The organism is Bradyrhizobium sp. LB14.3 (assembly GCF_040547985.1).
In the GTDB taxonomy this organism is placed as follows: domain Bacteria; phylum Pseudomonadota; class Alphaproteobacteria; order Rhizobiales; family Xanthobacteraceae; genus Bradyrhizobium.
Map to the genome: position 1 here is coordinate 54,215 of NZ_JBEPQT010000002.1, position 56,537 is coordinate 110,751.

53 protein-coding genes (1 of these 53 cut by a window edge) are annotated in these 56,537 nt (G+C 63.6%); 23 read left to right on the plus strand and 30 right to left on the minus strand.

What is annotated here, in order from left to right; translation table 11 throughout:
- Positions 1-100: 100 nt before the first annotated feature.
- The 6 genes from ABIB00_RS03945 to ABIB00_RS03970 all read right to left on the minus strand — a co-directional run bounded on the left by ABIB00_RS03945 (position 101) and on the right by ABIB00_RS03970 (position 4,658).
- A complete protein-coding gene (locus ABIB00_RS03945) occupies positions 101-697 on the minus strand; it encodes a YoaK family protein (protein WP_354103461.1) in 597 nt (198 codons plus the stop codon).
- Positions 698-788: 91 nt separating this feature from the next.
- Complete coding sequence (fdhD, locus tag ABIB00_RS03950) at positions 789-1,625, minus strand: formate dehydrogenase accessory sulfurtransferase FdhD (protein ID WP_354103462.1); 837 nt, start codon at positions 1,623-1,625, stop codon at positions 789-791.
- Between the two features lie 3 nt (positions 1,626-1,628).
- Positions 1,629-2,147 carry an HdeD family acid-resistance protein gene (locus tag ABIB00_RS03955; RefSeq protein ID WP_502917792.1) on the minus strand — a complete coding sequence of 173 codons (519 nt, stop codon included), beginning with the start codon at positions 2,145-2,147 and terminating at the stop codon, positions 1,629-1,631.
- 331 nt (positions 2,148-2,478) lie between these two features.
- Positions 2,479-2,979, minus strand: a complete 501-nt coding sequence (locus tag ABIB00_RS03960) for a Dps family protein (protein ID WP_354052882.1) — start codon at positions 2,977-2,979, stop codon at positions 2,479-2,481.
- A gap of 63 nt (positions 2,980-3,042) precedes the next feature.
- Positions 3,043-3,606 (minus strand): cytochrome b, encoded by a 564-nt coding sequence (locus ABIB00_RS03965; protein WP_354103463.1) that lies wholly within the window; start codon positions 3,604-3,606, stop codon positions 3,043-3,045.
- Positions 3,603-4,658 (minus strand): catalase family peroxidase, encoded by a 1,056-nt coding sequence (locus ABIB00_RS03970; protein WP_354103464.1) that lies wholly within the window; start codon positions 4,656-4,658, stop codon positions 3,603-3,605. The genes ABIB00_RS03965 and ABIB00_RS03970 overlap by 4 nt, the downstream gene beginning before the upstream one ends.
- 357 nt (positions 4,659-5,015) lie before the next feature.
- On the opposite strand from ABIB00_RS03970, the gene ABIB00_RS03975 reads away from it, so the two are divergent.
- Both ABIB00_RS03975 and ABIB00_RS03980 read left to right on the plus strand, forming a co-directional pair.
- The gene (locus ABIB00_RS03975) at positions 5,016-5,909 is read left to right on the plus strand and encodes an SDR family NAD(P)-dependent oxidoreductase (RefSeq protein ID WP_354103465.1); all 894 of its coding nucleotides are present in this window, start codon (positions 5,016-5,018) and stop codon (positions 5,907-5,909) included.
- A gap of 202 nt (positions 5,910-6,111) precedes the next feature.
- Positions 6,112-8,982 carry an ATP-binding protein gene (locus ABIB00_RS03980; RefSeq protein WP_354103466.1) on the plus strand — a complete coding sequence of 957 codons (2,871 nt, stop codon included), beginning with the start codon at positions 6,112-6,114 and terminating at the stop codon, positions 8,980-8,982.
- Between the two features lie 209 nt (positions 8,983-9,191).
- On the opposite strand, the gene ABIB00_RS03985 is transcribed toward ABIB00_RS03980, so the two are convergent.
- Both ABIB00_RS03985 and ABIB00_RS03990 read right to left on the minus strand, forming a co-directional pair.
- Positions 9,192-11,966: an ATP-binding protein gene (locus ABIB00_RS03985; protein WP_502917785.1), complete on the minus strand. Its 2,775-nt coding sequence runs from the start codon at positions 11,964-11,966 to the stop codon at positions 9,192-9,194.
- A gap of 193 nt (positions 11,967-12,159) precedes the next feature.
- Positions 12,160-12,441 carry a hypothetical protein gene (locus tag ABIB00_RS03990; RefSeq protein WP_354103468.1) on the minus strand — a complete coding sequence of 94 codons (282 nt, stop codon included), beginning with the start codon at positions 12,439-12,441 and terminating at the stop codon, positions 12,160-12,162.
- Positions 12,442-12,690: 249 nt separating this feature from the next.
- Here ABIB00_RS03990 and ABIB00_RS03995 point away from each other — a divergent pair, with 249 nt between their 5' ends.
- From ABIB00_RS03995 to ABIB00_RS04010, 4 genes are all read left to right on the plus strand, one after another.
- Positions 12,691-12,933 (plus strand): hypothetical protein, encoded by a 243-nt coding sequence (locus ABIB00_RS03995; protein ID WP_354103469.1) that lies wholly within the window; start codon positions 12,691-12,693, stop codon positions 12,931-12,933.
- Positions 12,934-13,332: 399 nt separating this feature from the next.
- Positions 13,333-13,560 (plus strand): hypothetical protein, encoded by a 228-nt coding sequence (locus ABIB00_RS04000; protein WP_354103470.1) that lies wholly within the window; start codon positions 13,333-13,335, stop codon positions 13,558-13,560.
- Positions 13,561-14,039: 479 nt separating this feature from the next.
- Positions 14,040-16,937: an ATP-binding protein gene (locus ABIB00_RS04005; protein WP_354103471.1), complete on the plus strand. Its 2,898-nt coding sequence runs from the start codon at positions 14,040-14,042 to the stop codon at positions 16,935-16,937.
- Between the two features lie 75 nt (positions 16,938-17,012).
- Positions 17,013-18,221 (plus strand): ABC transporter substrate-binding protein, encoded by a 1,209-nt coding sequence (locus ABIB00_RS04010; RefSeq protein ID WP_354103472.1) that lies wholly within the window; start codon positions 17,013-17,015, stop codon positions 18,219-18,221.
- A gap of 49 nt (positions 18,222-18,270) precedes the next feature.
- On the opposite strand, the gene ABIB00_RS04015 is transcribed toward ABIB00_RS04010, so the two are convergent.
- The 6 genes from ABIB00_RS04015 to ABIB00_RS04040 form a co-directional block, all read right to left on the minus strand.
- Positions 18,271-18,972 carry a hypothetical protein gene (locus ABIB00_RS04015; RefSeq protein ID WP_354103473.1) on the minus strand — a complete coding sequence of 234 codons (702 nt, stop codon included), beginning with the start codon at positions 18,970-18,972 and terminating at the stop codon, positions 18,271-18,273.
- A gap of 10 nt (positions 18,973-18,982) precedes the next feature.
- The gene (locus ABIB00_RS04020; RefSeq protein WP_354103474.1) at positions 18,983-20,254 is read right to left on the minus strand and encodes an efflux RND transporter periplasmic adaptor subunit; all 1,272 of its coding nucleotides are present in this window, start codon (positions 20,252-20,254) and stop codon (positions 18,983-18,985) included.
- Positions 20,251-23,433, minus strand: coding sequence for an efflux RND transporter permease subunit (locus ABIB00_RS04025; protein ID WP_354103475.1), 3,183 nt, complete (start codon positions 23,431-23,433; stop codon positions 20,251-20,253). Before ABIB00_RS04025 ends, ABIB00_RS04020 begins: the two co-directional genes overlap by 4 nt.
- 79 nt (positions 23,434-23,512) lie before the next feature.
- Complete coding sequence (rpoH, locus tag ABIB00_RS04030; protein ID WP_354103476.1) at positions 23,513-24,436, minus strand: RNA polymerase sigma factor RpoH; 924 nt, start codon at positions 24,434-24,436, stop codon at positions 23,513-23,515.
- A gap of 60 nt (positions 24,437-24,496) precedes the next feature.
- Positions 24,497-25,921 carry a sensor histidine kinase gene (locus tag ABIB00_RS04035; protein ID WP_354103477.1) on the minus strand — a complete coding sequence of 475 codons (1,425 nt, stop codon included), beginning with the start codon at positions 25,919-25,921 and terminating at the stop codon, positions 24,497-24,499.
- A gap of 9 nt (positions 25,922-25,930) precedes the next feature.
- Positions 25,931-26,611, minus strand: coding sequence for a response regulator transcription factor (locus tag ABIB00_RS04040; protein WP_354103478.1), 681 nt, complete (start codon positions 26,609-26,611; stop codon positions 25,931-25,933).
- A 491-nt stretch (positions 26,612-27,102) separates the two neighbouring features.
- Here ABIB00_RS04040 and ABIB00_RS04045 point away from each other — a divergent pair, with 491 nt between their 5' ends.
- The gene (locus tag ABIB00_RS04045) at positions 27,103-27,351 is read left to right on the plus strand and encodes a hypothetical protein (RefSeq protein WP_247445578.1); all 249 of its coding nucleotides are present in this window, start codon (positions 27,103-27,105) and stop codon (positions 27,349-27,351) included.
- A 288-nt stretch (positions 27,352-27,639) separates the two neighbouring features.
- Positions 27,640-28,011, plus strand: a complete 372-nt coding sequence (locus tag ABIB00_RS04050) for a hypothetical protein (RefSeq protein ID WP_354103479.1) — start codon at positions 27,640-27,642, stop codon at positions 28,009-28,011.
- Positions 28,012-28,630: 619 nt separating this feature from the next.
- Here ABIB00_RS04050 and ABIB00_RS04055 read toward each other — a convergent pair.
- Both ABIB00_RS04055 and ABIB00_RS04060 read right to left on the minus strand, forming a co-directional pair.
- Positions 28,631-29,242, minus strand: coding sequence for a hypothetical protein (locus ABIB00_RS04055; protein ID WP_354103480.1), 612 nt, complete (start codon positions 29,240-29,242; stop codon positions 28,631-28,633).
- 469 nt (positions 29,243-29,711) lie between these two features.
- Positions 29,712-30,062, minus strand: coding sequence for an Abi-alpha family protein (locus tag ABIB00_RS04060; RefSeq protein ID WP_354103846.1), 351 nt, complete (start codon positions 30,060-30,062; stop codon positions 29,712-29,714).
- Here ABIB00_RS04060 and ABIB00_RS04065 point away from each other — a divergent pair.
- The 6 genes from ABIB00_RS04065 (at position 30,043) to ABIB00_RS04090 (ending at position 35,927) form a co-directional block, all read left to right on the plus strand.
- Complete coding sequence (locus tag ABIB00_RS04065; protein ID WP_354103871.1) at positions 30,043-31,050, plus strand: calcium-binding protein; 1,008 nt, start codon at positions 30,043-30,045, stop codon at positions 31,048-31,050. The genes ABIB00_RS04060 and ABIB00_RS04065 overlap by 20 nt on opposite strands.
- A 350-nt stretch (positions 31,051-31,400) precedes the next feature.
- Positions 31,401-32,027, plus strand: coding sequence for a PilZ domain-containing protein (locus tag ABIB00_RS04070; RefSeq protein WP_247445574.1), 627 nt, complete (start codon positions 31,401-31,403; stop codon positions 32,025-32,027).
- A gap of 102 nt (positions 32,028-32,129) precedes the next feature.
- Positions 32,130-32,387 (plus strand): hypothetical protein, encoded by a 258-nt coding sequence (locus ABIB00_RS04075; protein WP_354103481.1) that lies wholly within the window; start codon positions 32,130-32,132, stop codon positions 32,385-32,387.
- Positions 32,388-32,918: 531 nt separating this feature from the next.
- Entirely contained in the window at positions 32,919-33,959 is a 1,041-nt protein-coding gene (locus ABIB00_RS04080; RefSeq protein WP_247347027.1) for a PrsW family glutamic-type intramembrane protease, read from the plus strand.
- 69 nt (positions 33,960-34,028) lie between these two features.
- Complete coding sequence (locus ABIB00_RS04085) at positions 34,029-34,607, plus strand: HdeD family acid-resistance protein (RefSeq protein WP_354103482.1); 579 nt, start codon at positions 34,029-34,031, stop codon at positions 34,605-34,607.
- A gap of 234 nt (positions 34,608-34,841) precedes the next feature.
- Positions 34,842-35,927, plus strand: a complete 1,086-nt coding sequence (locus tag ABIB00_RS04090) for a 3-deoxy-7-phosphoheptulonate synthase (protein WP_354103483.1) — start codon at positions 34,842-34,844, stop codon at positions 35,925-35,927.
- Positions 35,928-35,984: 57 nt separating this feature from the next.
- Here the strand turns inward: ABIB00_RS04090 and ABIB00_RS04095 are convergent, their stop codons facing one another.
- The 3 genes from ABIB00_RS04095 to epmA are packed head-to-tail and all read right to left on the minus strand — an operon-like array spanning position 35,985 to position 38,438.
- Positions 35,985-36,239, minus strand: a complete 255-nt coding sequence (locus ABIB00_RS04095; RefSeq protein WP_354103484.1) for a hypothetical protein — start codon at positions 36,237-36,239, stop codon at positions 35,985-35,987.
- Between the two features lie 43 nt (positions 36,240-36,282).
- Positions 36,283-37,377 (minus strand): lysine-2,3-aminomutase-like protein, encoded by a 1,095-nt coding sequence (locus ABIB00_RS04100; RefSeq protein WP_354048573.1) that lies wholly within the window; start codon positions 37,375-37,377, stop codon positions 36,283-36,285.
- Positions 37,374-38,438, minus strand: coding sequence for an EF-P lysine aminoacylase EpmA (epmA, locus tag ABIB00_RS04105; protein WP_354103485.1), 1,065 nt, complete (start codon positions 38,436-38,438; stop codon positions 37,374-37,376). The genes ABIB00_RS04100 and epmA overlap by 4 nt, the downstream gene beginning before the upstream one ends.
- A gap of 162 nt (positions 38,439-38,600) precedes the next feature.
- On the opposite strand from epmA, the gene efp reads away from it, so the two are divergent.
- The 3 genes from efp (at position 38,601) to ABIB00_RS04120 (ending at position 41,884) form a co-directional block, all read left to right on the plus strand.
- A complete protein-coding gene (efp, locus tag ABIB00_RS04110; RefSeq protein ID WP_247347054.1) occupies positions 38,601-39,167 on the plus strand; it encodes an elongation factor P in 567 nt (188 codons plus the stop codon).
- A 24-nt stretch (positions 39,168-39,191) separates the two neighbouring features.
- The gene (locus tag ABIB00_RS04115) at positions 39,192-40,814 is read left to right on the plus strand and encodes a M23 family peptidase (RefSeq protein ID WP_354103486.1); all 1,623 of its coding nucleotides are present in this window, start codon (positions 39,192-39,194) and stop codon (positions 40,812-40,814) included.
- Between the two features lie 83 nt (positions 40,815-40,897).
- Positions 40,898-41,884: a DUF808 domain-containing protein gene (locus ABIB00_RS04120; protein ID WP_354103487.1), complete on the plus strand. Its 987-nt coding sequence runs from the start codon at positions 40,898-40,900 to the stop codon at positions 41,882-41,884.
- Positions 41,885-41,914: 30 nt separating this feature from the next.
- Here ABIB00_RS04120 and ABIB00_RS04125 read toward each other — a convergent pair whose 3' ends face one another.
- Both ABIB00_RS04125 and ABIB00_RS04130 read right to left on the minus strand, forming a co-directional pair.
- Positions 41,915-42,409: a cupin domain-containing protein gene (locus ABIB00_RS04125; protein ID WP_456664552.1), complete on the minus strand. Its 495-nt coding sequence runs from the start codon at positions 42,407-42,409 to the stop codon at positions 41,915-41,917.
- Positions 42,410-42,439: 30 nt separating this feature from the next.
- Positions 42,440-42,919: a carboxymuconolactone decarboxylase family protein gene (locus ABIB00_RS04130; protein WP_354103489.1), complete on the minus strand. Its 480-nt coding sequence runs from the start codon at positions 42,917-42,919 to the stop codon at positions 42,440-42,442.
- Between the two features lie 54 nt (positions 42,920-42,973).
- On the opposite strand from ABIB00_RS04130, the gene ABIB00_RS04135 reads away from it, so the two are divergent.
- The gene (locus ABIB00_RS04135; RefSeq protein WP_354103490.1) at positions 42,974-43,498 is read left to right on the plus strand and encodes a MarR family winged helix-turn-helix transcriptional regulator; all 525 of its coding nucleotides are present in this window, start codon (positions 42,974-42,976) and stop codon (positions 43,496-43,498) included.
- A gap of 30 nt (positions 43,499-43,528) precedes the next feature.
- Here the strand turns inward: ABIB00_RS04135 and ABIB00_RS04140 are convergent, their stop codons facing one another.
- From ABIB00_RS04140 to ABIB00_RS04150, 3 genes are all read right to left on the minus strand, one after another.
- Entirely contained in the window at positions 43,529-43,702 is a 174-nt protein-coding gene (locus tag ABIB00_RS04140; RefSeq protein ID WP_354103491.1) for a hypothetical protein, read from the minus strand.
- A 77-nt stretch (positions 43,703-43,779) separates the two neighbouring features.
- Entirely contained in the window at positions 43,780-44,031 is a 252-nt protein-coding gene (locus tag ABIB00_RS04145) for a hypothetical protein (RefSeq protein WP_247347063.1), read from the minus strand.
- A gap of 72 nt (positions 44,032-44,103) precedes the next feature.
- On the minus strand, positions 44,104-44,364 hold the full coding sequence (locus ABIB00_RS04150) for a hypothetical protein (protein WP_345946913.1): 261 nt from the start codon (positions 44,362-44,364) through the stop codon (positions 44,104-44,106).
- Between the two features lie 135 nt (positions 44,365-44,499).
- On the opposite strand from ABIB00_RS04150, the gene ABIB00_RS04155 reads away from it, so the two are divergent.
- Positions 44,500-45,729 carry a lytic murein transglycosylase gene (locus tag ABIB00_RS04155; protein ID WP_354103492.1) on the plus strand — a complete coding sequence of 410 codons (1,230 nt, stop codon included), beginning with the start codon at positions 44,500-44,502 and terminating at the stop codon, positions 45,727-45,729.
- 5 nt (positions 45,730-45,734) lie between these two features.
- Here the strand turns inward: ABIB00_RS04155 and ABIB00_RS04160 are convergent, their stop codons facing one another.
- From ABIB00_RS04160 to recJ, 3 genes are all read right to left on the minus strand, one after another.
- A complete protein-coding gene (locus ABIB00_RS04160; protein ID WP_354048589.1) occupies positions 45,735-46,532 on the minus strand; it encodes an aldolase in 798 nt (265 codons plus the stop codon).
- Positions 46,533-46,643: 111 nt separating this feature from the next.
- Positions 46,644-47,453: an SDR family NAD(P)-dependent oxidoreductase gene (locus ABIB00_RS04165; RefSeq protein WP_247445558.1), complete on the minus strand. Its 810-nt coding sequence runs from the start codon at positions 47,451-47,453 to the stop codon at positions 46,644-46,646.
- Positions 47,454-47,498: 45 nt separating this feature from the next.
- A complete protein-coding gene (recJ, locus tag ABIB00_RS04170; protein WP_354103493.1) occupies positions 47,499-49,340 on the minus strand; it encodes a single-stranded-DNA-specific exonuclease RecJ in 1,842 nt (613 codons plus the stop codon).
- Positions 49,341-49,619: 279 nt separating this feature from the next.
- On the opposite strand from recJ, the gene ABIB00_RS04175 reads away from it, so the two are divergent.
- Complete coding sequence (locus ABIB00_RS04175; protein ID WP_354103494.1) at positions 49,620-50,696, plus strand: methyl-accepting chemotaxis protein; 1,077 nt, start codon at positions 49,620-49,622, stop codon at positions 50,694-50,696.
- Positions 50,697-50,879: 183 nt separating this feature from the next.
- Here the strand turns inward: ABIB00_RS04175 and ABIB00_RS04180 are convergent, their stop codons facing one another.
- Positions 50,880-51,542, minus strand: coding sequence for a cupin domain-containing protein (locus ABIB00_RS04180; RefSeq protein ID WP_247445555.1), 663 nt, complete (start codon positions 51,540-51,542; stop codon positions 50,880-50,882).
- 101 nt (positions 51,543-51,643) lie between these two features.
- On the opposite strand from ABIB00_RS04180, the gene ABIB00_RS04185 reads away from it, so the two are divergent.
- The 3 genes from ABIB00_RS04185 (at position 51,644) to ABIB00_RS04195 (ending at position 54,516) form a co-directional block, all read left to right on the plus strand.
- Positions 51,644-52,933, plus strand: coding sequence for an adenylate/guanylate cyclase domain-containing protein (locus ABIB00_RS04185; RefSeq protein WP_354103495.1), 1,290 nt, complete (start codon positions 51,644-51,646; stop codon positions 52,931-52,933).
- A gap of 371 nt (positions 52,934-53,304) precedes the next feature.
- Positions 53,305-54,048, plus strand: a complete 744-nt coding sequence (locus tag ABIB00_RS04190; RefSeq protein ID WP_354048601.1) for an SDR family oxidoreductase — start codon at positions 53,305-53,307, stop codon at positions 54,046-54,048.
- A gap of 51 nt (positions 54,049-54,099) precedes the next feature.
- Positions 54,100-54,516 (plus strand): cupin domain-containing protein, encoded by a 417-nt coding sequence (locus ABIB00_RS04195; protein WP_354103496.1) that lies wholly within the window; start codon positions 54,100-54,102, stop codon positions 54,514-54,516.
- Positions 54,517-54,536: 20 nt separating this feature from the next.
- Here the strand turns inward: ABIB00_RS04195 and ABIB00_RS04200 are convergent, their stop codons facing one another.
- Positions 54,537-55,541: a 4-hydroxythreonine-4-phosphate dehydrogenase PdxA gene (locus tag ABIB00_RS04200; RefSeq protein WP_247445551.1), complete on the minus strand. Its 1,005-nt coding sequence runs from the start codon at positions 55,539-55,541 to the stop codon at positions 54,537-54,539.
- A protein-coding gene (locus ABIB00_RS04205) for a tripartite tricarboxylate transporter permease (protein ID WP_354103497.1) crosses the window boundary here: on the minus strand, positions 55,538-56,537 show its 3' portion. 575 nt of this gene lie beyond the right edge of the window; the window shows 1,000 of its 1,575 coding nt (coding positions 576-1,575); its start codon lies off the right edge, out of view — the gene reads right to left on this strand; the stop codon is at positions 55,538-55,540. The genes ABIB00_RS04200 and ABIB00_RS04205 overlap by 4 nt, the downstream gene beginning before the upstream one ends.

The window sequence follows — 56,537 nt, forward strand, 5'->3', positions numbered from 1 at the left end:
GCTTCCGCGAACGAACGTGCTTTTGCCGAATGGCATGGTGGGCGCCTCGGCCTGCAGCAAGCGAGCCCTGCGAATGAAGGCTAGAAAGGTTGGCAAGGCTTCAGTGCGGATGGCTTGGATACCGGCACAGCCAGAGAACCCATGCCGACGACGCGATCGGCAGAGCGAGGCTCCATGTTCCCAGCCATTTCGTTACGCAACCACCGACGGCGGCCCCGAGCAGGAACATCAGGCAGAGCGCAAGCATGGTTCCGGCGCCGCGCTCCGCATCGCGATCGGACGCCGCAACGAACTGATCGATGGCGCGGAGCATGTTCCCAGTAACGGTCACCGAGAGATACTTCCAGCGGCCGACCTCTCTAAAACTCGCCGATTGCAGCGCGACGCCAAAGGAGATGATAAGGATCACGATCTCATCAGGAAGGCGATGAAGCATCAGCATCGCCGCCGCCAGGCAGACGATCTCTCCGACGAGGCAGCGTCGCGCCGCCCGGCTGCGGGCCGCCACCAGCGCTCCCAGGATGAAGGCAGCCAGCGGAAGGAGATGATGGAGCGCGCGCTGCCATTGTCCGGACTGGGCAAAGACTCCGAGGAAGACGACATTGCCGGTCTGCGAATTCGCGAAGACGCCGAGCGAGAGCCACGTAAAAGCGTCGAGGAAGCCTCCCGACATGCAGAGCAGAGAGGCAACCAGCAACGATCGTTCCGGAGCGTGAATCTCGACGCGTGTCCCGGCCAAAGGCTCCGTTGTTACGGCTTGCATCACCATGTTCGCCGGTAGGCGGATATCAGCGGCCGGCGCGCGGCACGGCCTCGTCAGGCAGCAGAACGCGGCGCGGATGCGTGAAGACGCCGTATCCGTCATCACGGGCGACGGCGAGAAGCGTGATCCCCGCCTCGTTCGCGGTCTGGATGGCAAGCGCGGTCGGCGCGGAAACGGCGACAACGACTGGCACGCCCATCATCGCGGCCTTCTGCACCATTTCCACTGAAACGCGGCTCGTCAGCAGCACGGCGCCGTCGCGGGCCGAGTTGCCGTCGCGGACCATTGCACCGGCGAGCTTGTCGAGCGCGTTGTGCCGGCCGACATCCTCCCTGACCAAGGTAATGCCGGTGCCCGGATGCCAGAAGGCTGCTGCGTGAACGGACCTCGTCTGTTGATTCAACGTCTGGAGAGGAGACAGCGCCTGCATGGCATTCAGCAGGTCCCGCGCGTGAAAGGCAATGCCCGGGCCCCCGACCCGCGACGGAGTGCGACGCGCCTGTTCGAGGCTTTCGATGCCGCATAACCCGCACCCGACCGGCCCGCTGATGGCGCGCCGGCGAGCGGCCAGGGCCGCCGCGCGGTCGCCATCGAGCCACATCCGCACTTCCATGCCGAGCTCGTTCGAGATCAGCTCGATGCTCCTGATCTCGCTCGCACGATCGACGATGGCCTCGGTGAGGCTGAAGCCGACACCAAAGTCCTCCAGATCGGCCGGCGTCCCCATCATCACGGCATGCGTTGATCCGTTATAGGTAAGCGCGATGGCGCTCTCCTCGGCCACCAATCGCGACGTCGATGTCGTGCGGCCGCCGCGCCAGGCGATCTCCCGGTGCCGCGTGAATGTCGAACCTGTCATCATGGCTCACACCGTCGCCGGCTCGGCCGAATGCCGCGAGGCCCGGCTCCGGAGCGCGAGCCCGAATGCAATGAAAGCCCAACCTTGGAAGACCAGATCGACGACCAGCATCGCACCGAGCAGCCAGAGGCCAATGGCAGGCCAGACCGCAACCAGTATCACGCCGACGCAGAACGTCACAACGCCGGCAGCCACGATCCAGCGCCAGCCTGCAGCCGGCCGTATATGGAAGCCTGCCCAGATCCGCGTCACCCCGGCAGCGACCAGGAAAGCGCACATTACGAGCGACAGCGAGAACGAGGCCAGCGGCGGATCGTAGAGGATGACGGCTCCGGCAGCGGCATAGACGATTCCGGCGAGCAGCCAGCACAGGAAGCCACGCAGGCCGTGCACCGAAAAGGCATGTACGAACTGGGAGATCCCGGCGACTGCCATCGTGGCGCCAATGACGAGCACGGAGGCGAGGCTCGCCGCCATCAGATTGGCCGACGCAATGCCGCCAAGGATCAGTTCACCGCCCCCCAGCGCAACGAACCAGCCTCACTTTCCGGCGATTGCGTGAATGGCCCTTCCGAGCGACGCTTTCGAGTTCGACATATCCGTCATGGCGTGATCCTTGTACGTATGACCGGCCTGCCGGTCATAAATGCGGTCAAGCGTATAGATATCTGCGTCCAGTCATCTTTCGCGGATGCAGCGACATTGTTTCATCCGCACGATGCTGGCCCGGCGCGCCCGCCTGTTCGATCAATTCGAAGACAATCAACCACCAACACGCGGAAGCGAGGGTCTCCCTCGCTTCCGCGCCGCCGCAACGATCGGCCGGCGCTTTCCGGCCGCATGATATACCCAGTGCTTACGAGTTCGGACCGCCTCGGCCCGTCTCATACAGGAACCAGATCCGCCGCTCCGTCTCGTCGATCCAGTTTTCCAGCAGGCTTGCAGTCGCGACGTCGCCGTATTCGTCGCAGAGCTCGTGGACCCGGCGCATTTCCCGTGTCAACTGTTGGTTGTCGCTGCGCAACTCGGCCAGCATGTCCTGCGGATCGACATAATCGGCGTCGTTGTCGAGAATGCGCTGCTCACGCGCTATCTGGCCGATCGAGCGCAGCGTCGTTCCGCCGATCTTGCGGGCCCGCTCGGCAATATCGTCAGTCATGGCAAAAATCTGCTCGGCCTGCTCGTCGAGCAGCAGATGATAGTCGCGGAAATGCCTGCCCGACACGTGCCAGTGAAAGTTCTTGGTCTTCATGTACAGCGCGAAGACATCCGCCAGCAGCGCTCTCAGGGCGGCTGGAACGTCACGGTTCGCATTGGCCCCGAGATCCGTCGGGCTTTGGAGGTCTGCCTTGGTCATTGCCGTCATCCTTGCTGGAGGTTGAAAGACTTTAGCCGCGCGTTTCGCCGTCGCGCGAAGCCCTCATTCTGCGGGCGTCGTCCTGTTCCGAGGTGGAAAGAGTGCGATCGCACCGAACACGCCGTCGCGGCGGATCAATGCGTGGAACAGCCCGGCCGCCAGATGCAGCAACACGAGGGCAAAGAACGCTAAGCCCAGATAGACGTGGGCCTGCCACAGCAGCGTGTGCACGGGGTCGCTCTGCGGCAGCAACGCCGGAATTCGGACTCCGCCGTACAGGACGACCGGATAGGCCGCGGCCCAAAGCATGCCGATGCCCAGCAACGGCATAATGATCATGAAGCCATAGAGGAGCAGATGCGACAATCTCGCTCCCAGCTTTATCGCCGGCGGAAGATCAGCCGGCAACTGCGGCGCGCCGTAGTGGCGCCGCAGAGCCAGCCTGATCACGACGAGAACCAGAAGCGTGAGGCCGAGCGTCTTGTGGATCAGGATCAGCGGCAGATATGTCGGCGTCACCGTGGACACCATGCCGACGCCGATGAAGAACATGGCAATGATACAGGCCGCCATCAGCCAGTGCAGGAGCCTCTGAACCAGGGCGAAACGATGAGGAGCAATGCTCATGGCTTGGTGGTCTCAGTTCGCGGATAGTCGCCGGCTTCGGCCGCGCGTAAATCGTAGGACTTGCGGTAGACCGACGAGCGCGCAGCCGGGAAAGGATCGTCCGACACCCGGATTCCCCGCGGCAGCACGGTCGGGTCGAAGTTGATGTCGCGGCAAGGCCCATCCTGCTCCGGCTCGATCCGCTGCGCGATGAGCGTTCCGACCTGCACCGTGCGGCGGTTCTCCGGCCAGGCCTTGCTCGGGTCCGCGGTCGGATCGCCGGGATCGGCGACCGTCGTGACCATGGTCCAGCGTGGCGCGCCGGCGGTCCGGACCCGCTCCGTTATCTCCCGCTCGAGAAAATTCGGACCGTGCGTTTCCAGCTCAGCTTGCGAAACCGGAACGATCTGTGCCGTCGGCAGCAGCGACCACCGAACTGCATGCTCGCCGCCCTTCGCGTCCGTGAAGATGAAGCTGTTGAGCCCATGGTAAGGCTCTTCCGCATAACTGCCGGTCCAGGGCGCCGTCTTGGCCCAGGCCGCGAAGGCGGCGAATTCCGGATTTGCCTGGATGAAAATCTGCATCGCCTCCGGATCCTTCTTGCCGGATGCAATCAGCAGGTCGTGAAAGGCCTGCGGCGTGGACACTGCAAAGAACGGCGGGTTGATCATCGCCATCCGCCACTCTTCGCCGTCCGCCGCTGCAATCTGCAATCCCAAACCGCGCACGCGGACAGTTGCATCCACGGCGTTCGGATCGGTGGTGCCGAGATTGAAGCGCCCCAGAGCCGGATAGGTGCCCCGTTCAAAGACCCTGGCCCGCGAGAGCTCCACACCGTCTCCGTTCGCCTCGAAGATGCCGGTGAAGCAGATCCCCTTCGCATGATTTCGGCGGTGCCCGAGCGGCGCGCCGCTCGGAGGCGTCAGCGCCCCGATCATCCGCTCCGGCGTCAGGCGCCCGGGTGAGAGCCAGCCTGCGGTGTAGGCGAACGCGGCAGCGCCGCCCCCGAGGACGGCCGCGATCAACACGAGCGATCCGAGTCCCGAACGCGGCAGGTTGCCCGACTGATTCATCCGCTTCTCCTTGCAATACGCGAGCTACCGCAGACCGCTCACACGGTCCGTTCCATCGAGCGGCTCAGGTTCCTTGTAGCCGGCGGCCGCGGCCACGATCTTCTGAAACCCAACGCGAATTTCGCGAAGGCACGTTCAGGGTTGTCCGGCAGCGGGAGGCCCGTCCTGTCCCGCCTTCGGGCTTTTTCGAAATATTTCGTGCGATCTGAAAATTAGCCGCCGGGCTCGAAAGACCCGTCTTGCGCCCGGCCGTATTTCTGAGGCTCTTCGCGCAAGGCCAGCGGCCGATTGCCGAGCGACGACCTGTCGCGACGGCGCTGGCGTCTTTGCGGGAGGTGGAATGCAATTGGGGTTCGAATGAGCAAAGTGATCATCGTCACGGGAGCTGCGAACAGCATCGGACGAAGCACCTGCAAGAAATTGGCCCAGGCCGGCCACACGGTCTACGTTTCAATGCGGGAAACGGATGGCCACGATGAGCACGGCGTCGCGGGGCCGGAAGCCGAGGCCGGCAAGCACGGCGGGGATCTCCGAACCATCGCGTTCGACTTCTCTTCGGAAGCCTCCGTAAACTCGGCCATCGATGCCATCGTCGCCGAGAACAACCGCCTCGATGTGATCGTGCACAACGCCCGCCAGGTCCTCTACGGACCGGTGGAGGCCTTTACACCGGACCAGCTTGCCGAGCTCTACGACACCAACGTGCTGAATGCGCAACGGCTCAATCGGGCCGCATTGCCACAGTTGCGCAAGCAGGGCCAAGGCCTGCTGATATGGGTCTCGTCGAGCAGCGCGCGTGGCGGCTCGGTTCCTTTCCTCGGCGCCTATGCTTCGTCAAAGGCCGCCCTTGACGCGCTGGCGCTCGGTTATGCCGGCGAGCTCGCGCGTTGGGGCGTCGAGACGACCATCGTCGTCCCCAGCGCGCTCGGACCCGGCCACTACATTCGCTCCGGCCGGCCGCTGGACACCGTTCGGGCCGAGGAATACGCGGATGGTCCGACGGCCGATTTGAGCGAGGTCGCGTTATCGGCGCTTGCGCAGCTCTCGGCGAAGGATCGAACTCCCCAAGACGTCGCGACCGCCATAGCCGATGTCGTCGACATGCCATTCGGACAGCGTCCGCTACGCGCTCATTTCGGTCCGGACGACGACGGAGCCGCAACCGTCGACGCCATCGCCGACAGCGCCCGCGCGGAACTGCTCCGCCGCATCGGACTGGAAGACATTCTCAAGCCGACATTCATCGGATAGGACGTCCCGAAAGATTCAGGATTGACTTCGAGCCCCAGACGAAAGTGATAGGCTCTGATCCTTTACCCTGAAACTGCCGGATGTTACCTTTCGCGGGCCACTACGTTCACACGTCTTGGTGTGCTTCCAAGTCATAGAACGTGACGAGTCGTGCGCCGGGTTGATATCCCCAAATGGCCCCCGCTGGCAAAGCAACAACGTGATGACCCCCGCTGACCGCTGCGCTCAGGACGAAGCCTCCCGGGAGATCTTCGTCTTCGGGCCGTTTCGCCTCGACCCATCGCGGCGGCTGATTGAAAGAGACGGAGGCCCGCTGCAACTGTCGGGTCGCGCATTCGACATCCTGCTCGCCCTGGTGCGGCAGGCCGGCAACGTCGTCAGCAAGACGGATCTGATCGCCAAGGCGTGGCCAGGCACTGAAGTCGAGGAAAACATCCTGCGTGTCCATGTCGCCGCACTCCGCAAGGCACTCGGAGACGGCAACGACGGCGTCAGGTATCTGAGCACGGTCTCCGGGCAAGGCTACTGCTTCGTCGCTGCGGTCTCGCACCCGGAACAGAGGCAATCTGCACCGACCGACCCGGTTTACGTCCACAACCTGCCGGCGCCTCCCCGGCAGATGGTAGGGCGCGAGCAAGCCATCCAGGACATCTCAGAAAAACTGAGAGCTCAACGCTTCGTCACCGTCGTCGGCCCGGGCGGCATCGGCAAGACCACGGTTGTCGTTTCCGCAGGCCACGCCCTGCTCGATGAATTCGTCGGTCATGTCCACTTCGTCGATCTCGGCAAGACCGGCAACGCCGCTCCGGTGCCGGCAATCGTCGCATCTTCACTTGGACTGCTGATCCGATCGAATGATCCCACGAGCAACCTCGCGGCATTCCTGCGCAACAGGCGCATGCTGCTCATTCTGGATTGCTGCGAGCCCGTCATCGAGGCAGCGGCGGCGCTTGCCGAGCGGCTCTACCAGGCAGCGCCGGAGCTGCACATCCTGGCCACGAGCCGGGAGCTGCTGCGCGTCGAAGGCGAATTCACATACCGTCTCCCGCCGCTGCCGAGCCCGCCGGAGAGGGCCGTTCTGACGGCCGCGAACGCCCTCGCCTATGCTTCCGTGAAACTCTTCGTCGAGCGCGCGACTGCGGGAGGCGGCGAGTTCGCGCTGTCGGATGCGAACGCCTCTGATGTCGGCAACCTTTGCCGCCGGCTCGACGGCATCCCGCTCGCCATCGAGCTCACCGCTGCCCATGTGGGCGTATACGGCGCGAGAGCGATGGTCCAGCTCCTCGACCAGCACCTCAATCTGCTATGGGAGGGACGGCGCACCGCACTGCCCCGACACCGGACGCTGCGCGCAACCATCGAATGGAGCTACAATCTACTGAGCGAATCGGAACGCGTGATCCTCGGCCGGCTGTCAGTGTTCGTCGGCAGCATGACCCTGGATGCCGCGCGGTCGATTGCCGCGACCACGGAGGACGACGACACGATCCTGGCGATCATCGACAGCCTCATCGCCAAGTCGATGCTCGCACTGAACATCGGCTCGCAACCGACCCGCTACCGCCTTGCGGACTCGACCCGGGCATACGCGCAAGAGAAACTTGCCGCCAGCGGGGACGCCGGCGCGATCTCGCGACGTCACACCTGCTACTTTCACGGCCTCCTTGAAAAGATCGGCGGCGAAGCGAACCGAGACCTCTCGGCGGCTGCCGAGGAATTTGGCAACGTCCGTGCCGCGCTGACGTGGTGCTTCTCCGATCAGGGAGACCGCAGAGCCGGCGTGGCCCTCGCCGCGGCGTCAGTACCGCTATTCTTCAAGCTGTCGCTCCTGGCAGAATGCGAGTTCTGGGTCACCCGCGCCATCGAAGCACTCGATGAGACCAATGGAAACATCAAGCAGGGCCTCGTCCTTCACGCTACGCTTGTGGCCGCCCGCATGCTCACGGGACAGCTGGATGAATTGGGCGCAAATCACCTCCACCGGGCGATCGAGCTGACGGAAACGATCGGCGACATACAAGGGCAGATCCGCCTGATCGATCAGTTGCATTTGCTGCAATTGTTCGTCGGCAAGTATGATGAGGCATTGGGCACTGCCAAACGCGGCGAAGCCATTGCTCTCGCCAGCAACGATTCCATTGCGGTGGCGCGCATGCGCGTGTTGCTCAGCATCTCCTGCCAATATCTCGGAAAGTTCGCAGCCTCTCGCTCATACATCGAATCGGCGTTGCTGCATCCGGACCTGGGTGGGGACGTCCCTAGCAGACTTACGCTCGAATATCCCAAACGCGCTCAGATCACCCTTGCACGCGTCCTCTGGCTTCAGGGACATTCGGATCAGGCGACGCAAATGGTGCGCCGCGCCATCTCGGACGTCATAGCAGCGAACCATCCGGTGATGTTCTGCCGGGCACTGCCATGGGCATTCGGCGTCTTCTTCTGGAATGGCGAAACGGAGGATTGCGAAGACCATATCGACAGATTCATCGTGGAGGCTCGAAGGCACAACCTCGCCATCCTCCAGATGGTAGGCGAGGCCATGAAGGGGATTACGCTGCTGGCTGGGAGCGAGACCGGCATCGGGCTCGCGATGTTGAAAGGTTCGATCGAGAAGCTGCAGAGCCTGAGTTTCGGTGCGGTGGCAGGGCTTCGCATGCCTCTCGCCGAAGCCCTGGTGGCGACAGGTCATGGCGACGAAGCTCTGGACACCATTGATCAGGCGATCGCCCAGTCCCGGCGCTGCAACTTCATGATGGACATGCCCGACATGTTGCGCACAAGAGCGGAAGCGCTGATGCACAAGAGTAATCCGGATTTTTCGCAAGCCGAGCTGAGCCTCGTGCAAGCGCTCGACATCGCCCGCCATCAGGGAGCGCTGGGCTATGAGCTTCGCGCGGCGATTGCGCTCGCGAGATTATGGCAGCGAGGCGGGCGGCACCAGCAGGCGCACGATATGCTTGCGTCCGTCTATCAGCAGTTTACCGAGGGATTCCAGACACGCAGCCTCGTGACGGCAAGGGGCTTGCTTGCCGAGCTGAGCCCGCCACGCTCGTGCTCGTTTGCGGCCAAATGACCGCCGTGCAATCGCGATAGTGGGGTGCAGTCTCGAACGACTCGTGCGGGCTGCCGGTCCCCGCTGCGCATGCAATGAGACGTCGGCGCGCGGCACAAGCGGCCTTACACGCGAATTGTGGAACGTTCCAGAGCACGGGGATGCGGCGCTCACCGAGGCCGCACCGGCATCCGATGAGTTAAATCGGATGTCGCTCCCCGGGGCTTCGCCTACGACCCCAGCTTCGCCAGCATTGCGCGCGCGTCGCGGAAGTCTGCTGTCTCGAAGCCTTCGGTGACCTTGCCGTATGCGGACGCCAGAACATGGCGCGCATCGGCCGGACGCCCCTCGCTCATCCGCAATCGCGCCATGCTGATCGCCGTCCTGAGCTCCCAGAACAACGCGCCCTGGCTCCGGGCCACTTCGGACGCCCTGTCGAAGGCCTGCGCGGCAGAGATCGTCGAGCGGCGCTCGCCGGGAAGCAGCAGCAATTCGCCCTTGATGCGCCAGAGTTCGGCGACATACCACCCCTCGTCCCTCGCCTCGCATCGCGCGAGCGCCTCGTCGGCGGTCGCAAGCCCCTGTGACACCTCGCCGGCTTCGCCGAGACATACCGCGAGTTCGCCGAGCATAAGCAGAAAGCGCGGCAGGTGACGCGCCTCGCGGGCAAGCTCGAGCGTCTTGCGCAGCAACGGCAATCCGGTCGCAAGGTCGCCCCGGCGCGCGATCAACAGGCCCTTGAAGGCGCGCGCCCACAGATTCCACAAGCGGATCGGGTGGCGCTCGGTATGTTCGAGCAGCATCGTGCAATAGCGCTCGGCCGCGTCGAGATCGCCGGTCAGGAGGGCAATCGGGCAAGCACCCTGGCCGAGGACGCTGCAGAAAGTGAGAGCGTGACCACTGGTCCGGCCTTCCTCGACGTTGTGCTCGACGACGCTCAAGGCCTGATCCGCGAGGCCGAGCAGCCACAGTATCCGCGCCTGGAAGTAGCGCGTCGAGACCCGCAGATCGAAGCGGAACCGGATGACCTGAGGCTTGGCCGCCAGATCCGAGAGGCGAGACAGGGTTCGCCCGATATGATCATAGGCCTGCCGCTGATCGCCGAGATAGTGCAGCGTCGTCGCAAGCAGCCGGTCGGCCATCATCCGGTCGACTGGATTGCCGGAATCAGCCACGACCGCCGCGAAGCGATGCGCAAATTCGAGCGCCCTGCGGAATCCGCCGTTGTTGAACTGATCGATGCAGAGTCCCCAAAGCGCGCGCAACAGATAGTCCCTGTCCCCGAGCTGTTCGGCAAGCCGAAGGGTCTCAGCCCAGGCGGGACCGGCCTCCCGGGCCCTTCCAACACCGTACATCAGCGACCAGCCGCGCGCGGCCGACAGCTGCATACGAAGCCGCGGCGCGTTCGAGGCCGTCGGATCGAGGCGCGCCAGGGCGAGTTCGGTCCGCTCGCGGCATTCGGTGAGGAGCGACAACTGCACCCAGAGTGGGACCGCAGCCGCCGTCAAGGCCGCCCCAAGTTGCGAGTCTCCGCCGGACGAGAAGGCCCAATCGAGGCTCGTGCGGACGTTGTCGATGTGCCGGCCATAGATGGCGAGCCACTCCGCCTGCGGCCTTACTTCGCTGTCTGCTTCGGCGCGGGCAAAGACTCCGCAATAGTATTTCGCCTCGCGGCAGGCCGCGTCGGGATGTTCGCCGGCGGCGTGCAGCTTCTCCAATGCATAGGCACGTGTTGTATCCAGCAAGCGATAATGAGGACTGTCGCCGCGAATATCAGCGAGAACGAGCGACTTTACCACCAGCCGGGCAAGCTGGCCGGTCACGTCGCTGATGCCCTCGCCGGCGACCGCGATCACTGCATCGAGCTCGAATTCGCCAGCGAATATGCCGAGCTGCCGGAGAAGCCACGCCTCGTCGTCCGGCAACAGGTCATAGCTCCAGTCGAGCGTTGCGCGCAGCGTTTGCTGTCTCGGCAACGCTGTGCGCCGTCCGGTCGTCAGAAATTTGAACCTGTCATCGAGAAGTGCGGCGATCTTCGGCGGGCTGAGCATGACTGCGCGCGCCGCTGCAAACTCGATGGCAAGCGGAATGCCGTCGAGGCGCCGGCAGATGGTTGCGACGGCGCTAATGTTCTCCTCGTCGGACGCGAAGCTTGAACCCAGCGCCTTCGCCCTGCTCGTGAATAATTCCACTGCGCTGTACGCAGAAGCGCCGGCGGATTCGAACCGGGATTCAGGCGGCACATCCAGAGGGGGCACGCGGTAGACATGCTCCCCCTCGATGCGCAGCGCCTCCCGGCTCGTCGCAACAATGAACGTCCCGGAACAGCGGCTGACAATCAGCTCGGCCGCAACCGCCACGGCATCAATGACATGTTCGCAATTATCGAGAATGAGCAGCAATGGCCGATGGCCGATTGCACGCGCGATGGCATCAGGCGAAATCTCCTCGCCCTCGAGCTTGACGCCGAGCACGCCGGCGATGACCGAGCAGACGAGCTTGGGATCAGACAGCGAGGCCAGCTCGACCAGCAACCGGTCAGCCACAAAGCCGGGCGGAGGCGTCCTGGCGGCCTCGAGTGCCAGCGACGTCTTCCCAATGCCGCCAGGCCCGACCAGGCTCACGATGCGATAGGCCGACAGTAGCCGCCACAAATGTACGATCGCAGCCGTTCGGCCGATGAGATCGAAAGCTGCGTTGGGAATGTTGATCGACGGCGGCAAGCCGGTTGCGACAGATTGTGGCGGGGTGTCGATGTGCTGGATCTGCCACGCTCCCAGCAAACGATAACCGCGGCCGACGGCGGTTGACAGCATGTCGCGGTCAGGACCAAGCGCCTTTCGGATCGCCGCGATATGCACGCGAAGTGCGCTCTCTTCGACAAAGACGCCCCGCCAGACGCGTTCCGTTAAATCTTTCTTGGTGACGAGATGGCCCTGCGCCAGCACCAATTCGGCAAGAATCTCAAAGGCGCGTCCCCCCAAGGGAACGAGCTCTCTCGTCAAGCGCAATTCGCGTCTGGCAAGATCTATTTCCCATTCCCGGCAAATGTAGACGGTACGCCGGCCTGGCTCAGCCATCATTGGGACAGCCCAAGCGGTTTCATCATTTTCTACCCAGCTTACCATCAATTCTTTCGAAAGACACGGGTAGCCGGGCGGCGCAGCCGCCCCACTCCCGTCTTGCAATGCGCGCTGTTTAGCAGCCGCGGCAGATCGATCCTTCCAGCATCTTCTCGAGCCGGGCGTCTTCCTTGTCGATGGTCTGGTCCGTGCCGAGCAACGGCCCCTTAGTCGCGTGACCACCACTGCCCGAAGACGGAAGCGCGGTGCCGAGCGAATTCGTTCCTGGTGCGGCGGCGCTCGTACCGAGCGCACCGCCGCTCTCCATCGACATATGCGATCCCATGCCACCGCGGGCAGACGCGGTGCCCGAGAGCGCAACGCTGGCGAGGATACAAACAACAGCAAATGATCTCATTGCTCACACTCCAGATGTTCACACTATCTGCCTTCCAGAAACGGACACTGGACGCGTTTGACCACGCACAATCGCGCGAGAATTCTGACAACGAAGACAGAATCTTCCCGCAAGAGTGATGCACATACGCCGGGGTTTTCCACCAGGACGACCTACATAACCATCAAGAACAATTTCGGAAACGCCACTAGCCGAGCAGCGATCATCGCGAAGCGACTCTCCGCACAGAGCAAACAATGGAGAAACGCTATGAGCGTATTCAGAATCCTAATCGCCGCTGCGCTACTCTCAACGGCAACGATATCATCCGCATCCGCAGCCTGGTCCTTCGCCGATCAGGAGCCAGCCGCCTTTGCATCGATGTACCCCGATCGCGACGTGCTGAATGGTGGCGCGCTGACGCCGGCCGGGCGAATGGGCCTCGAGCGGCCCGGTGGCGCCGCGCCCGTCTTCGCCGCGGGCCACCTTCACAACCGCAACTGGCACCGATGACGGAACACGGCAATCGAGCATCCTGCGTTCTGCCAGGTGCAAATGATGGTGTCCGCAGTCCGGGAGTGCGACCGCGCCATGCGGCGCACCTGCCGGCTTCGAAGCAAGGCCGATCACATCGATTCCGACAACTGCAAAACTTAACAGTTCTTCGGCATCTGGAAACGTGCAATGCGCTCGCAATCTTGGCGCGCCCTCGGCACGGAAAGCATTCGCCTGACTAGTGCGCGAACCTCTTTGTCGGATGGGCCGTCGATGTCTGAGGTCAACGCGCCGCGACGACTCCGTGCAAAGGCGAAAATGTTCGTTCGATCAACACTGCGGATCCGGCGCGCACATGCACATGTCCCGTGAGCGGGCCGAGACGTTCCCGGCGTCGCTTTCTCAAGGAGATGTTCGATGACTACACTGAAGCTCTTGTCGGCCGGATTCGTGGTCGCAGCCATGATTGCCTCCCCCGTGATGGCTCGCGAAGGCAACGCGAAGCGTACCAATGTCGACGCTTATGCGTCGGCTCAGCGCGTTCCGGTCACCTCCAAGCACGGCTGCGCCCGTGCTCCCGACGTCGGCGCTTACGCAACCGCTCCCTGGCGCCGACCGCCCTGCGAGCCCACGTCGGGCTACTGAGTTCCCGAACCGGAGCAAGTCCGGTTGACGCCGACTGGAAATTGATCCTCTCAACGTTTCGGATTTTGGCCCCTCGGCGGTAGGAAGGACGGCGGCTCACTCAGGCCGCCGTTCTTGCGACTGGTGCACGTCTCCTCGAAGCATCGTGCCTCGGAGTTGTTGCGCTGACGTCTCCCGGCGATGTGAGCGAATGATGCCTTCACTGATGGCATCAGCCTCCTTCCGAACGACTCTCGCAATCTGACCCACGCCCGACCTCGTCACGAATTCGTGTATCGAACACGAACGCGTCGGGTGCCAGCATCGACGATGAACGAAGCGCCGGCGACTGAGTGGGCCTTCTTGACACGCCGACAATCTCCCCTGTAGGAGACCCAAGCGCATTGACGCTTTCAAATTCTGCCAAGGGGCGGTGATCTCAAGGGCGAGCTCGTGATTTCCGCCGGATCACGGCAGCGAAATTGATTCACGGACCCCCGATGTCATCGCCGACTGATCGCACTTACTCTTTCGGACATTGGCTGATCGATTGCCAGCGAAGAGAGCTGAGATACGACAACGTCGCGGTGCCAATCGGCAGCCGCGCATTCGAGATTCTCGAGAAGCTGGTCGGCTCAGTGGGTCTCCTGGTTACCAAAGACGATTTGATCGGGAGCGTCTGGTCGGGCCTGACCGTTGAAGACAATACGCTTCAGGTTCATATTTCGGCCGTCCGCAAGGCGTTCGGCGAGGATCGCAATCTCCTCAAAACGATTTCGGGTCGCGGCTATAGTCTCGCCGGAACCTGGCGAAGTGGGCATCTGGATCACGCCGCAGCCACGCCTGTCGCTGTGCCGGCCGATGCGCCCTTCTCCAGCAACCTGCCTAGCATCCGCGCGCCTCTCATCGGTCGCGAGGACTGTCTGAGCCAATTGGCCGATGTGTCGTCGGCGTTTCGGGCCGTGACCCTGGTCGGGCCCGGCGGTATCGGAAAGACGAAGCTGGCAATCGAGCTCGCGCGCAGCGTCGCCTCCACTTTCAACGATTCCGTTGTGCTGGTCGAGCTCGCGACCCTGCAGGATGCGGCACTTGCGGCATCCGCATGCGCCCGTGCACTCAAGCTCGTCTCGAATGACAAGGAAGTCTCGGCCGCGAGCATTGCCCAAGGCATCGGGACCCGCCGTCTGCTTCTTGTCCTGGACAATTGCGAGCATGTGATCGAAGCGGCCGCGCAGATCGCCGGCGCCGTGCTGCGCTATTGTCCGAACGCCACGGTCCTCGCGACCAGCCGCGAAGGCCTCCGTATCGATGGCGAATACGTTGCGGCCATTCCGGCGCTCTCGGTTCCTGGTGCCGATGTGCACGATCCCGACCTGCTGCTCCGGGAAAGCGCTGTGCAGCTGTTCGTCGCACGAACGCGGGCCTTGCGCGCAAGCTTCGCCGCAGGCGCTGAGGAGCTTCAGAAGGTCGCCGCCATCTGTCGTCGGCTTGACGGCATTCCGCTCGCATTGGAATTTGCCGCGGCCCGGACCGCCAATCTCGGCGTAAACACCGTATTGCTTCGCCTCGACAAGCGCTTCGAACTCCTCAACGGCGGCCGCCGCGATCAGTTGCCACGCCACCAGACCCTGCGGGCGACACTGGACTGGAGCTATGACCTCTTGCCCCCGGCAGAGCAGAACCTACTTTGCCAACTCGCGGTGTTTCCTGCCGGCTTCACGCTCGATGCAGCCAGCGCGATGATGAACGACACTTTGTCCCGGTCGGACGTCATCGAAACCCTGTTCAATCTGGTCGGGAAATCGCTAGTGTCGCTCGACCCCTCGTTCGAAGGACGATGGCGCCTCCTGGAGAGCACCCGCGCCTATGCGCTGGAGAAGCTCGCGGACGCAGGCCTCGTCGAACAGGCGGCCAAACGGCAGGCCGGCTTTCTCAGGCAGATCATCGCGCCGCTCGGCGATGCCTCTCCTGCTCCCGACGACATCTCCCGTTTCGCCCAGGAGATCGGAAACGTGCATGCGGCGCTCGATTGGGCGTTCTCGCCCGGTGGCGATACCGCGCTGGGAATCGAGCTGACGGCCGGTTTCGTTCCGGTATGGATGCAGCTGCTGTCCTTCGTGGAATGTTCGACACGGATTGAGCATGCGCTTGCACATTTCAGTCCCGGGTTCAGCTGCGTTCCGAAGCTGAAGGCGCAGCTCTGTGTCGCCCTGGGATTCTCACTTCTCAACACGACGGGATCGGCGGATCGCATGAAGGCGGCACTGAGCATCGGCCTCGTGCTCGCCGAGGAATTGTCCGATCTCGAACTTCAGCTCAAGGCGGTCTGGACTTTGTGGAGCTATAACCTCAACTCTGGTCAATATGCAGCGGCCAAGGAGGTCGGCGAACGCTACCTCGAGATCGCACTGCGCACGGAAAATACCGCCAACGAGGCGGTAGGCCGTCGCCTGATCGGCGCCGCCAGCCATTTCTTTGGCGCGCAGGAGGATGCGCGGCGCGAACTGACTCTGTCGCTGGACCAATCGGCTCACGGATTGAACGGCGGTGTGAACCAGATGTGGTTTCTGCTGAACCAGAGCGTTCTTGCCAAGGCGATGTTGGCGCGCGTCCTGCTGTTGCAGGGAAAGATCGCCCAGGGCAGATCCCTGGCCGCCGAATGCCTCCAGGAGGCCCAGCGTGAGAAGGACAAGCTTGCAATCGCCTACGCACTCCGGAATGCCGTCTGCCCCATCGCGCTGATGACGCATGATCTCGCTGCCGCTGATCAGGCGATATCCTCCCTTCTCGAGCTCGTCACACGCGAGGGGATAGCTTTCTGGACCAGCTGGACGTCTTGCCTGAAGGGACAATTGCTGGTCCTGCAAGGCAATCACGACGACGGAATTGCTCTGCTGCGCAGCGGCCTGAAAGCGCGGACCGAGAACGGATGGCTGATGCGCAATCCCGAGTTTCTCGGATCGCTCGCCGAAGGCCTGCTCGCGAGCGGCGAGGCTGCGCAGGCACTGGGCGCGGTGGAAGAGGCCTTTTCGATATCGCGGCAAGGCCGCCAGTTGTGGTGCCTTGCCGACCTGTTGAGGATCAAGGCTGAAATTCTCCTGGCCAATAATCCATCCGATCTCTCGCGATCGGAATTGCTGTTTGCCGAGGGACTATCTGTGGCCCGAGACCAGCAATGCCGCTTCTACGAGCTGAAGGTTGCGGCGGCGTGGGCAAGGATCATGGCTGGATCGAACCGTCAGCAGACTGCCCTTGATCTCGTCGGTCCGGTCAGTGCTCTGTTCGATCAGGAGATCGATCTTCCCGCGCTCGCCTTCGCCCGCGCTCTGGCTGAAATACCGGGCATCTCACTTTCGACATGCGACAGCGACCGGCCCGCGTCTTGCACCTGCCACTAGGTTGCTAGGCTCGGCCGAGACAACTTGTCCTGCACTGCCAAAATGACCCATCACTCCATCTTGCGGACTTGCTCGATGAACATCTCTCGACGACAGATTCTGGCCGGCATCGGCGCTTCGGTGTTTTCGCCCGGCCTGATCCGTGCGCAGGGCACTCGACCGATCAGGATCGGCGAGATCAACTCCTATAGCAGCGCACCTGCGTTCACCCTGCCCTATCGTCGCGGCTGGCAGCTGGCGGTCGAGCAGGTCAACGCGAAAGCAGGCCTTCTCGGGCGAGAGCTGCAGGTCATCAGCCGGGACGACGAAGGCAAACCCAGCGTCGCAATCCGCGCGGCGGAAGAGCTCGTGCGCAGGAACGAGGTCGATCTGCTGGCAGGTGCCTATCTGTCGCATGTGGGCCTCGCGGTCAGCGACTTTGCCCGGCAGAATCGAGTCTTGTTCGTCGCAAGCGAGCCGCTCACGGATGCCCTCGTCTGGGAGCGGGGACATCGATATTCCTACAGGCTCCGCCCCTCGACATACATGCTGGCAGCGATGCTGGGGGAGGAGGCAGCACAACTCAAGGCGACACGATGGGCGACGATCGCTCCGAACTACGAGTACGGGCAGTCGGCCGTGAGGTGGTTCATGCAGCTTCTCAGCCAACGTCGACCCGACGTCCAGTTCGTTGGCAGTCAGTGGCCGCCCTTGGGCGCCATCGACGCCGGCATTGTCGTGAACGCCCTCGCTCAGCAGAATCCCGAAGCGATCCTCAATGTCACCTTCGGGCCCGATCTCACGAAATTCGTCCGGCAAGGTAATGATCGCGGCCTGTTCGAAGGGCGAGACGTCGTGTCGTTCACGACAGGCGAGCCCGAATACCTCCATCCGCTCGGAGAGGACGCGCCGAAAGGATGGATCGTGACCGGATACCCCGTGACCGAGATCCTGGATCAGGCCAACAGCTCCTTCGCGTCGGCCTATTCCTTGCGATATGGCGAGCCTCCCACCATGGGCTCCGTGGTCGGTCACGCCATGATCAGCTCCATCGTCGCTCCGATCGAGCGCCTCGGGAGCCTCGATACGGAAACGATGGCGGACGGGTTTGGCAATGCCAGCTTTGATACGCCGTTTGGACCGGCGGCCTGGCGTTCCATCGACCATCAGAGCACGATGGGGACATTCGTCGGCCGCACCACGGTCAGGGGCAACAAGGCGGTCATGGTGGACTGGAAATATAAGGACGGTGGAACGATGCTTCCGCCGGATGCCGAAGTCCGCAAGCTGCGCCCGGCAACATGACGGGCGAATGCGGTGTGATGCAATGACACGGAAGCCCTGCAATTCCGCCTCAGCATCCCGGCGGAAGGATCGGCGACACGCCCGGCGTCGGTGCTGCGCCTGAGGCGTTGGCCGGCAACACCGTCGCAGGCTCCGCCAGATTCATCGAGACCCCTTCCGCGCAGGCCGAGCTGTTTGGGCTGGGCACAACGGCGACGTTCGGGTCTATGCCAGTGCCGCCGGCGCCGCCGGTGTCCGCCAGGATCGTGCCAGGCGCGGGGCTTGCAGCCACTTGCGGTACCGAAAGCGGCAGGGACGCAGCGCTTGTCACCTGCCCTCCCGGCGTTGAGCTGCATGCGACACTCGTACCTGTTCCCACCGGCGTAGCGGCGGAGACAGTCCCGATGGAGCTGCCGTTCTGTCCCATGGCCAGCAGGATCGGAGCTGCGATGCCCGATGTCGAAAGGCCCGTGGCCGATACCGTCGGAGTCGCCGGCACCGGCGCCGGCGATGACGACGATGGAGCGCAGACGACGACCGTCCCCGGCGTGGTCGGATCCGAAGCGAGCGGAACAGGCGCCAGCGTCGTATCCGGAGCACCCGGCACGGTCGTCGCCGAAAACGGTCCCGGACTGTTGAGCGGCGAAATCACGATCGCGCCCGGCACCGTCGGCAGATCCATTGCCGTGCTGCCGGTCGTTGCGACCTGTGCGTGGCCCGGAGAACCGGCGAGCAGGAGAGCCATCACCGTTGCGAGCGCGATCCGCATCATTTCCGTGTCCCTAACTCACCTCGGTCTTGCGAACGGTGACCTTGCTGCCCTCCGCCAGACTGACCGCCGGATTGAGCACGACCTGATCGCCGGCCTGCACGCCGTCTCGTACTTCCACCGTGGTACCGAAGTCCCGGGAGATCGAGACCTGCTGAAATTGAACCGTGCCGTTCCGTACGACCACGACATGGAGGCCGTTCTGATCGAAGACGAGCGCGTCGGAGGGAATCGTCACTGATGGCGTCCTGCGCGGGATTGACAATTCGACGGTGCAATAGATCCCGGGACTGAGCAGGCCATCGGGATTGGGGACGTCGATCTCGGTCAGCAGCGTCCGGCTACCCGGCTGCAGCGCGGTCGCGATCCGCGTAACCTTGCCAGCAAACGTCCGCCCCGGAATCTCGGGGACGCGGATTTCCGCATCGACGCCCGGCCCAACTCCGAACGCCTCGTCCTGCGGTACGAAAACCTGAGTTCGGACCACGTCGGAATGCATCATCGTGAACATGAAGGTGGAGCCTGCTTGCACCAAGCTGCCATTGTCGACGTTGCGCTGGGTGACCACGCCGTCGAACGGCGCCACCACGCGCTGGTAAGCCTTCTCCTGTTGGAGGACGCGAATCTGCGCCTCCTGCGCCGTGATGTTCGACTGGGCGACGCCCACCGCACCCTGCTGCGCGCGCAGGGTGAGTCGATCGTTGTCGCCCTGTTGCGCCGTCAACCAGCCTTGCTTGACGAGATTGCTGTCCCGCGAATTGGTGACGTCGGCCAGCTCCTGGCTCGCCTGCGCCTGCTGAAGGGCAGCCTGGTCCTGGGCGAGCGTCGCCTGCGCCTGCGCGATCTGCTGGTCCAGCTCGGGCGCGGTGATTTCCGCGAGGAGATCGCTCTTCTTGACCCGATCGCCGATATCGACATAGCGCTTCTCGATATAGCCGCTGGTCCGCGCGAAAATGTTGGCCGCTTCGAACGCAGTCGTCGTCGCCGGCAAGCTCACCTTCATGATGTTGCCGCTTGGCTTGACTGTCGCCACCCGAACTTCCGGAACGTTGGTCCGAACCTGCTCTGCCACCGCGGCAACGTCACGCGCGGCCTCGTAGTGCCGCCAGCCGCCGATGCCGAGACCGCCCGCAAGCAGCAGGAGCACACCTCCCCCGAGCAGCGCGCCACCGTAACGGCGTCCGGATCGTGCGCTCTTGCCCGGCAGCTCCACGACCCGGAGGCTCTCTGCCCCCGGGCGGTCTCGAGCCCCCTCGTCATCGGTCCTTGCGCGAACATCACTCATTCCGGTTGCTCCTCGAATACGCCGTGGCGAGGCTTGCCGTCATTACCCTTGCGCAGCACGGCGAAGAGATAAGGCACGATCAGCAAGGTTGTCGGGGTTGCGAACAGCAGGCCGCCGATGACTGCCCGCGCGAGCGCGGCATTCTGCTCCTCGCCCGGCCCGCCGATCGCCATCGGGATCATGCCCACGATCATCGCGGCCGCGGTCATCAGGACGGGCCGGATCCTCGTTCGGCCCGCGCTGAGCGCCGCCTGGAAGGCGGTGTGTCCCTTCAACTGCTCGTCACGCGCGAAGGTCACGAGCAGGATGGAGTTTGCCGAGGCAACGCCGATCGCCATGATGGCTCCCATCAGCGAGGGCACGTTCAGCGTGGTACCGGTGATGAACAGCATCGTTACAATGCCGCAGAATGTCGCCGGCAGCGCCAGGATGACGACGAAAGGATCGCCAAAATTCTGGTAGTTCACGACCATCAGCAGGTAGACCAGGATGGCGGCGAACAGCAGTCCGATTCCAAGATCGCGGAACGACTGATGCATGCTCTGGATCTGTCCCAGAACCTGAATCGAATTGCCCGGCTGCAACTGCTTCTGGAGGTTTGACGTCACCTTCTCGATATCGGCCGCGACGCTGCCGAGATCCCGGCCTTGGACGCTCGCATAGACGTCGAACACCGACTGGACATTCACCTGGTTCGAATTGGTGGGAACGGTGCCCCGCTTGAAGGTGGCGACATTGCTGAGCAGGCCGGGCACCGTCTGCCCGCTTGCGGCAAGCGAGGCCGACACCGGCGTGTTGCTCAGTGCGTTTAGCGAGTTGGCCCTGTATTCGGGCGTCTGCACAGCCAGGTAATACGGGATGCCTGATGTCGGATCGGTCCAGAAATTCGGCGAGACCTGCGCGGACGAGCTGAGGCTGACATTGATGTTGGTCGCCACCGTGCTCGCATTGAGACCCAGCTGCGCCGCGCGGGTGCGGTCAATGTCGGCATAGAACGCCGGAGCATCGACCTCCTGCTGCAGATGCGCGTCGACTATTCCGGGGATCTCCGCCAGTCTCTTCTGCAGCTCCTTGGCCACGGCCAGGTTGTTAGCGCCGTACCCGACCGTGCGGACATCGATCTGCGCCGGGAGACCGAAGTTCAGGATCTGCGTGACGATGTCGGCCGCCTGGAAATAGAAGGTGTCCTCCGGGAATGCCGATGGCAGCACCTGCCGCAGCTTCCTGACGTAATCCGCAGTCGGCTTGTGCCCGTCCTTCAGCGACACCAGAATTGTGCCGTCGTTCACCCCGATCGTGGAGCCGTCGGTGAATGCGAGATTGTAGGCCCGCGCCGGGAGACCGATATTGTCGACGATCAGCGCCCGGTCATGCTCCGGAATGACTTCACGGATCTTGTCCTCGACCGCCTGGAAGATCGCCTCGGTGCGCTCGATGCGCGTGCCCGCGGGCGCGCGGACATGAAGCTGGATCTGGCCGCCGTCGATCAGGGGATAGAAATCCCTGCCGACATAGGCGAACATGGTGGCTCCGAGCGCCAGCACCAGCACGGCGACGACGGGTACGACGGCGCGAAGCCGCAGCACTTTCAGCAGGAGATCCGAGTAACCATCGCGCAGGCGCTCGAAGCCGCGCTCGAATGCTGCGGAGGCGCGCGCGAAGATCCCCGACGGGCGCTCGCCCTCACCATGGCGTCGCTCCCCCTTCAGCAGCAGGCCGATGGTGATCGGCGTGAGCGTCCGCGATAGCCCGTAGGACGCCAGCATTGCGAACACCACGGCGAGGCCAAGCGGCGTGAACAAATATTTGGCCGGCCCCTCCAGAAATACGACCGAGGTGAACACGCAGCTGATCGCGAGCGTCGACACCAGCGTCGGCACCGCAATCTCGGCGGCGCCATGCAGGGTCGCTTCCGACAACGGCATGCCTTCCTCGGTCCAGAGCCGGTGCGTGTTCTCGATCGTCACCGTCGAATCGTCGACGAGGATACCGACCGCCAAGGCAAGCCCGCCGAGTGTCATCGTGTTGAGGGTCTCGCCGAGGAAATAGAGGACGATCAGCGAGGACAGCATCGCCAGCGGGATCGAGATCAGGACAACCAGCGTCGATCGCCACGATCCCAGAAACACCAGGATCATCAGCGCTGTCAGGCCAGCGGCGATAGCACCTTCGCGCAGCACGCCATTGACCGAATGGGTGACGAATATCGACTGATCGAACAGCTCGTTGATCTTCAGCCCCGCCGGAGCCGACGCGCGGATCGACGTCAACGCCGCCTTCACGCCATTTACGACGGCGAGCGTAGAGGCATTTCCGTTCTTGATAACGCTGAGCAGGACCGCGCGGTGGCCGTCCTCGCGCACGATGTTCTGCTGGACCTGAGCGCCGTCGCGGACCTGGGCGACATCCTTCAGGAAGATCGTGGCCCCGTTCGCGAACTTGACCGGGATCATGTTGAGATCCTGGATCGTGCCCGGCGTCGCGTTGGTGCGAACAGTGTACTGGGTGTCCCCGATCTTCGTCGTACCGGTCGGCAACGTCAGATTCTGGGTGTTCACCGCATTGACGATGTCGAGCGGCGTCAATCCGCGCGACAGCAACTTGTTTGGATCGATGTCGACCATGATCTGGCGGTATTTGCCGCCGGCAGGTGTGGGCAAGGTCACGCCTGGAACGGGAGCCAGCTGCTGACGGACCCGGTAGATGCCGAAGTCGTAGAGTTGCTGCTCATTGAGACTGTTCGACTCGAGGCTGAGCTGGAGCACTGGCACGCTCGAGGCATTGAACTGCACGATGATCGGCGGCTGGATGCCCGGCGGCATCAGGGCGCGGATGGCATTGGTCCCCGAGACGATCTGCGCGATAGCAAGATCGAGATTGACGTCCGGCTGAAAGTAGATCTTCTGAATCGACAGCCCGTTGAGGGTCTGCGCCTCGATGTTCTTGATACCGCTGACGTTGGCGCTGATCGAATACTGGCTGTAGGTACTGACGCGCTGCTCCATCTCCGGCGTCGAGAGGCCGGTGTAGCTCCAGATGACCGTAACGACGGGGATCCGAATCTCCGGGAAGATATCTGTCGGCATCGACCGGATCGCGATGCCGCCGAGAAACAGGATCAGCGCCGCAAGCACATAGAATGTGTGCGGAAGCCGGAGCGCGAAGCGAACAATTCCCATGGTGGTCTGCCTGGAGCGAGTTACGCCGGATCGTCGAACAGATGAGAACGGTCGGCCCCGCGTTCAAATGAAAACGAATTCAAACTCTCCATGCGGTGCCGCGTGGCGCATCCTGCGCAGCGAGCGTCACCGCCCGCTTGACCTTGGCGAAGGCGCGCATCTCGATCTGCCGAACCCGTTCGCTGGATATGGACAATTCGTGGGCCAGCTGATCGAGCGTAACAGGGCATTCCCTCAGCCGCCGCGCCTCGAAGACGTGACGTTCCCGCGCCGCAAGCCCGCCCAACGCAATATGCAAGGCTTTGGCACGATGCTCCGTCTGCTCGTGATCGGCCAGCACCGTCTCAGCGTCGACCGCCCCGTCGACCAGTAAGGCTTCCAGCTCGGTTCCACTGTCGTCGTCGCCGACGCGCGCATTCAGCGACAAGTCGCCATGCAGCCGCGCGTCCATCTCAATCACGTCACGCGCGGTCACCGCAAGCTTCGCGGCAATCAATTCGGCGACGTCGGGTGTGAGCCCGGTCATCACGCTGCCAGTGGCTTTCCTGATCTCGCTGCGGAGTTTGAAGAATAGCTTCTTCTGCGCGGCGGTCGTCCCGATCTTGACGAGGGACCAGGACCGCAGGATGTACTCGTGAATGGCGGCCTTGATCCACCAGACCGCATAGGTCGAGAATCGCGCGCCGCGGCCGGGCTCGAAGCGTGACGCCGCAATCACGAGGCCCAGATTCGCCTCTGCGATCAGATCGACCAGCGGAAGGCTGTATCCCTTGTAGCCGCGCGCCAGCTTGGCCGCGAGCCTGAGATGGCTGGTGACGAGCGCATCCGCCGCGCTCTTGTCCCGCGTCTGCTGCCAGCGATGTGCAAGCTGCTGCTCCTGTCCCGGCTCGAGAAGCTCGTAGCGCCTGATCGCCGCGGAATACGCGGTGAGGAATGGCACCGGCACCGGTGCAAGCGACGCGGCGGGGGGATTGTTGCTCGTAACTTCGTGGCTAGTCTGCATCTGTCACTCCCACACTCCAGGCCGGTTGGTCGATCTCGAAAGCATCGCGCGTCATTTGGCTCATCCCATCTCGTCCGCGTCTGCGTGCAGCAATGTCCGCGACCGGCGTGTGGCGGCCCTGCCCGTCAGTCCGGTCCGAGCAAGGATCTCGATCCGCCCTCCGGGCGCCGGACCGATGATCAGCCGAAAGCCATGCAGCTTGACGATGGCGGCGACCAGGCTCAGTCCGAGCCCGACGCCCGGCGTGTTGCGCATCTTCTCGGAGCGATAGAACCGCCGCAGCACTGCCTCACGCTCCTGCTCGCTGATGCCGGGGCCGGTGTCGCGTATGCGCACGAGCGCCGTGTCGTCCTCCGCCTCCAGAGCGAGTTCCACCCGTCCGCCTGATGGCGTGAACTTGACGGCATTGTCCACGAGATTGGCGACCGCCTCGAACAGCAGGTCCCGGTCGCCCCACACCTGCACATTACGCTCGATGACGACACCGAGCGCCATGCGCTTGTCCTCGGCGATCGGCTCATAGACGTCGCACACCTCCCTCAGGATCTCGTCGAGCGCGACGTCGCCAAAGCCGGCCGTGCGACGGTTGTTCTCGATCTCGGTCAGGCGCAGCAGGGCGGTGACAATCGCGAGCGACTGGTCGATGCCGGCGATAGCCTTATCGACAATCTCCTGGAGCTCTTCCAGCGTTGCCGCATGCGTTCGCCCACGCTCCAGCGCAAGACGAACGCGCGTCAGCGGAGTTCTGAGATCGTGAGCGATGTCGTTGCCGACGCCGGCAAGCGCATTGATCATAGTCTCCATCTCGTCGAGCATGCCGTTCACGATCCTGGCCAACCGCGCGAAGGAATCGTCCGTGCCGCCCTCCGGAAGCCGCTCGCGCAGCTCGCCGGCCACGATCCGTTGGACCCGCTGGTTGACCTCCTCGACGCGCCTCTGGGCGCGGACGCTCAGCCAGACTCCGGCCAGCAGGCAGAGGCTGAAGGCCGGCAGCAGGCCCAGAGCCAGGGCCTCCCCCACGACGCTCGATATCTCGCGCGTCTCGTCCACGTTCCGTCCCATCACGAGGACATCGCCGTCATCGAGACGCCTACCGACCGCCCTGACGACCGGAACATGGACCGCCGGCTTTTCGAGCAGATCCAACCGCACGCCCTGCACTGCTCCGTCCAGCCCCAGCTCACGCGGCACGCGGTCGATGTTGCCGGCAAGCCTGGCGCCGGCGGCATCGAACAGTCCCGCGTACTGCACGCCCCTGGAATCCTGCGCGAGATGATCCGCGATGGCGCTGATGCGGCGAGCCGGCGGCAGGTCTGCGATGAAGTGAATTTGCGTGGCGATCATGCGATCGGATCGCGCGACCAGATAATCGTCGAGCTTCCAGTAGATGAACGCGAACAGGCCGGCCACGAACAGCGCAAACGCGGCGGCCACAGCCAGAGCCCAGAGGAACGTGCTGGAGCGGATCAACTGTATCTGGTGCATCGTCCGTCCCTATTGCCGCGAGCGCAGGACGAAGCCGGAGCCTCGAACGTTGTGGATGAGCTGCATCTCTCCGGGACCGTCGACCTTGTGGCGAAGCCGGCCCATATGCACGTCGATCAGGTTCGTGGTCGCCGGAACGAACTTGTAATTCCAGACCTCCTCGAGCAGCATCGCGCGCGTCAGCAACTGATCGTTCCGGCGCATCATGTATTCGAGCAGGCGGAATTCACGCGGCAGCAGGTCGAGCTTGCGTTCGCCGCGTTGCGCGGTCCGCTCGATCAAATCGAGCTCGAGCGGCCCGACATGCAGCATGGTCTCGCGGCTGTCGGTCGGACGGCGCAGAAGCGCCTCGATCCGTGCGACCAGCTCGATGATCGCGAACGGCTTTGTGAGATAATCGTCTCCCCCCATGCGCAGTCCGCGCACCCGGTCGTCCACAGCGCCGAGCGCGCTCAGAACCAGGACGGGCGTCCTGACATGGTCCCTGCGCAGCGCCTCGATGACAGTCAGCCCGTCGATTCCCGGCAACATGCGATCGACGATCATGGCATCCGGGCTCGACGCGCGGGCACGGTCGAGACCGTCGACACCGTCGCCGGCCCACTGCACCTCGAAGCCGCGATCGGCGAGCTCGGCGACAATCGCCTCGGCGGTTTCGACATCGTCCTCGATCAGGAGAATCCTGCTCATGATCTTCGCTCCACGTTCCGCGCGGCGTTTTGGCGCGCGGTGAGGAAGCATCGGTTCAGCGGCGCGCAGCGTCATGTTCGGCGTCCGCGCACGCCGAACCCGCGACCCTGGCGCCGCCTGATACCGGCCACTCGCTGTGGTGCGAGATAGGCTTGCCGCACGGGCGCTGCCATTGAATTCCAGTTCATGTTGCGGACGGCTCGCCTCACGAGCAGCGCAAATGCAAGGACGATACGTGTTGCCAATGTCGTGATCCTCTTGCGGGCTCCGCTGCGAACTGCGCTGGATCGAACATATGCCCTTAACGCACGCGCTGTAGTTTCAGGGGCCACGGATGTTGTACATTCGCACGATCGTGGTTGCGACGCCGCATCGGCTCACACGCCGTTGAACGCGAGTGAGCAATTCGTGCGTTTGAATCGTGCCCGATCATTCGTACCTCGATGGCGAGCCGGCTTGGTTCGGCCTGATGTCATCAATGGAGAGAGCGAATGACCACGTCCAAACTGTTGTCGATGGGACTGATTGCAGCAGCCATGCTCGGCGGGCCCGTGATGGCGCGCGAGCATCACGGCGTCGTGCGGCAGCCCGCCGTGGAAGCCGATACGGTCGCAACGAGCGCGCCCTTCTATTATCCAGGCGAACGCGCCTGCGTTCCGGCGCCGCGCGTCGGCGCCTTCGCCACTGCGCCGTGGACCGGCAACAACGTGCCTTGCGAGCCCGGCACGGGCAGCCTCTGATCGCGCCGACGCGTCCGTGCGGATGACGCCGCCGGCCGCCGTATATCGAATGACAGGGAGCGGGTTGGTCCATTCAGCCCGCTCCCTTCGTACGCCGCCACCACGCGCGGCCCGATCACCTTCGCGCGGAGCGTGCCTGATGTATGACGCCGAATTCAGTGGGATTCCCGTGCATCGCTCCTACCTCTCTTGCATCACACGCCCAGTCATCAGCAGCCTCGCGCGCACGGCATGACGCGGAAGCGGGCTCAGGGATGGCCGGGCAGCTCAACACGAGAGGAGCTTTCCATGAAACGAGCCATCATGATTCTGGCAACAGCAGCACTCGCTTCGACGCTAGCCGTCAGCGCGGCCGACGCGCACGGCGGCGGCGATGGCGGCGGCGGCCACGGCGGCTTCGGCGGCGGTGCACACGCCGGCTTTGGCGGCGGCGCGCACTTCGGCGGCATGGGGCATGAGGGCGGATTCGGTGGCGGTGCTCGGTTCGGCGGCGAGCATCTCGGCTTCGACGGCCATGCCGCAACCGGCGGCCTTCGCCAGCACGCGTTTCACCACTATGACCGCTACCGCTCTGGATATGGATTCTACGGCGCCTATCCGGATTGCTACGATTGGTACGAGCTGCATCCCGGCCAGCCGTTGCCGCTGAGCTGCAGCTAGATCCGCGCGCACAACGCCGATCGGTTCGGATCGCACAGCGTTGCGGTCCGGGCCGATCGAGCTGCGCAGTTCATAGCGTGGCTGTCGGCACGCGATGTGCCCGCAGACCACAACGGCAATGGCGGCTCCAGCCTGCAGCCTCCACTGGAGCCGTTTTCTTGCCTGCTGGCAGGGCGAAACACCGCGAGATTGAGGAACGCCACAAGAAAACGCCGCCCGCTTAAAATAAAGCGCAGGCGGCGGCGTTCCAGCCCCGAGAGGGATGAGCAAAATCCCGGATATCCATTGGTCTGAACGGTCAGAGTAAAGGTTCAGTCTGGTCCAGAATGGCCACGCACGTCTGCCTGTGAGGCAGAACGACTGCGGATATGGTGGCTCGCTGCTCGGCCTGAATTGTCAGCGCTGAACCCAATGGCTGGCCTTAAGTTCCGGCGTCCAGGAAGCGAAAACGGTGAGTGGACCTTAGTGGGCTTTGTGGCGCGCGCGAATGTCTCTAAGCTTTGCCCCAATGGGAGGCTGCCGATGTCCGACGATCCGATGCCGTACGAAAAGGCGATTGAGGAGACCGCAAAGACGACCGGGATGATGGTCGACCTTGTGCGGGACGGCGCCCGGGCGATCAGCCCGACCGTCGCGGACGCGTACAACTTCCTGATGGGTGACCGATTATCACACGCCCGTAAACGAAATTTGGATGCGATCGCGAGGGAGACCGATGGGCTCGGTCCGACATGCTGCCGCCCGCGTCGCCGTAGAAAGTGGTCTGCGGTTTAACGGCGGGGGAGCCTCTGAATGCTTCGAAACTGTCGTTGCCACCTTCGGCGTGGCCGGACATGTTGCCTCCGGCATCGCCGTAGAAAGTGATATGCGGTGCAACTGCGCCAAGGGCAGGAGCGGCCTCACCAGTGTCATCGCCGCCGCGCGCGTAGCCGGACATGTTTCCGCCAGCGTCCCCATAGAAGGTGCTGTCGGTGAAGGCGAGATCCGTGAAGCGATCGTTGCCGCCAACAGCATGATCGAGCATATCCCGACCCGCGTCCCCAACGAAGTTGTTGATGGAGTTCACACCACCGGAAAAGGTGTCGTTGCCCCCGGTGGCGTGATCGCGAATGTCCTGACCCGCATCGCCGACAAGAAAGTTGGTTGCGTTCGCGAGGCCAATCAAAACGTCATCGGTACCCACCTGATGGTCAATGAGACTCCCAGGAATAATTGGAATGCGCTTGGCCATGAACACCTCCCGTTAAACGTCCCATTTTTCAAATGCAAACCTGCATGCCGGCGGAAACGAGGGGTTTCGCGCAATGAACCGAGCAAATCGGATGGCTTCGCTGAAGCGAATGTGCCGGATGAGCCGTCGCTGACAGCCTGTGCTGCGCCAGACTCCGGGGCGCAGCATGAGAAAGCTCTCAGGCGCATCTTCCGAACGGTCAGCCTCCGCTTGGCCGGACTAAGCTCTTTGTCGGATCGATCTCTTTTGGAGCATATGCAGGCACCTTGGCGATCTTGCCGTGTGAATAAAGAGCGCGATGACGCGTGATCTTGCCCAGTGCCCAGTGCCCAGTGCCCAGTGCCCAGTGCCCAGAAATTGTATACTTCTAGATTTAAAAGTATATGGCGAATTTAATCAAAATATAATACAGCCTTTAATTAATACGGCCTTTAATTGAGGTCCGTGATGGCCCTTGAATGAGGCGGGCCTATCGGAAGACCGACTGTAAATCCGTCGCGCGTTGACGCTTGGTCCGAATTCGCAGCGGCTGATGTCCGATAAGGCCGTGGCCCGCTGGCAACCGCGGCCTGCCAGTTAGCCTGAGCACGTGATCCTCCAGCGATTTCGTGTGCAGGAACTTCAGAACGCGGGCATCCAAGGGCTCGAGGCTCTGCAGCAGCTTGATGAATTCCGGCCGAACCCGTTCCGACCGACTGGGGTCCACCGCATTCGCCAGCAGGCGAGACCAGAGGGAGCGAAGCTCGTCTCGGCTCTCTGCCTCCGCCGCGCTAAGGAGCGGAATTGCGATTTGCTCCGGCGTGGCTGGCGGTGATGACACATTCAGCGCCAACGTGGCGAATTCCGACCTGATCTTCTACGGCGACGCGGGCGGCAACATGTCGGACCGTTGCGCGGGCGGCAACGATACATTCACGACGACCGGCTTTGAGAACAACAACCATTTCTACGGCGACGCCGGGGGCAGCATGACCGGCCGCGCCGTGGGCGGCGATGACACCTTCACGGTGAGCGGCTTGAACCCCTTTAGTTTTTTCTACGGCGACGCCGGTGGCGACATGTCGGATTATAGCCGGGGCGGCAATGACACGTTCACGACGAGCGGAATTGCCACCGATTTCGTGAACACCTTCTATGGTGACGCCGGGGGCAATATGTCTGGTCATGCCACGGGCGGAAACGATGCCTTCACGGCCGGCGGAGGTCGAAACACCTTCTTCGGGGACGCCAGTGGAACCATGTCTGATGACACCCAGGGCGGCAGCGACACTTTCATGGGTGGTGCGCCAGCGGGCACGCGCGGCGTAAATTTGGCATACGGCGACGCGCTGGCGATGTCCGGCAACGCTCAGGGTGGCAATGACACGTTAATCGCAGGTGACGATGCGACCCTGCAACCGGCCGGCACATTCGACAATACCCTGATCGGCGATGCACAGACCATGTCCGACTATGCCTGCGGCGGAAATGACAAGCTAGTCAGTGGTACTGGAAACGATGACATGTGGGGTGATGCGCAGTCCATTCTTGGCAAAGCGCGAGGCGGCGACGACACGTTCCGTTTCAATTTCAACAGCGGTCACGACAGGATCGAGGATTTTGGTCAGGGCGCACAAGGCGTGGCAGGATCAAATTCGGGGACCGACCACATTGATGTGAGCGCCTTGGGAATCACAAATCTCAGTCAGCTCAGCATCTCTGCTTTCGATCCAACAACTCACGAAAGCACGATCGCGTTCAGTCCTGGCAACGACGTCATTGTGCATAGCCAAGTCGCACTCACGTCGCACGATTTCCTTTTTGCATAGAGCTTTTGGGGGCTGCACCTGATCCCGTGGCAGTGCACGCCGCGTCGCGCGCGTTGCGAACGTTTTCGACGATGGCGAGCAGAAGAGGGAGGGGACTAAAGATCAGCCCCGACAGCCTGACCTGCACGACGACCAAGTTCGCCCTCGCCCTTTGCGCGCTGGCTATGCTGGTACTGCTAGGATGACGCGATCGTGAGATCGCGGGCCTGATAATCGCGGCGCTATGCCGCGCGCTCCGGTCGGCGCATTTACCAGAAATTTACCCCTGCTCGCGAGCGCCGGTATCATTTGCTTAGAATTTGATCGCTACCGTGGATCTACGGAAATATTCCGAAACACGATTGGCGCCCATGTCCGTCGCAGACTTCCTCAGGCAGCGTGCAGTGCAAGTCACCGTAAGCGGCAGCTACTCGCTGCCGCGCTGGTACGATTGCGAGGGCAAGCTCCGCACCTTCGCCTGCCGCACCAGCCGCGTCTCGCCCTTCCGCATGATGGTCGACGTTCCCGTGGTCGGCAAGATCGGCGAGCGCGTGACCTCCTACTTCCAGGATTTTGGTGAATTCCAGTGCACCATCAGCGCGACGCTGAAATCGGGTTTCCTGATGGAGCTCGACATGACGCGAGCCCGGCGCGCCTGGATGTCGGAAAAGCTGACCTGGCTCGAGAAGAAGCAGAAGGACGCCAGCGTCCTGGAGCTGCGGAATGACGCGCGCTTCGTTCCGCAGGTCGCCCATACTTTCCTGGCGCTTGCCGACGGCAGCACCCATGCCTGCTTCATCATCGACGTTTCCACGGCCGGCGTTGCGATATCCAGCGAGTACGACCCGCCGATGGGAACGCCGCTTGCGGTCGGCGCCTGCGTCGGGCGCGTGATCCGCAAATTCGAGCACGGCTTTGCGGTCAAATTCGCCGAAAGGCAATCGCGGGACGACCTCGTCCGGCTGATTGTCCGTACGCCCATGCTGCAATCGGCCTGATCCTCCGCCTCGCTGCCCTATCGCGGCCCCATTCCGGGATCAGCTTTTGAGGGTCCGCCCTTGTGCCGGACGTCATTTGCAGACTTGCGATCGGGGGACCGAATGGCAGTCGACAAGATCGGACTCGACAAGATCACCTGGGACAGGGTCGGCCGGGTCACCGAGCCTGGACGCTACATGTACACGTTCGGCTGGCTCACCATCACCGCCGGCGATCTCGATATCTGGAAGCAATACCCGCAGGCCGCGTTCACGCTGATGGCGGAACATTCCGAGCCGGACGCATCCATCGGCGAAGAATTCCACCTCGGCGCCTTCGACATCGCGCCCAACGCACCGTCCCCGTTCACCACCCACTGAAGGCCGCAATCGCGGGCACCGATCTGAACGGGAACGCATGGCATGGGCGTTGCTTTATCAATGCCATGATACAGATCCCCGGCGTTGATCAGGCCTTCCTGCTGCTGCTCATCGTGTTCTGCCTGGGCATGTGCCTCGTGCGCGTCTTCTGGGAGCTTGAGCAGGTCCGGGCACGCCGGATCGCGTCGCCACCCCCGCGAACGCACGACGAAGCGTGACCAGGCCGGCCCGCCCCGGCCCCGCGTGCTCTGGACTTGCCGCGGGGACACGTGCATCGTGAATCGAAGAAACCTGCGCATTTCGTTGATCTGGCTCATCAATCGCGCCGCGATATCTGGCGCGCGATCGTTGCCATGGATAACGAACATGTCCCGCCATGCAATTGATCGGGCTCCGTATTCCGGACCTCACCGGCGGCGCGGATGAACGCAGGCTGTCACGCTTGTTAAGCGAGCCGACAGCAGGCGCATGACACATGGTCGCATTGGTGAATGTAGATAAGCGGATCAAGGGAACCTATTTTCGGCGCCGATGTACCTGATTGAAGCGTTACCCACCGTCATCGGAACGGCCGCCATCGCCCCGGCGCTGCTGATGCTGTGGCTTGTCATCGCCGCCGAGGAACGCCCGGGACCGCCGGCCCAGGTCTGGACCGCGTTCCTGCTCGGCGCAGCCAGCATTTCGCTGCTGGGCCTCGCCCGCGCTCCTTTCGCCAAGATGGTCGCGGCCCCGGACAACCCGTGGGCGGCGCTGGCGATGCATTCGATCTTCGGCGTCGCGCTGCCGGAGGAAGCCGTCAAGGTGATCGCCATCGTGCTGGTCGCCTCGACCAAGCGGCGGACCTTCGCCAATCCGATGGACACCGTGGTCTATGGTGCCGCGGTTGGCCTCGGCTTTGCCGCCTACGAGAACCTCGCCTATCTCGTCCAGCACGCCGAGATGTGGCGCTCGCTGGCCGCCTTGCGCAGCGTGCTGACCGTGCCGTTCCACGGCGCGCTCGGCATCATCGCCGGCGCCTATCTGACCATCGCGCGTGCCGGCACGGCGCTGGGTGCGAACCGCCATCATCGCGACTGGGCCCGCCTCTCCAGCCGCCTGCTGATCTTCGCAGGCCCGCTCGCCCTGCATTCGGCCTTCGACTTCCCGCTGCTGACCCTGCAGCGCATGCCGGATCTCGATCCGACGCTGCGGATGTGGCTGGGCGGCGCGAGCCTGCTGATCGGCTTCAGCTCGATCGCCTTCGCCATCCGCCTGGTGCGGCGCGTCGCGCGCCATCACGCGCCCCGGACCGACGTCGCGCGCGAGCGGCTGAGCCAACTGCGCCGGATGTGGGCGCTGCTGCTCGCCGGCGGCGGCGTCGGCTTTCTCGGGCTCGCCTTCGTGCTGACCTCGATTCATCACTGGCTCGTCAACCCCGAGCGCAATCTGACGCTGGCCCTGATTCCGATCGGCCTGGTCTCGATCCTGCTAGGCCTCGCACTTCTGATCGTCACGACCGCGATCTATGTTCTCGGCCGCAACCGCATCCGCACCAGCGGGGAAGGTTTTTCGTCAGCGCACGGCGGCGGCTGAACCGCGGGATGGCAAGCGCGGTGTGCGCGTACTAGATTGAGCGCACGCCTGTCGATCTGGAGCCCGCCGATGACATCACCTGAGGATTTTTCCCGGCTGCAATCCGCCATGAGCCGAACGGTCAAGGCACATTGGAAAGCCTTCCTGTTCGAAGGAATCCTGCTTGTCGTTCTCGGCGTTGCCGCACTGATCCTGCCGCCGCTCGCAAGCCTTGCGATTACGATCTTCCTTGGCTGGATGTTCCTGGTCAGCGGCATCGGCGGATTGATCGCGACCTTTTGGGCACGCAGCACGCCGGGCTTCTGGTGGTCGCTGATCTCCGCCGCGCTCGCCGTGCTCGCCGGCATGTTGCTGCTGGCGCGGCCGATGCAGGCGGTGCTGACGCTGACCATCGTGCTCGGCGCCTATTTCCTCGCCGAGGGCGTCGCCACCATCATGTACGCGCTGCAGCACCGGCGCGAGTCGGGCGGCCGCTGGTCGTGGCTCCTGATCGCGGGCCTCGTCGACATCGCGATCTCGTTCATGGTGATCACGGGACTGCCGAGCTCGGCGGAATGGGCGATCGGCATCCTCGTCGGCATCAACCTGCTGTTCGGGGGCGCCACCCTGATCGGCATGGCTTTGGCGGCACGCAAAAGCAACAGTTGAGGCGCCCCGTGGCCCTCACCTCGCTTGGGGGGTGACAACCCGCCGATCGCGCGCTATATGACTGACCATGATCACCGTCGCCACCAGCTTTTATTGGTATTTTAGCTACGACAGCTCGCTGGCGGTGGGAGGATCACGCTCAATCTGACAAATTGCAGCATCTAGTCCGAACAGCCGCCAGACCTGGCGGCTTTTTTATTGGCCGGCAGGTTCTCAAAATGACAGGAGCCCGCCGTGCTGAGCACGACCGACGATCTTCGTATCCGCGAACTGAAAGAGCTGAGCACGCCGGAAGAGGTGATGCGGGAAGTCCCGCGCACGCTCACCGCGACGCGCGTGGTGATGGCCGCGCGCAACGCCATCCATGCGATCCTCAATGGCCAGGACGACCGGCTTCTTGTCGTGGTCGGCCCCTGCTCGGTGCATGATCCCAGGGCCGCGCTCGAATACGCCGAGCACCTCGCGAGCTTGCGCGAAGAGCTCGCCGACCAGATCGAGATCGTGATGCGGGTCTATTTCGAGAAGCCGCGCACCACTGTCGGCTGGAAGGGCCTGATCAACGATCCTGATTTGGACGGCAGCTTCGACATCAACAGGGGTCTGCGGCTGGCGCGCAACGTGCTCTCTGCGGTCAATAATCTCGGCCTGCCCGCAGGCACCGAATTCCTCGACATGACGACGCCTCAATACATCGCCGACCTCGTGTCCTGGGCCGCGATCGGCGCCCGCACGACCGAGAGCCAGATCCATCGCGAGCTGGCCTCGGGGCTGTCCTGCCCGGTCGGCTTCAAGAACGGCACCGACGGCAACGTGCGAATCGCGGCGGACGCGGTGAAGTCGGCCTCGCATCCGCATCATTTCATGGCGGTGACCAAGCTCGGCCGCTCGGCGATCGCCTCGACCGCGGGCAACGAGGATTGTCACATCATCCTGCGCGGCGGCAGCAAGCAGAACTACGATGCGGCAAGCGTCGCGGAGGCGTGCAACGATCTGGCGAAAGCGAGCGTCGCGCCGCTCGTGATGGTCGATGCGAGCCACGCCAATTCGAGCAAGAAGCCGGAAAACCAGCCGCTTGTGACGGCCGACATCGCCGGGCAGATTTCCGGCGGCGAGAACCGCATCATGGGGGTGATGATCGAGAGCAATCTCGTCGCCGGGCGCCAGGACGTGGTACCGGGCAAGCCGCTCACCTATGGCCAGAGCATCACGGACGGATGCATCGACTGGGCGACCACGGCAACCGTACTCGAGCAGCTCGCTGACGCGGTCGAGATCCGCCGCAACACCAAAAGCGCCGGACTGCACGAGCGTACAGCGTAGTGCCAAAGCAAACGCGGGCGGGGTGAGGCTGTCGCACCCTGCCCGCTGCTCCGGCGCCTAGCAGCCGCGGCAGATGCTCTTGATCTTTTTGTCGAGCGCCTGATTTTCCTTGCTGAGGGGATCGTTCGGGTCGCTCAGGTTCTTCTCGTTCGGTACGTCGCCGGCGCGCGGCTGGCGATGGCCCACCGGCGCCTGTGGCAGCGATCCGGAGGCCGCCCCGCCGGACGTGGATCCCTTGGTGCCGCCGGTCTGCGCAACCGCCGCGCCGCCGAGCAAGACCACGAGCGATACTGCCACCATGATCTTCTTCATGTCTCTCCTCCATTCCTCAAGCCGGCGTCTCCTCTGCCACCGCTCAGTTCTCGGGCGGATAGAGATGAATGTCGCCGCAATAATCCACGATACGATAGCGCGTTTCCGACGCCGCATCACCCGCATCAGGTGCGGTATTTTGCATCGGCAACACGTAATTCGGCCCCACCGGCGACTTGCCGGCGCCGCCGGGAATGTCGATGACATAGTCAGGCTGACACAGCCCTGACACCCGTCCGCGCAGCTGCCGCATGAGGTCCTGCCCCTCGGCGAGCGTCGTTCGCAGATGCGCGGTGCCGGGCGCGAGATCGCCGTGATGCAGATAATAGGGCTTGATCCGGCATTCGACGAAAGCTCGCATCAAATCCGACAGAGCGGTCAAATTGTCATTGACGCCGCGCAAAAGCACGGACTGGCTCACCATGGGAATTCCGGCATCGACCAGCCGCGCGCAGGCGGCGCGCGCCGGCCCCGTCAGTTCGCGCGCATGGTTGGCATGCAGCGCCACCCAGGTGGTCGCGCCCTGAACCTTCAGCGCCGCGACCATCTCGTCGCTGATGCGCGCGGGATCGGCCACCGGCACGCGGGTATGAAGGCGGATGATCTTGACGTGATCGATGCCGGCAAGATCGGCCATGATCTCGCTCATTCGCCGCGACGACAGCATCAGGGGATCGCCGCCGGTCAGGATCACCTCCCAGACCTCGCTGTGCGAACGGATGTAGTCGATCGCCGCGCGATAAGCGCCGTCCGAGAGCGCGTTCTCCTTGCCGGGCCCGACCATCTCGCGGCGGAAGCAGAAGCGGCAATAGACCGCGCAGACGTGAACAAGCTTGAACAGAACGCGGTCGGGATAGCGATGCACGATCCCGGGGACCGGCGAGTGCGGATGATCGCCGATCGGATCGGCGTTCTCGCCCGGCTGCATCTCCAGCTCCGCGGCAGTCGGAACGAATTGCCGCGCGATCGGATCGTCGGGACTGGATTTGTCGATCAGTTCGACCAACGCCGGCGTAATCGCAACTGCGTAGCGCGCGGCGACACGTTCGAGCGCGGGTAGCGCTTCGGCAGATACAAGCTGCTCGGCCACAAGTTCGGCCGGCTCGCGCAATGTGCGTGCAAGGTTGGTCTTCGTCATGTCTCACTTAACATTTCATTTGCAGGCGGCGTCCAGACCACCTGATCAATTCGCGATGCGCCGCTCGCCAGCATCACCAGCCGGTCGAAGCCGAGCGCGACGCCGCTCGCCTCCGGCATTGCGGCGACCGCGGCCAGAAAGTCCTCGTCCAGCGGATAGGCCTCGCCGTAGCGGCGCTGCTTCTCAGCCATGGAGTCCGTAAAGCGCTTGCGCTGCTCGTCTGCGTCGGTCAATTCGCCGAAGCCGTTGGCGAGTTCCACGCCACAGGCATAGACCTCGAACCGCTCGGCAACGCGGGGATCACCAGCCTTCACACGCGCCAGCGCCGCCTCTGGAGATGGGTATTCGAACAGAATGGTCAAACGCCCCTGCCCCAGATGCGGCTCGACATGCTCGACCAGGACCTTGCTGAAGATGTCTGACCAGGTGTCGTCCCCGGCCACACGGACCTTGCCGGCAGCCGCCTGAGCGAGCGCGGCGCGGTCGCCTTGGTCGCCGGAAATGGTCGCAAGCAGATCGATCCCCGCAAACTGCTCGAAGGCGCCGGCAACCGTCATGAGCTCCGGCTCGGCGAAGGGATCGGCGGTGCGGCCGCGGAAGGCGAAGGTGCCGATACCGGTCGCCTGCGCCGCGCGGGCGATGAGAACGACGCAATCGGCCATGATGGCGTCATAGGGGGCGTCTGCCCGATACCATTCCAGCATAGTGAATTCGGGCAGATGCAGGTCGCCCCGTTCGCGGTCGCGGAACACCCGGGCGAATTCGAAAATCCGGGTCTCCCCGGCCGCCAGCAGCTTCTTGCAGGCGAATTCCGGCGAGGTCCGCAAGTATCGGCTGGCATGGCTGCCGTCGGGCCGCATGATCTCCGTCCGGGGGGCATGCAGATGGGTCTCGTTGCCCGGGGAGACCTGCAGGACGGAGGTTTCGACCTCGACAAAGCCCTGCTCGACGAAAAAGCCCCGGAGAGCGCCGGTGATGGCCCCCCTGGCCTGAAGGAACGGCCGGCGGTCGAGATGCCGCCCGGGCGACCAGAACGGTGAGATCGGCTTGTCCCCAGCCATTAACCGGCCGCCCCCGCTTTGAGCAAAATGCTGGCATCCACCGGCAAAATCAGTATGTTGCGGCCCGAAACGGTCGCCGAGGTCCGATTTGAGACCCCGAGTCCCCCCGAGATTTGATCACGTCCTGGCCGGAGCCGGGCCAAGCAAGCAGGAAATTTAGCTTTGAGAGTCATCGCCAGTTCTATTCGCAAGGGCAACGTGATCGAGCAAGACGGCAAGCTATATGTCGTCGTGACCGCCGAGAACATCCATCCCGGCAAGGGCACCCCGGTCAGCCAGATCGAAATGCGCCGAATCTCGGACGGGGTAAAGATCTCGGAGCGCTACAAGACCACCGATCAGGTCGAGAAGGCCACGATCGAAGAGCGCAACTTCACCTTCCTCTATGAAGATGGTGAGGGCTTCCACTTCATGAACCCGGAGACCTATGACCAGGTCCAGGTGTCCAAGGACGTGATCGGCGACGCCGCGGCCTATCTTCAGGAGAGCATGACGGTCAAATTGTCGACCCATGACGTCAACGTGGTGTCGATCGCGTTGCCGCAGCGCGTGACGCTGGAAGTGGTCGAGACAGAGCCCGTGACCAAGGGCCAGACCGCCTCTTCGTCCTACAAGCCCGCGATTTTGTCCAACGGCGTGCGCACCACCGTGCCGCCGCACATCGCGGTCGGCACCCGCATCGTGGTGATGACTGAAGACGGCTCCTACTCCGAGCGCGCCAAGGACTGACGGGGAACAGAGCGAGCGCAACAGGTGCCGCCGGGAGGCGAGACAGTGGTAGGGAAGGGTTTCCGCTTCGTCTCGCAACTTCTGGCGTCGCTTTCGCTCCTCATTGCCTCTCCGCTCGCTGCGGATGAACTCCGCAGCCCCTCGCTCTCGGCGCTGCGCGTCGATTGGCGCGCGGCGCTCGACCAGCTCCGCACCGAAATCAACGCCCGTCCCCGGGCCGCGGACGATTTCATCTTCGCACCTCGTCGTTCGGTGCCGCGCTACGATCCGCGCGCGATGCCGGCGCTGGTGCAGCTCAACGCGATCTCCTCACAATTCTTCACCGGCATCGCCCGCAGCTCCGTGCCCGTGCTGCTGCCGTTCGACGCCGCCGCCTATTTCGAGGCGCTGCGCAATGGCGCGCCGGCGACACTCGCGCTGTCGCGCTACCAGTCTGACTTCAATTCTGTCGACATGTTCGATGCCGGCCCCGCCGGCTACAGCGCAACCTTCTCATTCGAGCCCGGCGCCGGCGACGGCATGCCGAGCCGGGTGTTCGCAAGGCCGGTCGAGGTGCAGATCACGGGATCGGCGCTCGTCTACGACGTCGCCGATCCCTCGGGCGGCAAGGGCGAGCAGGTCAAACCGCTCGCAGCGCTTTATCCGGACCTGCGCAAGTTCATACGGGAAGGCTATGTGCGCTACGCTTTCACCCGTTTCGGCGTCGCCTATGTGGTGTCGATCCAATGCCTCGACAGCGTCGCCAAGCCGCGGCGGCTTGCCTGCAAGGAAGCCTATCCGGTCGCCGAGCGTTTCCTGAAGGCGCTGCACGTTGCCGGCGGCCAGCGCATGCGGCCGCTGACGGACATTGCTTCCAACATTCTCGATCGTCCCACGCAGCGTTCCCCGGACTTCACCTACCGGCCAAGCGGCGACATCATCCCGAACACCGGCTATCGCAAGCAGGGTGGACATCCCGATGTGATGGCCTATGCGCAGATCCGCTTTCCTCTCGAGAAGGCGCCCGCGTTCGTACGCTCGCAATCCTATGCCAAGCGCGACAAGATGGAGAGCACGACCGGCTATCCCTGGCGCGACAATTTCTGCGAATCCCGCAGTTTCGAGGTCTGGCAATGCGGCGGGGGTTATGGTCACCAGGGCGAGGACATCCGCGCGGCCGAATGCCCGCCGCCCGGCGAAGGCCGCGAAGCCTGCGATCACAAGCAGCGTGGCGTCGTCGCGGTGCGCGATGCGAGGGTCATTCGCGCCTCCAAGGACCAGGCCGCCACGCTTCAGGTCAACAGCCGGACCGAGCACATCCGCTTCCGCTACATGCATATGAACCCCCAGGCGATGAACGCCGACGGCCTGCTCAATGGCCGCATCGTCTCGGAGGGCGAAAAGATCGGCGTGGTCTCGAACTATCTCGACCATCCCGCCGGCACCTCGATGCACCTGCATTTCGACGTGCAGGTGTTCACCCGCGACGGCTGGATCTGGGTCAGTCCTTACGTCACGCTGGTCTCGGCTTATGAGCGCCTGATCCGCGCCCGCGGCCGCGAGGTCGGCCCGGAGATCGCGGGTGCTCCGCAGCCGGTCGCACATGCGCTGCCGGAGGACGTGATCAAGCCGGACCTGCGCGAAGGATCGGGCGGCGAAGAGAATTGACGGCTTGCTCGTTCCAATGCCGGGCAGTGCAAAAGCGTGTTGTCGCACACCTCGCCGGCTCGAAGGCCGAAGGAACAGGGTTGATGAGTGTCGGACTGATTGGTCTTCTCGACGATATCGCGGCGATTGCAAAGGTGGCAGCAGCCTCGCTCGACGATGTAGCGAGCCAAGCGGCCAAGGCGGGAGCAAAGGCGGCTGGCGTGGTCATCGATGATGCCGCCGTCACGCCGAACTACGTGATCGGCTTTGCCTCGAAACGCGAACTGCCGATCGTGGGTAAGATTGCTGTTGGGTCGCTGCGTAATAAATTGCTGATACTGTTGCCCACTGCTCTGTTGCTGGGTTATTTCCTTCCCGCCGCGGTGACGCCGCTGCTCATGCTGGGCGGAGCCTTTCTCTGCTACGAGGGTGCCGAGAAGGTGCTCGGAGCCGTGATGCCGCATCATGCGCGCCACCACGAAGCTCAGCTCCAGCCGATTGCGTTGAATGCGCGGTCGGTCGAGGACGAGAAGGTCGCGAGCGCCATCAAGACGGATTTCATCCTGTCGGCGGAGATCATGGCGATCACGCTGGCGGCCATCCCGGCGGGCAACATCTGGACGCAGGCGCTCGTGCTGGCGCTCGTCGCCATTTTCATCACAGTTGGAGTCTACGGCGTGGTTGCCCTGATCGTGAAGGCGGACGATGTCGGCGTGGCCCTTGCGCGGTATGACGGCGCATCGGTCATTGGCGGCGCAATCCGCTTGCTTGGACGTGCGCTCGTCCGCGGCATGCCTACCTTCCTGGCGGTGCTGAGTACCATCGGCACGGCGGCGATGATCTGGGTCGGCGGCGGCATCATCCTGCACGGCATCGAGCAATACGGTCCACCCGTGGTCGGCCACACTGTCCATGCCGTTACCGAGGCTGCCGCGCACCTCCTTCCCTCCATTGCCGGCATCGTCGAATGGTTGGTCGTGGCAGCCATCTCAGGCGTCATTGGACTCCTTGTCGGCGCAGCTGCGATTCCTGTCGTCGAATACGGTCTTTCACCGGTATGGAAACGGTTGAAGCGATCGCAGCCGACTTGAACAACGGCGGTTTCGGATTGCGAGTGCCAGCTACTCCAGCAACGTCGTCAGCTGCGCGCCCTCGTCCGCCACGAATACCGCGATCAATTCCGCCGGCTCCGTGGTGCTGGCATTGGCCGAGACCAAATGGGTCGAGCCGGGCGGCTCGAAGAAGGACTGGCCGACGCCAAACGTCTCGACCGGACCGCCGCCGAGCTGGGAGCGGATCTCGCCCTTGGTGATGTAGGCGGTGACCGAGCCTGCGTGACGATGTGGCCGCGAGAACCCGCCGGGACCATAGAACACACGCAAGATGGTGACGCGCTTGCCCGGCACGTTCGGCAGCGCGTAGGAGCCAATCGGTTCGACTTTGTCGAGCGGCGAACTTTCGGCGGCGGTGGCACAAAGCGGCGCCAGCGCGCCTGAAACAGCATCCATCGTCACCGGTAACGCCTTGCCGATCGCAAGCGCGCAGGCAAGCCCGCCGGCGACGGTAATCGCGATCGAACGCGATGGCACCCGGCACTGCGTTGTGGCCAAATTCATTGCAGTCATGACAACCTCCCTTCGTTGCAATCAGGACGCCGCGGCATTCGCTGCGACCGGCCGCTTCGCCGGCGTCCAGCGAAACGCTGCGCCAAAACGGTTCCAGACGTTGATCGAGGCGACCGCCGAGGTCAGGTAGGTCAGCTCGGTCTCGGAGAATTCACCGCTCGCTTCGGCGTACACGTCTTCGCCGACGCCATCAGGCAGCAACGTTAGCGCCTCGGCCCAAGCCAACGCGGCGCGCTCGCGCGCGGAGAAGATCGGCGCCTCGCGCCAGACCGCGACCAGATTGAGCTTGTCGACGGGCACGCCGATCCGCTCAGAAAGCAGGATGTGATGCTGCACGCAGAACGCGCAGCCGTTGATCTGCGAGGCACGCAGCTTGACGAGCTCGAGGAGCTGCTTGTCGAGGCCGACCTTGGCCTCGAGCTGTCCCAGCGCCAGCACGAGATCATAGACGTCGGGCGCGATCTGCTTGAAATCCTCGTATTCGCTGCGGGCGTGTGACATTGCCGTTCACCTCGTGATATTGTAAGAGCGGTGACACATTATAAGAGCTCTTACATGGCGCGCAAGCCGGCCGATATCACGAGATCGCAACCCCGGCGGAAGGCACCCACGGCCGCCCCGGTGGTGCGCGTGCCAGCCCCCGGGGAAGGCAAGCGCGGCGAGCAAGGTTATCTCGGCTATCTGCTGCGCCAGGCCCACGCCGCGGTCCGTCTGACGACGGAACGGTCGCTGGCCGATCTAGGCGTGACGTCGCCGCAATTCGCGGTGCTGACCATGCTCAATGCCTATCCGGGACTGTCCGGCGCCGATGTCGCCCGTCTCACCTTCCTGACGCCCCAGACTGTGGGCGTCATCATCCGTAATCTCGAACGTGACGGCGCGATTGTGATGACGCCGCATCCTGTCCACGGCCGTATCCAGCAATGGACGCTGACGTCGCGCGGGGCGACGCTTTTGAAGGCGTGCCGGGAACGGGTGATCGCGCTGGAGAAGCGCCTCGCTCGGGATTTGGATACCAAGGCGGAAACCGCGATCCGGCGCTGGCTCGCGGGAATCGCGGCGGATCTACAGGAGGATTAAGCGATCTGCGATTGCCGCGGGCGCGTCTAGCTAGTCGCCGTCTCCCTCGCCGCAGCCGCGATCGTAATCCGAGAAGTCGCTGACGGCGCCGTCGCCTCGAATGCAGCGGCCAAATTTCTCGACAATAATCATCAGGATCACGACGAACAGCCCCGCGCCAAACGGCCAGGGATTAGTACGGATGATGTCGAACAGCTCTCGCATATTCGCATTATGCGCGGATGGAAAGACCGTAAAGTGACAGGCTTAAATTGAGGATATCCACCCGTTACAGGAACGCCCTACCTGCCCTTCAACACTTTCTTAACCTCGCCATCAGACCAGGTTTCGCCCGCTGCAATCACCCGCACGCGGCTTTGGTCCGCCGCGTTCACCAGCTCATGCGAACTCACCCGGTGGCCGCTTGGCTCCAGATGCAGATCGGTCTCAGGCTTCCAGCTCAGCGTGGTCGCGAGATCGCCGGGAAAGATCTGCCATTGTGATCCGTCATCCAGCTCGACCACATGGCTTTCCGTATGCGCGTTTATCTTCATTCCACCCCAAATTCTCGATGAACGGACTGCGTGCGGCGGCGGGCCCCGGCGATCGGCCGGGGCCCCGCTCCGTCAGTCGTTGTCGTGATGAATCACGGTCTTGCTGCGGTTGCCGAGCTCATCTTCCTTCTTGATCACCGTGGTGCGGTCGGCAGGCTCGCGCTCCTTGACGACCGTGGTGCGGTCGCGGTCGCGGTCCCGCTCACGATATTCGTGAGATTGTCCGACCGTCACGCCGGCACCGACCGGACCGACGTGAACGCCGACTTCGTCGGCAAATGCAGGCGCGGCGATGGCGGTGACCATGGCGGCGGCAAACAGATATTTCCTCATCTTCTCCTCCTCAATTTGGTGCGGGGAAAATGCGGGAGTGCGACAGTTTGTTCCGGCGAAAGCATGGAAGGCGGCTTGTTCCTCCAGTTCCAGGAACCGGGTCACAAGCGCCATGTTTCTCGCTAGACTAGGTTCATGAAACAAGCTGATTCCTCGGCCCATCGTGGCCGCCGCGCTCTGCTTCGATCCACGCTCGGCGCAGCCGCACTCATCGCCATCCCAACGCGCATCCTGGCCGCGCCTCGGGGCTTCGAGGAATGGCGGGAGGGTTTTCGCGCCCGTGCCATGGCGAAGGGAATTTCGGCCGCGACCTGGCAGCGCGCGATGGCGCGGGTCGAGCCCGACATGAGCGTGTTCAAGCAGATGCGCAACCAGCCCGAATTCCATGAGCAGGTCTGGCAATACATCAACCGCCGCGTCTCCGACTGGCGCATCATCAACGGCAAGATCGCGCTGAAAAACAACGAGGCGCTGCTCGCGCGCATCGAGCGCGATTTCGGCGTCGAGCGCGGCACGCTGCTGGCGCTGTGGGGCGTCGAGTCCGCCTATGGCGATCCGCTGGTGCAGCAGAATCACATGACGCCGGTATTTCCCTCGCTCGCCGCGCTCGCCTGGAATGAGCCGCGGCGCAAGGCTTATTGGGAGACCGAGCTGATCAACGCGCTACGCATCGTCGACAAGGGCTGGAGCACGCCGGAGCAGATGCAGGGATCCTGGGCCGGCGCGATGGGGCATTCGCAATGGATGCCGGAGGTCTGGCTCAATGTCGGCATCGACTATGATGGTGACGGCAAGGTGTCACCGTTCGGCAAGCCCGACGACGCGCTGGGCTCGACCGCAAAATATCTGGTCAACCGCGGCAAGTGGCACCGCGGCGAGCATTGGGGCTACGAGGTGCGCGCATCCGGCGAGGCGAGCGGCACCCGGACCTATGCGGCCTGGCAGGCGGCCGGCGTCACCCGCGCCGACGGCCAGCCGTTTCCGCAACCCTCCGCGTCCGCGCAGATGTGGACGCCGGTTGCGGGCGGACCGACCTTCCTGCTGGGACCGAATTTCAACGCGGTGAAAAGCTACAATCCCTCGATGAACTATGCGCTGGCGATCTGTCATCTCGGTGACCGCTGCCTCGGCGGGCCGCCCTTCATCCAGCCCTTCCCCGGCTCTGAGCGCGCGCTGACACTCGCAGAAGTGCAGGAGATGCAGACGCGCCTGACCAAGGCCGGTTTCGACACCGGCGGCACCGACGGTCGGGTCGGCAACGACACCATGAAGGCGATCAAGGATTTCCAGCAGCGCGCGGGGATCGCGCCTGCGGACGGCTATGGCGGGCTGAAGGTGCTGGCGAAGTTGCGCCAGGGGTCGTAGCCGGCTCAGTGCCGGTACTGCGGCTCCTCGGCATCGAGCTGGCGGCGGATCGCGGCAAGATGCAACCGCGCGGATTCGGAATCGCCTTCGCGCATCTGCCTGTAGGTTTCGGCCGCAATCGCGGCATCGACCGGCAGAACTTTCCTTCCCGTCGACATCGCCAGCACCTGTACCTCGGCGGCGCGTTCGAGGTAGTAGAGATCGTCCCAGGCTTCCGCGATAGTCGGCGCCAACACCATCACACCGTGATGCTTCATGAAGACGATGTCGGCATCGCCGACGGCCGACGCTATGCGCGCGCCTTCGCTGTTGTCGAGCGCAAGGCCGTTGTAGTCGCGGTCCACGGCCGTGCGACCGTAGAATTTCAGCGCGGTCTGGCCGGCCCAGATCAGGGGATCGCCCTCCGTCATCGACAGCGCCGTGGCGTAGGGCATGTGGGTGTGGAAGGCGACCTTGGCGCGCGGCAGGCGCTTGTGCATCTCGGCATGAATGTAGAACGCGGTCGCCTCGGGCACGCCCTCGCCGTCGAGCACGTTGCCGTGGAAGTCGCAGATCAGCAGTTTTGACGCGGTCAGCTCGCGGAAGGCGTAGCCGTAAGGGTTGACGAGAAACAGATCGTCATGGCCCGGCACCACGGCCGAGAAGTGGTTGCAGATGCCCTCCTCGAAGCCGTTGCGCGCCGCCATGCGGAAGCAGGCAGCGAGATCCTCGCGCGCGCTGCGGATCGCGTCGCTGACGAGATCCGGACGGTTCGAGCGGAATGGCGCCGGCGTGGATGACGAAGAGTGAAGGCTGTGCGCCATGGCGGGAGGACACCTCTGTCGGTCGGGAGAGCTGCCCGCGTTGTACAGCGGCTGCGCCTGCGCGTCAGCCCCTGCGGGCGCCACCCTGCCCTTCGCAGCCCGCGCGGCGGCTTATTGCCGCCGAGGCACGCCGCCGGCGTTCATGCCGCCGTCGATGACGAGCTCGCTGCCGGTGACGTAGCGCGAGGCATCGGAGGCCAGATACAGCACGCCAGAGGCAATCTCGGCGGCCTGGCCAGCACGGCCAAGCGGCGTGACGACGCGCGCACGCTCGTCCGGATCGATCGGCGCGTTGCCCTGGTTACCGGTCGCGCCGGTCGGGATCTTGCCCCAGATCGGCGTGTCGATGATGCCGGGATGGACGGAGTTGACGCGGATGCCGTCACCGGCGGCCGCACACTCCATCGCGATCGATTTTGCGAACAGCCGCACGCCACCCTTGGTCGCCGAATAGGCCGACAGCCCGGGCGAGCCGCGCAAGCCTGCGAGCGAGGACATCATGACGATCGAGCCGCCGCCGGTTTTGCGCATCAAGGGCAGGCAATGTTTGACGGAGAGAAACACGCCGTCGAGATTAATGGCGTTCTGCTTGCGCCAGTCACCGAGTGTCATGTCGACGATCGAGGGCACAGCAATGCCGATGCCGGCATTGGAGACCATGATGTCGAGCCGGCCATGGCGCTTTGCGATATCAGCGACGATCTCGATCCAACGCTCTTCGCTGGTGACGTCCTGCTCCAGGAAAATCGCCTTGCCGCCGGCCTTGGTGATGCGACTGGCGAGTTCGGGGCCGCGCAACTCGTCGATGTCGGTGGCAATGACGGTGGCGCCCTCGCGCGCGAACAGCTCGACGATGGCTTCGCCAATTCCGGATGCGCCGCCGGTCACCAGCGCGACCTTGCCCTCAACCTGCCCTGCCATGTTCACTCCCTTTTTTGTTGTTTGCTTTTTGGTTGTTTGCCGGACCTATCTAATCATGGATGGCCCTTGGTCGGGTAGCGCGACGTCGATGACGCGGAATTGCACGCGCTCCGCGCCCTGGTAGCGATCGACCGACAATGATCCCGCGACATGCAATTGCTGGCCGCGATTGGCAACAAGCGCGTTGCCGAGCTTCTGTCCGATCGAACGGAACGCGATGCCGTTGACGATAGCACCGTCGCCCGACTTGAAGCGCAGCCTCAAATGCGCCTGTCCGACCTCGTCGGCATAGACGAGCTGATGCGCCGGCAGCGCCAGCACGGCTTCCGGATTGCCGCTGCCGAAGGGACCTGCACGGTTGAGCGTGGCGGCAAGCTCCGTCGTCACCGCGCGCGCGGAGACCGCGCCGTCGATGTAGAGCTCGTTGACGTGGCGGGCCTCGGCAACATCGCGTGCCAACGCATTCTCGAGGTAGGCGCGGAATTCGGCGAGCTTCTCCTTCCGCAGCGTCACGCCCGCAGCCATCGCGTGGCCGCCGCCCTTGAGCAGAATACCATCGGTCACTGCCTGCCGAACCGCCTTGCCGATGTCGACGCCGGCGATCGAGCGACCCGAGCCGGTACCGATGCCGCCGGGCTCCAGCGCGATCGCGAAGGCGGGTCGCGAGAACTTCTCCTTCAACCGGGACGCGACAAGACCGACCACGCCGGGATGCCAGCCTTCGGAGGCCGTGACGATGATGCCGAGCTTGTCCTCGAACCCGATCGAGGCGAGTGCCTCGGCTTCGGCCTGCGCTTCGGCCCCCTGCTCGATGACGCGGCGCTCGCTGTTGAGGCGGTCGAGCTCGGCGGCGATCCGCGCGGCCTCGACGCTGTCGCCTTCGAGCAAGAGCCGCACGCCGAGGTCGGCGCGGCCGATGCGACCGCCGGCATTGATGCGCGGCCCCAGCATGAATCCGAGATGCCAAGCCTCCGGTGGGCCGTTGAGCCGCGACACGTCCATCAGCGCGGTGTGGCCGACATGGTCGCGCCGCCGCATCGCGATCAGGCCCTTGGCGACGAAAGCGCGGTTGAGACCGATCAGCGGCGCGACGTCGGCAACCGTGCCGAGCGCGACGTGATGCAGCATGCCGAGCAGATCAGGCTCAGGCAGCCCCGCACTCCAGAAGCCGCGCCGGCGCAGCTCGCGATTGACCGCGACCAGCGTCACCAGCACGAGGCCAACGGCGGCGAGATGACCGAGGCCGGAGAGATCGTCGAGCCGGTTCGGATTGACCAGCGCATCGACCTCCGGAAGCACGTCGCCGGCCTGGTGGTGGTCGATCACGACAACGGACATGCCGAGACGTTTTGCCTCGGCGAGCGGCTCGATGCTGGTGGTGCCGCAATCGACGGTGACGAGCAGCGTGGCGCCCTTCGCGGCCAGCCCGCGAACCGCTTCGACGTTGGGGCCGTAACCTTCAAAGATGCGGTCGGGAATGTGGATCAGCGGATCGAGACCGCAATGGCGCAGATGCCAGGTCAACAGCGCCGCCGAGGTCGCGCCGTCGACGTCATAGTCGCCGAAGATCGCAATCTTCTCGCCATTCGCGGCGGCATCCGCGATCCGCTTCGCGGCGGCTTCCATCTCGGTCACCGTGAACGGATCCGGCATGAGCTTGCGGATGGTCGGATCGAGGAAATCGGCGACCGCATCGGTGTCGACGCCGCGGCCCGCCAGCACCCGCGCCAGCAGCTCGGGCAATTGGTGCTGCTGCACGATGGCGAGCGCCTTGGCCGCCCCGCGCGCGTCCAGCCGGTCGCGCCAGAGCTTGTCGGTGAGCGAGCGTGCCACTCCCAGGAACGCCTGGGGTGCTTCGACAGGCAAGGCGGTGGCGGGCGGCGTCATGAATAGCTATCGGTTTGAGGAACCTGGGAGCCGGAGCCATCGCATCGCCCGGCCAGCGGGACGATTGACCCGGAATCGCCCGGGCTTTGCAATGTCTGCGCCGCACAAAGCGGTGGATTGCCGCTTTGCTACGCGGACTGACTATCATTTGAGCATTCCGCAAAACAGCAAATTAAGCAGGCGTTAGGCGGAATCTTCGAAAAAGACTCGTATTCGATCTGTCAGTGATTGTTCCGGGCTCGTTGCAGATCGGACCTCATTGCCAACGGAAGTCCCCCGATGTCTGCTGCGCTGGGTCTCAAAGCCAAGCCGATCGCCACCGAACCCGCCGACGATGATTCCGACATCTCCGCGCTGATCAACCGCCTCACGGCGGAGGTCAACCAGATCGCGGTCGACAAGACCAAGGCGATCCAGCAGATCACCAACCAGATGAAGATGCTGGCGCTGAACGCGCTGATCGAGAGCTCGCGCGCGGGCGCGCAGGGTGCGGGCTTCGCAGTGGTGGCGCAGGAGGTGCGCGGCGTCGGCCAGCAGGTCGAGACCATCGCCCGCGAGCTCGAAAGCCAACTGACGAAACGCACCGGCGATCTCGTCTCCTCGATCGACCGGATGAGCCAGCGCTCGCGCGGCGAGCGCATGGTCGATCTGTCGCTCAACGCCATCGAGCTGATCGACCGTAACCTCTATGAAAGGACCTGCGACGTGCGCTGGTGGGCGACCGATTCCGCTGTCGTCGATTGCGCGGCCTCGCCCGGCACCGCTGCCGTGTCCCATGCCTCGCAGCGCCTCGGCGTGATCCTCGGTGCTTACACCGTCTATCTCGACCTCTGGCTCTGCGACCTCGACGGCAATGTCATCGCCAACGGCCGCGCCGACCGCTTTCGCGCCGTGGGCCAGAACGTCGCCCACACCAAATGGTTTCGCGAAGCGAAGACCCTGCGCTCCGGCGACGACTATGTCGCCGGCGACGTCGAGAACCAGCCGCTGCTCGGCAATGCGCAGGTCGCGACCTATTGCGCCAGCGTCCGCGCCGGCGGCCAGGCCAACGGCGCGCCGATCGGCGTGCTCGCCATACATTTCGACTGGGAGGCACAGGCCCGCTCCATCGTGCAAGGCGTGCGCGTCGGCGACAGCGACAAGGCGCGCGTGCTGCTGGTCGATTCCAATCTTCGCATCATCGCCGCCTCGGACGGCCAGGGCATTTTGAGCGAGCGCGTACGGCTCTCGCTCAACGGCCAGCGCTCCGGCTTCTACCAGGATCGCTCCGGCGCGCTGGTCGCGTTCCATGCGACGCCCGGCTACGAGACGTATCGGGGGCTCGGCTGGTACGGCATGATCGTCTGCGGGGCGTAGTGCCAATCGGTCAAGCCGACGACGGTCCGGCTCGCCTGCCAGACAAAAAAACCGGAAAACAACCCAAAACAACCCCATGCAAAGTAGCGCAGGGTGCAGGCATGATGCATGCTCACGCTGCATAAGCGTTTGATACGTCAGGCAGAACGATGGCAGCTGCGCATCGCCCGCGAGATGCGGCGATCATATGCCTTCATCAGTTGAAGTGACCGATGCATGGATCACGACACCATGCTGCTCGGCGATCGTCGCGACGGCCTGGACAGGCGGCATGCCTCCGCTGTGTCGTCCAAGCTCGTCGAAGGCGGCAAACATGCGATCGAGACCGGCGCCCGGCATCGCGAACACCAGCAGGCGCGCCGTATCCGTGCCGACATTGCGATAGCCGTGACGCCGATGGCGCGGAGCGAAAAGAAATGCACCGGTGCCAAGACGCAACGGACCGGTCGCACCTTCGATGTCCATAACCACCTCGCCGCTCAGCACATAGAATGCCTCGTCCTCGCGGCTGTGCGTATGCGCTGGCGCCCCGCGACCCGGCGGCACGATCGATTCCCACACGGAGAATTGTTGGCCGGTATCGCTCGCCATCGCCTTGTAGCTATGCGTCACACCGAGCACGTCGAGCGTGGGTCCGCTCCCCGGCGCCCGGAACAACGCGCTCAATGACGGATAATTGCGAGTTGCATCGCTGCTCATGGCAGTTCCCTCCAAGGATCGGGTTGCGATGCGCTGTCTTCCAGCGAAAACGAACCCGCCCGACGCCATAACGTTCCGCACCCGAAGATGGGCTTCGCCCACCGATGTCGCGCAGCGGAACCGGCGTATCCCCTGCTGGAACGGCACTTGCCGCACCTCCAGCGCTTCCCAAATGAACGGGTGGTCGCACCGCTTGAATTCCGAAAAAGCGGGAGGCCCGTCTCAGGATCTCCTTCGAGGAGACCAACATGCCGTCACCGGCGCCCACAAACGAAACAGAACGGCTCGCCGCCCTGCGCGCACTCGACATCATCGACAGTGCGCCGGAGGCCGCTTACGACGAAATTACCGAGCTTGCGGCGCAACTCTGCGGCTGCCCGATCTCCTATATCAGCTTCATCGATGACGACCGGCGGTGGCTCAAGGCGAGATATGGTCTGCCGGCCGAAGTCACCGACGCACCACGCGAGAGCGCCATCTGCGCAACGACAATTTGCGGCGCCGAACTGCTCGTCATTCCCGACTTGAAACAGGATCCGCGATTTCAGAACAGTCCGATGGTCGCGCTAAGGCCATCCTGCCGGTTCTATTGCGGCATGCCGCTGATTACCGATGAAGGCTATGCGCTCGGAACGCTCTGTGTGATGGACTTCGAGCCGCGGCAGCTGTCCTTCGGGCAGACGGAAGCGCTGCGAATGCTTTCGCATCAGGTGCTGGCGCAACTGGAGCTCCGCCGCAAGCTGCTCGAGTACGGCCAGACCATCAGGGAGCTCGAGCAGGCACGACTGGAGGCCGCTGCCGAGCGCGCGCGTGCTGAAGCCCTGCTGCGCAATGTCCTGCCGACGTCGATCGCCGACGAACTCAAGCGCAGCGGCAGGGTCCAGCCCAGATACACGCGATCGGCGACCATCCTGTTCGCAGATATCCAGGGCTTTACGCTGCTGGCCGAACGGACCGAGCCGGCCCGGCTCATCAATCTCCTCGATGAGTATTTCTCGACCCTGGACGAAATCGGCGCCCGATATGGTCTCGAGAAGGTCAAGACCATAGGCGACGCCTACATGGCGGTGGCCGGCGTGCTATCGCCCGGCCGGCGGCACTCGATTGATGTTTGCCTGGCGGCGCTGCAGATGCGCGCCCGGCTTGATCGCCTGAAGGCGCAATACGAAGCAGTTGGCGAACATGGCCCGCAACTGCGCATTGGTATCCATACCGGGCCCGTCATTTCTGGCGTCGTCGGCCTGCGCAGGATGACCTTCGACATCTGGGGCGATGCAGTCAACACCGCATGGTTCATGGAAGCGTCTGGAGTCGCAGGACGGATCAACGTGTCGGAAACTGTGGCCGGACATGTCCACGGGCTGTTCGCGCTGGAGTCACGCGGCGCTGTCGAGGCCAAGCACGAACGCGCCCATCAAATGTTCTTCCTCAATGGCTTGAAGACCGAGTATTCGCGCGATGGCGACGGCCATTTGCCGAATGACCAGTTTCTTGCCGAGTATCACCGTATCGGCGGTTCCCGGTTGGCGCCGGATTGACGGGAGCGCGCATGGTCCGTCTGATACGTGGGGCAAAACAGCGGCAACCTGAGATCGTCGTGCAGTCCGCAAACGCGGCCGTTCACCTCGTCTAAAGACAGGCGCCTGCGTGGACACCCCGACGATGCGACGCTTATGTGCGCGTCTCCGCGACGTGGGCTGACGTCGCCAAAAGGGGAATAATCCCTTACCAATTGTCGTATCGCGACGAAATCTCTGGAGCATTTTCCGGCAAGGCAGGCCCGTTACAGGCAAGAGCTTGCCCCATTGCTCGGGTAAGAGTCGCTTCGCATTGCGTTCATCAACGTGAGAGCGTGAGTACCCGTTGGCTTTGACCATCCCACACTCGCAAAATACCGAGGAGACATGCCATGAAGATCGTCGTGATCGGCGGGACCGGATTGATCGGATCCAAGCTCGTAGCGAAGCTCAAGCAGCAGGGCCACGAGGCCGTGGCAGCTTCGCCGAAATCAGGCGTCAACGCCGTGACCGGGGAAGGCCTCGCAGCAGTGCTGGCGGGCGCGGATGTCGTCGTTGACGTCGCTAACGCGCCGTCGTGGGAGCCTGCCGCCGTGCTGGAATTCTTCGAGCGTTCGAGCAAGAACCTCGCCGCGACCGAGGCGGCCGCCGCCGTGAAGCATCACGTGGCGCTCTCGATCGTGGGAACCGATCGATCGCCCGACATCGCCTATTTTCGTGCAAAACTCGCGCAGGAGACCATCGTCAAGGCATCTCCGGTGCCCTACTCGATCGTCCGCGCCACCCAGTTCTTCGAATTCCTCGGCGCCATCGGCGATATGGGTGCGACCGAGGACCGGATTGTCGTTCCATCGGCGTTGTTTCAGCCGATCGCGGCCGAGGACGTCGCCGATCGCCTCGCGGAGGTCGCGATGGGCCAGCCGCTCAACGGCACGATCGATATCGCAGGGCCCGAGAAGGCTCCCTTCAATGAATTTATCGCACGGCGCCTGAAGGCGTCTGGCGACGCCCGACCTGTGGTGGGAGATCCAAAAGCAACCTATTACGGCGCTCCCATTGACGACAGATCGCTGAACCCGCTCGGCGAGGCGCGGCTCGGAAAAACCCCGCTCGCGACATGGCTCGAGACGCTCTGAAGACTCGCAAGTCCCACAGATCACGACAGAAACGGCAATAAAGGGAATCCCATGCGCAGATTGCTGATCGCAACGGCGATTTATACCGCATCTCTCCTGACGGCACACGCCGCCGAGACCGCTACGCCATCGGCCAAGGTGACGGTCGTGTTCGATCAGGCGCTGCCGAATGTCCCCGGCAAGAGCATGAAGGGCGTGCTGGTCGAATACGGCCCTGGAGGCTCCTCGCCGGCCCACATGCACCCGCGCTCCGCATTCATCTATGCCACCATCCTGGAAGGAGCGATCCGCAGTCAGGTCAATGACGAGCCTGCCAAGGTTTATCACAAGGGAGAGAACTTTTCTGAAAAGCCCGGCGACCGCCATTCCGTCAGCGCCAACGCCAGCGACACCGAGCCCGCGAAGCTGCTGGCGGTCTTTGTGGTGGATACAGCGGATAAGGAGCTCGTGACGCCTGTCGCGAAGTAACGCCAGGTCAGCGCGTGCAATCAGGCAGCGCGCGGCGCGGCCATCTCCGCCGCGAGCAACACCGCGGCGCGGCTGGCGCCGATCGACGCAGTGCCCTGGCCCGCGATGTCGTAGGCAGTGCCGTGCGCCGGCGTGCAGATCGGGAACGGAAAGCCGCCGAGCAACGTCACGCCGCGATCGAAACCCATCAGCTTCATCGCGATCTGGCCCTGGTCGTGATACATCGTCAGCACCGCATCGAAGGCGCCGCCCTTGGCGCGCAGGAACACGGTGTCGGCGGGAAACGGTCCCTCCACGGCGATGCCATCGCGCTGGCCGGCTGCGACGACCGGCGCAATAACATCGATCTCCTCACGGCCGAAATTGCCTCCGTCGCCGGCATGCGGATTGAGCCCGGCGACCGCGATGCGCGGCCGCGCGAAGCCTGCATTGCGCATGCAGGAATCGGTCAGCTTGAGCGCGCGATGGATGCGTTCGCTGGACAGTCGCGCGGCAACGTCCTTGAGCGGGATGTGGGACGTCACGCGTGCGTTCCAGAGTCGGTCCAGCACATTGAATTCGCTTGCGGGGGTCTTGAGTCCGACCACTTCCGCAGAGAACGCGATCTCGTCGTCATACTCGGCGCGGGCGAGCCGCATCGCCTGCTTGTTGAACGGGGTGAAGCAAACGGCATCGACGCGGTTGTCGCGGCCGAGTTCGAGCGCGTGCTTGTAGTTGGCAAGCGCGAACCTGCCGCCGGCAAGGCTGGCAACTCCCCGCTGGACGTCGTTGGGATCGAGGTGGCCGAGATCGACGAACAGCGTCTCGCCCTTCGCTGCGCGGAAGTCGGCTCCCTGCTCCATTGTCTTCAGCTCGGGCTTGACGCCGGCAATGCGCGCGCCCTGGTCGAAGATGCGGCGGTCACCGACCACGACGATCCGGCTGCAGGCGCGGATATCGTCCTGCACCACGAGCCTTGCAGTCAGCTCCGGGCTGATGCCGGCGGGATCTCCCATTGCCAGTGCAATGAGCGGCTTTGCGGTCATATGATCACCTTCTCTCGAGCTGTCTCTTGAGCTGTCTCTTGAGCTTTCTCTTGGGCCGTTGTCCCGGTCGCGGCAGATGCGGGTTTGCGCCAGAGGCGCGGGAGCTGCAGCACGAGCGGAAGCAGCAACAGCGCGATGCCGGCCACGATCAGGCACGTCACCAGCTTGTTGGCAAAGAAGATTCCGAGCGATCCCTTGGACATCAGCATCGACTGCCGAAACGCGTCCTCGGCCTTGTCGCCGATGACGATCGCGAGCACGAGTGGCGCCAGCGGATAGAACAGCTTCTTGAAGAGATAACCGACGATGCCAAAGCCGAGCATCATGACGACGTCGAGATAGGAGTTCGACACCGAATAGGCGCCGACGACGCAGATGATCACGATCAGCGGCGCGATGATCACGAAGGGAATCCGCATCAGGGCGGCGAAGACCGGGACGGTCAGCAGCACCAGCGCGACGGCGACGATGTTGCCGACATACATCGAGGCGATCAGGCCCCAGACAAAGTCCTTCTGGTCGACAAACAGCATCGGCCCGGGATTGAGACCCCAGATCATCAGCCCGCCCATCATGACTGCCGCGGTCGCCGAGCCGGGAATGCCGAGCGAAAGCATCGGCAGCAGCGCGCTGGTGCCGGCGGCGTGATCTGCCGTCTCCGGCGAGATGATGCCTTCGACCTCTCCGGTGCCGAAGTATTTGCCACGGCGCGAGAAGCGGCGGGCAATGCCGTAGCTCATGAAGGATGCCGCGGTCGGGCCGCCCGGCGTGATCCCCATCCAGCACCCGATCGCCGCGCTGCGCAGCAACGCAACACTATGCCGTGGCAGGCGGCCGATCGCGCGAAACACCTCGCGCCACTCGATCTTCGAGGAGACCGCGCGGGCATGAAATTCTTCCTCGACCGCGACCAGCAGCTCGCCGATGCCGAACAGGCCCATCACGGCGACGACGAAATTCACGCCCTTGACCAGCTCGTCAACGCCCATGGTGAGC

Excerpts from the sequence above, each read along its gene's own strand:
- fdhD (WP_354103462.1), bottom strand. The coding sequence starts at position 1,625 with ATGATGACAGGTTCGACATTCACGCGGCACCGGGAGATCGCCTGGCGC.
- ABIB00_RS03960 (WP_354052882.1), bottom strand. The coding sequence starts at position 2,979 with ATGACCAAGGCAGACCTCCAAAGCCCGACGGATCTCGGGGCCAATGCG.
- ABIB00_RS03965 (WP_354103463.1), bottom strand. The coding sequence starts at position 3,606 with ATGAGCATTGCTCCTCATCGTTTCGCCCTGGTTCAGAGGCTCCTGCAC.
- ABIB00_RS03970 (WP_354103464.1), bottom strand. The coding sequence starts at position 4,658 with ATGAATCAGTCGGGCAACCTGCCGCGTTCGGGACTCGGATCGCTCGTG.
- ABIB00_RS03975 (WP_354103465.1), top strand. The coding sequence starts at position 5,016 with ATGAGCAAAGTGATCATCGTCACGGGAGCTGCGAACAGCATCGGACGA.
- ABIB00_RS03980 (WP_354103466.1), top strand. The coding sequence starts at position 6,112 with ATGACCCCCGCTGACCGCTGCGCTCAGGACGAAGCCTCCCGGGAGATC.
- ABIB00_RS03990 (WP_354103468.1), bottom strand. The coding sequence starts at position 12,441 with ATGAGATCATTTGCTGTTGTTTGTATCCTCGCCAGCGTTGCGCTCTCG.
- ABIB00_RS03995 (WP_354103469.1), top strand. The coding sequence starts at position 12,691 with ATGAGCGTATTCAGAATCCTAATCGCCGCTGCGCTACTCTCAACGGCA.
- ABIB00_RS04000 (WP_354103470.1), top strand. The coding sequence starts at position 13,333 with ATGACTACACTGAAGCTCTTGTCGGCCGGATTCGTGGTCGCAGCCATG.
- ABIB00_RS04005 (WP_354103471.1), top strand. The coding sequence starts at position 14,040 with ATGTCATCGCCGACTGATCGCACTTACTCTTTCGGACATTGGCTGATC.
- ABIB00_RS04010 (WP_354103472.1), top strand. The coding sequence starts at position 17,013 with ATGAACATCTCTCGACGACAGATTCTGGCCGGCATCGGCGCTTCGGTG.
- ABIB00_RS04015 (WP_354103473.1), bottom strand. The coding sequence starts at position 18,972 with ATGATGCGGATCGCGCTCGCAACGGTGATGGCTCTCCTGCTCGCCGGT.
- ABIB00_RS04020 (WP_354103474.1), bottom strand. The coding sequence starts at position 20,254 with ATGAGTGATGTTCGCGCAAGGACCGATGACGAGGGGGCTCGAGACCGC.
- ABIB00_RS04025 (WP_354103475.1), bottom strand. The coding sequence starts at position 23,433 with ATGGGAATTGTTCGCTTCGCGCTCCGGCTTCCGCACACATTCTATGTG.
- rpoH (WP_354103476.1), bottom strand. The coding sequence starts at position 24,436 with ATGCAGACTAGCCACGAAGTTACGAGCAACAATCCCCCCGCCGCGTCG.
- ABIB00_RS04035 (WP_354103477.1), bottom strand. The coding sequence starts at position 25,921 with ATGCACCAGATACAGTTGATCCGCTCCAGCACGTTCCTCTGGGCTCTG.
- ABIB00_RS04040 (WP_354103478.1), bottom strand. The coding sequence starts at position 26,611 with ATGAGCAGGATTCTCCTGATCGAGGACGATGTCGAAACCGCCGAGGCG.
- ABIB00_RS04045 (WP_247445578.1), top strand. The coding sequence starts at position 27,103 with ATGACCACGTCCAAACTGTTGTCGATGGGACTGATTGCAGCAGCCATG.
- ABIB00_RS04050 (WP_354103479.1), top strand. The coding sequence starts at position 27,640 with ATGAAACGAGCCATCATGATTCTGGCAACAGCAGCACTCGCTTCGACG.
- ABIB00_RS04055 (WP_354103480.1), bottom strand. The coding sequence starts at position 29,242 with ATGGCCAAGCGCATTCCAATTATTCCTGGGAGTCTCATTGACCATCAG.
- ABIB00_RS04070 (WP_247445574.1), top strand. The coding sequence starts at position 31,401 with ATGTCCGTCGCAGACTTCCTCAGGCAGCGTGCAGTGCAAGTCACCGTA.
- ABIB00_RS04075 (WP_354103481.1), top strand. The coding sequence starts at position 32,130 with ATGGCAGTCGACAAGATCGGACTCGACAAGATCACCTGGGACAGGGTC.
- ABIB00_RS04080 (WP_247347027.1), top strand. The coding sequence starts at position 32,919 with ATGTACCTGATTGAAGCGTTACCCACCGTCATCGGAACGGCCGCCATC.
- ABIB00_RS04085 (WP_354103482.1), top strand. The coding sequence starts at position 34,029 with ATGACATCACCTGAGGATTTTTCCCGGCTGCAATCCGCCATGAGCCGA.
- ABIB00_RS04095 (WP_354103484.1), bottom strand. The coding sequence starts at position 36,239 with ATGAAGAAGATCATGGTGGCAGTATCGCTCGTGGTCTTGCTCGGCGGC.
- ABIB00_RS04100 (WP_354048573.1), bottom strand. The coding sequence starts at position 37,377 with ATGACGAAGACCAACCTTGCACGCACATTGCGCGAGCCGGCCGAACTT.
- epmA (WP_354103485.1), bottom strand. The coding sequence starts at position 38,438 with ATGGCTGGGGACAAGCCGATCTCACCGTTCTGGTCGCCCGGGCGGCAT.
- ABIB00_RS04120 (WP_354103487.1), top strand. The coding sequence starts at position 40,898 with ATGAGTGTCGGACTGATTGGTCTTCTCGACGATATCGCGGCGATTGCA.
- ABIB00_RS04125 (WP_456664552.1), bottom strand. The coding sequence starts at position 42,409 with ATGAATTTGGCCACAACGCAGTGCCGGGTGCCATCGCGTTCGATCGCG.
- ABIB00_RS04130 (WP_354103489.1), bottom strand. The coding sequence starts at position 42,919 with ATGTCACACGCCCGCAGCGAATACGAGGATTTCAAGCAGATCGCGCCC.
- ABIB00_RS04135 (WP_354103490.1), top strand. The coding sequence starts at position 42,974 with ATGGCGCGCAAGCCGGCCGATATCACGAGATCGCAACCCCGGCGGAAG.
- ABIB00_RS04140 (WP_354103491.1), bottom strand. The coding sequence starts at position 43,702 with ATGCGAGAGCTGTTCGACATCATCCGTACTAATCCCTGGCCGTTTGGC.
- ABIB00_RS04145 (WP_247347063.1), bottom strand. The coding sequence starts at position 44,031 with ATGAAGATAAACGCGCATACGGAAAGCCATGTGGTCGAGCTGGATGAC.
- ABIB00_RS04150 (WP_345946913.1), bottom strand. The coding sequence starts at position 44,364 with ATGAGGAAATATCTGTTTGCCGCCGCCATGGTCACCGCCATCGCCGCG.
- ABIB00_RS04155 (WP_354103492.1), top strand. The coding sequence starts at position 44,500 with ATGAAACAAGCTGATTCCTCGGCCCATCGTGGCCGCCGCGCTCTGCTT.
- ABIB00_RS04160 (WP_354048589.1), bottom strand. The coding sequence starts at position 46,532 with ATGGCGCACAGCCTTCACTCTTCGTCATCCACGCCGGCGCCATTCCGC.
- ABIB00_RS04165 (WP_247445558.1), bottom strand. The coding sequence starts at position 47,453 with ATGGCAGGGCAGGTTGAGGGCAAGGTCGCGCTGGTGACCGGCGGCGCA.
- recJ (WP_354103493.1), bottom strand. The coding sequence starts at position 49,340 with ATGACGCCGCCCGCCACCGCCTTGCCTGTCGAAGCACCCCAGGCGTTC.
- ABIB00_RS04175 (WP_354103494.1), top strand. The coding sequence starts at position 49,620 with ATGTCTGCTGCGCTGGGTCTCAAAGCCAAGCCGATCGCCACCGAACCC.
- ABIB00_RS04185 (WP_354103495.1), top strand. The coding sequence starts at position 51,644 with ATGCCGTCACCGGCGCCCACAAACGAAACAGAACGGCTCGCCGCCCTG.
- ABIB00_RS04190 (WP_354048601.1), top strand. The coding sequence starts at position 53,305 with ATGAAGATCGTCGTGATCGGCGGGACCGGATTGATCGGATCCAAGCTC.
- ABIB00_RS04195 (WP_354103496.1), top strand. The coding sequence starts at position 54,100 with ATGCGCAGATTGCTGATCGCAACGGCGATTTATACCGCATCTCTCCTG.
- ABIB00_RS04200 (WP_247445551.1), bottom strand. The coding sequence starts at position 55,541 with ATGACCGCAAAGCCGCTCATTGCACTGGCAATGGGAGATCCCGCCGGC.